The sequence below is a fragment of the Pedobacter hiemivivus genome, assembly GCF_004331685.1.
Taxonomy (GTDB): domain Bacteria; phylum Bacteroidota; class Bacteroidia; order Sphingobacteriales; family Sphingobacteriaceae; genus Pedobacter; species Pedobacter hiemivivus.
Genome location: NZ_SJSM01000003.1, coordinates 115,344 through 173,014, shown reverse-complemented (window position 1 = coordinate 173,014; position 57,671 = coordinate 115,344). Strand labels below are relative to the sequence as shown.

At 39.5% G+C, this 57,671-nt stretch carries 53 protein-coding genes (2 of these 53 cut by a window edge); 29 read left to right on the top strand and 24 right to left on the bottom strand.

Annotated features, from left to right (window positions below):
- Both lipB and EZ444_RS06915 read right to left on the bottom strand, forming a co-directional pair.
- On the bottom strand, nucleotides 1–20 hold the 5' portion of the coding sequence (gene lipB, locus EZ444_RS06920) for a lipoyl(octanoyl) transferase LipB (protein ID WP_131607998.1). 676 nt of this gene lie to the left of the window's left edge; only the first 20 of its 696 coding nucleotides appear in the window; its start codon is at nucleotides 18–20; its stop codon lies beyond the left edge, outside the window.
- Nucleotides 21–30: 10 nt separating this feature from the next.
- On the bottom strand, nucleotides 31–672 hold the full coding sequence (locus tag EZ444_RS06915) for a 4'-phosphopantetheinyl transferase family protein (protein ID WP_131608295.1): 642 nt from the start codon (nucleotides 670–672) through the stop codon (nucleotides 31–33).
- 67 nt (nucleotides 673–739) lie between these two features.
- On the opposite strand from EZ444_RS06915, the gene dcd reads away from it, so the two are divergent.
- The 4 genes from dcd (at nucleotide 740) to EZ444_RS06895 (ending at nucleotide 5,700) form a co-directional block, all read left to right on the top strand.
- A complete protein-coding gene (gene dcd, locus EZ444_RS06910; RefSeq protein ID WP_131607997.1) occupies nucleotides 740–1,276 on the top strand; it encodes a dCTP deaminase in 537 nt (178 codons plus the stop codon).
- Between the two features lie 80 nt (nucleotides 1,277–1,356).
- Nucleotides 1,357–4,056: a carboxypeptidase-like regulatory domain-containing protein gene (locus EZ444_RS06905; RefSeq protein ID WP_131607996.1), complete on the top strand. Its 2,700-nt coding sequence runs from the start codon at nucleotides 1,357–1,359 to the stop codon at nucleotides 4,054–4,056.
- A gap of 9 nt (nucleotides 4,057–4,065) precedes the next feature.
- Nucleotides 4,066–4,827 carry an enoyl-CoA hydratase/isomerase family protein gene (locus EZ444_RS06900; RefSeq protein WP_131607995.1) on the top strand — a complete coding sequence of 254 codons (762 nt, stop codon included), beginning with the start codon at nucleotides 4,066–4,068 and terminating at the stop codon, nucleotides 4,825–4,827.
- A gap of 3 nt (nucleotides 4,828–4,830) precedes the next feature.
- Nucleotides 4,831–5,700, top strand: a complete 870-nt coding sequence (locus EZ444_RS06895) for an SDR family oxidoreductase (protein WP_131607994.1) — start codon at nucleotides 4,831–4,833, stop codon at nucleotides 5,698–5,700.
- 143 nt (nucleotides 5,701–5,843) lie between these two features.
- Here the strand turns inward: EZ444_RS06895 and EZ444_RS06890 are convergent, their stop codons facing one another.
- The gene (locus EZ444_RS06890) at nucleotides 5,844–6,890 is read right to left on the bottom strand and encodes a 3-oxoacyl-ACP synthase III family protein (RefSeq protein ID WP_131607993.1); all 1,047 of its coding nucleotides are present in this window, start codon (nucleotides 6,888–6,890) and stop codon (nucleotides 5,844–5,846) included.
- Nucleotides 6,891–6,970: 80 nt separating this feature from the next.
- On the opposite strand from EZ444_RS06890, the gene EZ444_RS06885 reads away from it, so the two are divergent.
- Nucleotides 6,971–7,252 (top strand): ATP-dependent Clp protease adaptor ClpS, encoded by a 282-nt coding sequence (locus EZ444_RS06885; RefSeq protein WP_131607992.1) that lies wholly within the window; start codon nucleotides 6,971–6,973, stop codon nucleotides 7,250–7,252.
- On the opposite strand, the gene EZ444_RS06880 is transcribed toward EZ444_RS06885, so the two are convergent.
- Nucleotides 7,239–7,838, bottom strand: a complete 600-nt coding sequence (locus tag EZ444_RS06880; protein ID WP_131607991.1) for a thioredoxin family protein — start codon at nucleotides 7,836–7,838, stop codon at nucleotides 7,239–7,241. The genes EZ444_RS06885 and EZ444_RS06880 overlap by 14 nt on opposite strands.
- Nucleotides 7,839–7,930: 92 nt before the next feature.
- Between EZ444_RS06880 and EZ444_RS06875 the strand changes: the two genes are divergently transcribed.
- Genes EZ444_RS06875 through EZ444_RS06860 form a run of 4 tightly spaced genes read left to right on the top strand, consistent with a single transcriptional unit; the run spans nucleotide 7,931 to nucleotide 14,235 of the window.
- The gene (locus EZ444_RS06875) at nucleotides 7,931–10,426 is read left to right on the top strand and encodes an outer membrane beta-barrel family protein (RefSeq protein WP_131607990.1); all 2,496 of its coding nucleotides are present in this window, start codon (nucleotides 7,931–7,933) and stop codon (nucleotides 10,424–10,426) included.
- A 26-nt stretch (nucleotides 10,427–10,452) separates the two neighbouring features.
- Nucleotides 10,453–12,870, top strand: a complete 2,418-nt coding sequence (locus EZ444_RS06870; protein ID WP_225874657.1) for an outer membrane beta-barrel protein — start codon at nucleotides 10,453–10,455, stop codon at nucleotides 12,868–12,870.
- A 34-nt stretch (nucleotides 12,871–12,904) separates the two neighbouring features.
- On the top strand, nucleotides 12,905–13,459 hold the full coding sequence (locus EZ444_RS06865) for an NUDIX domain-containing protein (RefSeq protein ID WP_131607989.1): 555 nt from the start codon (nucleotides 12,905–12,907) through the stop codon (nucleotides 13,457–13,459).
- Nucleotides 13,460–13,482: 23 nt separating this feature from the next.
- Complete coding sequence (locus tag EZ444_RS06860; protein WP_131607988.1) at nucleotides 13,483–14,235, top strand: lysophospholipid acyltransferase family protein; 753 nt, start codon at nucleotides 13,483–13,485, stop codon at nucleotides 14,233–14,235.
- Here the strand turns inward: EZ444_RS06860 and EZ444_RS06855 are convergent.
- Complete coding sequence (locus EZ444_RS06855) at nucleotides 14,232–14,984, bottom strand: LytR/AlgR family response regulator transcription factor (RefSeq protein WP_131607987.1); 753 nt, start codon at nucleotides 14,982–14,984, stop codon at nucleotides 14,232–14,234. The two genes, EZ444_RS06860 and EZ444_RS06855, sit on opposite strands and share 4 nt — an antisense overlap.
- Complete coding sequence (locus EZ444_RS06850) at nucleotides 14,981–16,015, bottom strand: sensor histidine kinase (RefSeq protein WP_131607986.1); 1,035 nt, start codon at nucleotides 16,013–16,015, stop codon at nucleotides 14,981–14,983. The genes EZ444_RS06855 and EZ444_RS06850 overlap by 4 nt, the downstream gene beginning before the upstream one ends.
- Before the next feature lie 242 nt (nucleotides 16,016–16,257).
- Between EZ444_RS06850 and EZ444_RS27155 the strand changes: the two genes are divergently transcribed.
- From EZ444_RS27155 to EZ444_RS06840, 3 genes are all read left to right on the top strand, one after another.
- A complete protein-coding gene (locus EZ444_RS27155; protein WP_165503545.1) occupies nucleotides 16,258–16,431 on the top strand; it encodes a hypothetical protein in 174 nt (57 codons plus the stop codon).
- A 261-nt stretch (nucleotides 16,432–16,692) separates the two neighbouring features.
- Nucleotides 16,693–17,070, top strand: coding sequence for a BlaI/MecI/CopY family transcriptional regulator (locus EZ444_RS06845; protein WP_090781345.1), 378 nt, complete (start codon nucleotides 16,693–16,695; stop codon nucleotides 17,068–17,070).
- A complete protein-coding gene (locus EZ444_RS06840) occupies nucleotides 17,067–19,064 on the top strand; it encodes a M56 family metallopeptidase (RefSeq protein ID WP_131607985.1) in 1,998 nt (665 codons plus the stop codon). Before EZ444_RS06845 ends, EZ444_RS06840 begins: the two co-directional genes overlap by 4 nt.
- A 69-nt stretch (nucleotides 19,065–19,133) precedes the next feature.
- On the opposite strand, the gene EZ444_RS06835 is transcribed toward EZ444_RS06840, so the two are convergent.
- The 5 genes from EZ444_RS06835 to EZ444_RS06815 form a co-directional block, all read right to left on the bottom strand.
- The gene (locus tag EZ444_RS06835; RefSeq protein ID WP_131607984.1) at nucleotides 19,134–19,997 is read right to left on the bottom strand and encodes an energy transducer TonB; all 864 of its coding nucleotides are present in this window, start codon (nucleotides 19,995–19,997) and stop codon (nucleotides 19,134–19,136) included.
- A gap of 130 nt (nucleotides 19,998–20,127) precedes the next feature.
- On the bottom strand, nucleotides 20,128–20,898 hold the full coding sequence (locus tag EZ444_RS06830; protein WP_131607983.1) for a succinate dehydrogenase/fumarate reductase iron-sulfur subunit: 771 nt from the start codon (nucleotides 20,896–20,898) through the stop codon (nucleotides 20,128–20,130).
- A 26-nt stretch (nucleotides 20,899–20,924) separates the two neighbouring features.
- Complete coding sequence (locus tag EZ444_RS06825) at nucleotides 20,925–22,904, bottom strand: fumarate reductase/succinate dehydrogenase flavoprotein subunit (protein WP_131607982.1); 1,980 nt, start codon at nucleotides 22,902–22,904, stop codon at nucleotides 20,925–20,927.
- Between the two features lie 25 nt (nucleotides 22,905–22,929).
- Entirely contained in the window at nucleotides 22,930–23,610 is a 681-nt protein-coding gene (locus EZ444_RS06820) for a succinate dehydrogenase cytochrome b subunit (RefSeq protein ID WP_131607981.1), read from the bottom strand.
- Between the two features lie 181 nt (nucleotides 23,611–23,791).
- The gene (locus EZ444_RS06815; RefSeq protein WP_131607980.1) at nucleotides 23,792–25,315 is read right to left on the bottom strand and encodes a S1C family serine protease; all 1,524 of its coding nucleotides are present in this window, start codon (nucleotides 25,313–25,315) and stop codon (nucleotides 23,792–23,794) included.
- A 154-nt stretch (nucleotides 25,316–25,469) separates the two neighbouring features.
- On the opposite strand from EZ444_RS06815, the gene dapF reads away from it, so the two are divergent.
- A complete protein-coding gene (gene dapF / locus EZ444_RS06810; RefSeq protein WP_131607979.1) occupies nucleotides 25,470–26,255 on the top strand; it encodes a diaminopimelate epimerase in 786 nt (261 codons plus the stop codon).
- A 16-nt stretch (nucleotides 26,256–26,271) separates the two neighbouring features.
- On the opposite strand, the gene EZ444_RS06805 is transcribed toward dapF, so the two are convergent.
- Nucleotides 26,272–28,566, bottom strand: coding sequence for a helix-turn-helix domain-containing protein (locus EZ444_RS06805; protein WP_131607978.1), 2,295 nt, complete (start codon nucleotides 28,564–28,566; stop codon nucleotides 26,272–26,274).
- 23 nt (nucleotides 28,567–28,589) lie between these two features.
- Entirely contained in the window at nucleotides 28,590–30,395 is a 1,806-nt protein-coding gene (locus tag EZ444_RS06800) for a DUF4153 domain-containing protein (RefSeq protein WP_131607977.1), read from the bottom strand.
- A gap of 142 nt (nucleotides 30,396–30,537) precedes the next feature.
- On the opposite strand from EZ444_RS06800, the gene EZ444_RS06795 reads away from it, so the two are divergent.
- Complete coding sequence (locus EZ444_RS06795; protein WP_131607976.1) at nucleotides 30,538–33,279, top strand: TonB-dependent receptor; 2,742 nt, start codon at nucleotides 30,538–30,540, stop codon at nucleotides 33,277–33,279.
- 13 nt (nucleotides 33,280–33,292) lie between these two features.
- Nucleotides 33,293–34,063 (top strand): GLPGLI family protein, encoded by a 771-nt coding sequence (locus EZ444_RS06790; protein ID WP_131607975.1) that lies wholly within the window; start codon nucleotides 33,293–33,295, stop codon nucleotides 34,061–34,063.
- Here the strand turns inward: EZ444_RS06790 and EZ444_RS06785 are convergent.
- The 4 genes from EZ444_RS06785 to EZ444_RS06770 form a co-directional block, all read right to left on the bottom strand.
- On the bottom strand, nucleotides 34,060–34,755 hold the full coding sequence (locus EZ444_RS06785; RefSeq protein WP_090781369.1) for a response regulator transcription factor: 696 nt from the start codon (nucleotides 34,753–34,755) through the stop codon (nucleotides 34,060–34,062). The genes EZ444_RS06790 and EZ444_RS06785 overlap by 4 nt on opposite strands.
- Nucleotides 34,755–36,590 carry a sensor histidine kinase gene (locus tag EZ444_RS06780; RefSeq protein WP_131607974.1) on the bottom strand — a complete coding sequence of 612 codons (1,836 nt, stop codon included), beginning with the start codon at nucleotides 36,588–36,590 and terminating at the stop codon, nucleotides 34,755–34,757. Before EZ444_RS06780 ends, EZ444_RS06785 begins: the two co-directional genes overlap by 1 nt.
- A gap of 105 nt (nucleotides 36,591–36,695) precedes the next feature.
- On the bottom strand, nucleotides 36,696–36,863 hold the full coding sequence (locus EZ444_RS06775) for a hypothetical protein (RefSeq protein ID WP_205945221.1): 168 nt from the start codon (nucleotides 36,861–36,863) through the stop codon (nucleotides 36,696–36,698).
- 292 nt (nucleotides 36,864–37,155) lie between these two features.
- Nucleotides 37,156–37,524: a DUF3127 domain-containing protein gene (locus tag EZ444_RS06770; protein WP_131607973.1), complete on the bottom strand. Its 369-nt coding sequence runs from the start codon at nucleotides 37,522–37,524 to the stop codon at nucleotides 37,156–37,158.
- 72 nt (nucleotides 37,525–37,596) lie between these two features.
- Here EZ444_RS06770 and EZ444_RS06765 point away from each other — a divergent pair, with 72 nt between their 5' ends.
- A complete protein-coding gene (locus EZ444_RS06765) occupies nucleotides 37,597–38,784 on the top strand; it encodes a THUMP domain-containing class I SAM-dependent RNA methyltransferase (RefSeq protein WP_131607972.1) in 1,188 nt (395 codons plus the stop codon).
- Between the two features lie 5 nt (nucleotides 38,785–38,789).
- On the opposite strand, the gene EZ444_RS06760 is transcribed toward EZ444_RS06765, so the two are convergent.
- Nucleotides 38,790–38,957 (bottom strand): Txe/YoeB family addiction module toxin, encoded by a 168-nt coding sequence (locus tag EZ444_RS06760; protein WP_262711243.1) that lies wholly within the window; start codon nucleotides 38,955–38,957, stop codon nucleotides 38,790–38,792.
- 84 nt (nucleotides 38,958–39,041) lie between these two features.
- Nucleotides 39,042–39,260, bottom strand: coding sequence for a hypothetical protein (locus tag EZ444_RS06755; protein ID WP_131607971.1), 219 nt, complete (start codon nucleotides 39,258–39,260; stop codon nucleotides 39,042–39,044).
- A gap of 261 nt (nucleotides 39,261–39,521) precedes the next feature.
- Between EZ444_RS06755 and EZ444_RS06750 the strand changes: the two genes are divergently transcribed.
- From EZ444_RS06750 to EZ444_RS06735, 4 genes are all read left to right on the top strand, one after another.
- Entirely contained in the window at nucleotides 39,522–40,169 is a 648-nt protein-coding gene (locus tag EZ444_RS06750) for an HD domain-containing protein (protein ID WP_131607970.1), read from the top strand.
- Between the two features lie 72 nt (nucleotides 40,170–40,241).
- Complete coding sequence (locus tag EZ444_RS06745) at nucleotides 40,242–41,267, top strand: sensor histidine kinase (RefSeq protein ID WP_131607969.1); 1,026 nt, start codon at nucleotides 40,242–40,244, stop codon at nucleotides 41,265–41,267.
- A gap of 86 nt (nucleotides 41,268–41,353) precedes the next feature.
- Nucleotides 41,354–41,995 carry a DUF47 domain-containing protein gene (locus tag EZ444_RS06740; protein ID WP_205945220.1) on the top strand — a complete coding sequence of 214 codons (642 nt, stop codon included), beginning with the start codon at nucleotides 41,354–41,356 and terminating at the stop codon, nucleotides 41,993–41,995.
- A 10-nt stretch (nucleotides 41,996–42,005) separates the two neighbouring features.
- A complete protein-coding gene (locus EZ444_RS06735) occupies nucleotides 42,006–43,019 on the top strand; it encodes an inorganic phosphate transporter (RefSeq protein ID WP_131607967.1) in 1,014 nt (337 codons plus the stop codon).
- Between the two features lie 426 nt (nucleotides 43,020–43,445).
- Here the strand turns inward: EZ444_RS06735 and EZ444_RS06730 are convergent, their stop codons facing one another.
- The 4 genes from EZ444_RS06730 to EZ444_RS06715 all read right to left on the bottom strand — a co-directional run bounded on the left by EZ444_RS06730 (nucleotide 43,446) and on the right by EZ444_RS06715 (nucleotide 47,167).
- Nucleotides 43,446–43,892: a hypothetical protein gene (locus EZ444_RS06730; RefSeq protein WP_131607966.1), complete on the bottom strand. Its 447-nt coding sequence runs from the start codon at nucleotides 43,890–43,892 to the stop codon at nucleotides 43,446–43,448.
- A gap of 401 nt (nucleotides 43,893–44,293) precedes the next feature.
- Nucleotides 44,294–45,124 carry an RpnC/YadD family protein gene (locus EZ444_RS06725; RefSeq protein ID WP_131607965.1) on the bottom strand — a complete coding sequence of 277 codons (831 nt, stop codon included), beginning with the start codon at nucleotides 45,122–45,124 and terminating at the stop codon, nucleotides 44,294–44,296.
- A gap of 185 nt (nucleotides 45,125–45,309) precedes the next feature.
- Nucleotides 45,310–46,599 (bottom strand): carboxypeptidase-like regulatory domain-containing protein, encoded by a 1,290-nt coding sequence (locus EZ444_RS06720; RefSeq protein WP_205945219.1) that lies wholly within the window; start codon nucleotides 46,597–46,599, stop codon nucleotides 45,310–45,312.
- Complete coding sequence (locus EZ444_RS06715) at nucleotides 46,589–47,167, bottom strand: RNA polymerase sigma factor (RefSeq protein ID WP_131607963.1); 579 nt, start codon at nucleotides 47,165–47,167, stop codon at nucleotides 46,589–46,591. The genes EZ444_RS06720 and EZ444_RS06715 overlap by 11 nt, the downstream gene beginning before the upstream one ends.
- Nucleotides 47,168–47,264: 97 nt before the next feature.
- On the opposite strand from EZ444_RS06715, the gene EZ444_RS06710 reads away from it, so the two are divergent.
- The 7 genes from EZ444_RS06710 to EZ444_RS06680 all read left to right on the top strand — a co-directional run bounded on the left by EZ444_RS06710 (nucleotide 47,265) and on the right by EZ444_RS06680 (nucleotide 55,570).
- A complete protein-coding gene (locus EZ444_RS06710) occupies nucleotides 47,265–49,142 on the top strand; it encodes a vWA domain-containing protein (RefSeq protein WP_131607962.1) in 1,878 nt (625 codons plus the stop codon).
- Nucleotides 49,139–49,930, top strand: coding sequence for a DUF4197 domain-containing protein (locus EZ444_RS06705; protein ID WP_131607961.1), 792 nt, complete (start codon nucleotides 49,139–49,141; stop codon nucleotides 49,928–49,930). The genes EZ444_RS06710 and EZ444_RS06705 overlap by 4 nt, the downstream gene beginning before the upstream one ends.
- Nucleotides 49,931–49,979: 49 nt before the next feature.
- The gene (locus EZ444_RS06700) at nucleotides 49,980–51,215 is read left to right on the top strand and encodes a DEAD/DEAH box helicase (RefSeq protein ID WP_205945218.1); all 1,236 of its coding nucleotides are present in this window, start codon (nucleotides 49,980–49,982) and stop codon (nucleotides 51,213–51,215) included.
- Between the two features lie 42 nt (nucleotides 51,216–51,257).
- Nucleotides 51,258–52,538, top strand: a complete 1,281-nt coding sequence (locus EZ444_RS06695) for a replication-associated recombination protein A (protein WP_131607959.1) — start codon at nucleotides 51,258–51,260, stop codon at nucleotides 52,536–52,538.
- Between the two features lies 1 nt (nucleotide 52,539).
- Nucleotides 52,540–54,015, top strand: coding sequence for a DUF5687 family protein (locus tag EZ444_RS06690; protein ID WP_131607958.1), 1,476 nt, complete (start codon nucleotides 52,540–52,542; stop codon nucleotides 54,013–54,015).
- A 9-nt stretch (nucleotides 54,016–54,024) separates the two neighbouring features.
- A complete protein-coding gene (locus tag EZ444_RS06685) occupies nucleotides 54,025–54,723 on the top strand; it encodes an ABC transporter ATP-binding protein (protein WP_131607957.1) in 699 nt (232 codons plus the stop codon).
- A gap of 166 nt (nucleotides 54,724–54,889) precedes the next feature.
- A complete protein-coding gene (locus tag EZ444_RS06680) occupies nucleotides 54,890–55,570 on the top strand; it encodes an OmpA family protein (protein WP_131607956.1) in 681 nt (226 codons plus the stop codon).
- Between the two features lie 92 nt (nucleotides 55,571–55,662).
- Here EZ444_RS06680 and EZ444_RS06675 read toward each other — a convergent pair whose 3' ends face one another.
- The gene (locus EZ444_RS06675) at nucleotides 55,663–56,007 is read right to left on the bottom strand and encodes a hypothetical protein (RefSeq protein WP_131607955.1); all 345 of its coding nucleotides are present in this window, start codon (nucleotides 56,005–56,007) and stop codon (nucleotides 55,663–55,665) included.
- Between the two features lie 128 nt (nucleotides 56,008–56,135).
- Here EZ444_RS06675 and EZ444_RS06670 point away from each other — a divergent pair, with 128 nt between their 5' ends.
- On the top strand, nucleotides 56,136–57,149 hold the full coding sequence (locus EZ444_RS06670; protein WP_131607954.1) for a Gfo/Idh/MocA family oxidoreductase: 1,014 nt from the start codon (nucleotides 56,136–56,138) through the stop codon (nucleotides 57,147–57,149).
- A gap of 3 nt (nucleotides 57,150–57,152) precedes the next feature.
- A protein-coding gene (locus EZ444_RS06665) for a M90 family metallopeptidase (RefSeq protein ID WP_131607953.1) crosses the window boundary here: on the top strand, nucleotides 57,153–57,671 show its 5' portion. The gene runs 264 nt beyond the window's last position; the window shows 519 of its 783 coding nt (coding positions 1–519); it begins with the start codon at nucleotides 57,153–57,155; its stop codon lies beyond the right edge, outside the window.

Sequence of the window (57,671 nt, the reverse complement as noted above, 5' to 3'; positions counted from 1 at the left end):
AATTCAACTTTCTTATTCATTTTGCAAAAATTAAGCTACCACGTAGCCCAGCATATAACCATCTGTAGTCTTAAAATAATGAACGGTAAGTTCTTGGGTGCCATCAAGGAGATCAACCAATGCATTCAACTGTCCTTCATTTTTCAATTTAAACGGCTTAATGTGGATGTCTTGCTTAAACTCCAATCCTTTTCTACCATTCCATTTATAAATAGCCTCCTTGGCACACCAACAAACATATAGTCCATCTATATTATCACCAACATATTTCTGCGCCAGCTCAACATCCGAAAGAAATTTATGTTTAATGCTTTTTATTTTATGCTTGATGAGCTCGATATCTACGCCAACTTTCTTCGTTTTACCGATAATTACCGAAGCATAGTCATAAGAATGGCTTAATGAAATGTGATAATCAAAGTCTGGAAGATAAGGCTTACCATGATCGTCCATTTGGCAATCAATATATTCATCGGTATTCAGCATCGTCCTCAGCAACACGCGGGTACTTAACCAGTGCAGTAGGCGCTTGCCATTATTTAAGGAAGAAATGAAATCGAGTTCATGCTGCTTCAATTGTAAACCCGAGATCAGCTGTTCTTCGGTTTCCTCGATTTTCCAGACCGCCAGTATGGTATCCTCGTCAATATTTTTGTTAAAAACTACAGGCATCTCTATTTTAGACAACATTGCAAAAGTATCTTAAATTAATCATAATTTCGTCCAAATACTATATAAAATGATCCTGTCTGACAAACGAATTCTCGAAGAAATAGAGAAGGGCACAATTATCATTGAGCCTTTTAAACCCGAAAGCCTTGGAACAAACTCCTACGATGTACATTTAGGTAAATACCTTGCTACCTATACAGACCGGATACTCGATGCAAAAACGCACAATAAAATTGAACATTTTGAAATTCCTAAGGATGGTTATGTGCTGCACCCAGGCACTTTATACCTTGGCGTAACCTTAGAGTATACAGAAACTCATGCACATATCCCCTTTTTGGAAGGCAAATCGAGTACCGGAAGATTAGGTATTGACATCCATGCTACTGCCGGAAAAGGTGATGTTGGTTTTTGCAATACCTGGACACTTGAGATCTCCTGCGCCCAGCCTGTCCGCATATACGCAGGCATGCCAATAGGTCAGCTGATTTATTTTGTGGTAGAAGGGGATATCGAGACCATGTACAATGCAAAAGAAAATGCTAAATACAATAACAAAACAACCAAACCGGTTGAAAGTATGATGTGGAAGAATAAGTTTTAACCTCAGCAACCGTAATTTTAATGCTACAATAATTAGCCTCAATATTTGTATATTGAGGCTTTGTTATTTATGATCACAATATGAAATTTAAATTCGTTATTCCTGCTTTATTAGTACTTGGAATCTGTTTTTCATTCGTCTACAAATTAGCCGACGATCCATTTTCTGATTTGATTAAGCGCTTGCAAGAATATAATAAAAAGTACGCACAGGAAAAAGTGCACTTACACCTCGACAAACCTTACTACGCCATCGGCGATGACATCTGGCTAAAAGCGTACGTTGTAAATACCCTAACCTCCGAACCAAGCAACATCAGTAAAGCTTTATTTGTTGAGCTGATCGATGAAAAAGACAAAGTAAAAACCCAGTTAAAACTACCTATGAATGGCGGAATAACCTGGGGAGACTTTAAACTTCCAGATACCTTAAGCGAAGGCAATTATCGCATAAGGGCTTACACACAATGGATGAGGAACGCAGGGCCTGAATACTATTTTGACAAGACCATAAAAATAGGAAACTCCTGGGCCAACAAGGTTTTTACCAACACCAACTATAGCTTTACTAAAGAAAATACAACCGAAAAAGTAAATGCGAAGATTAGGTTTACAGACAAAAATGGCCAACCTTATATCAACAACGAGGTGGCCTACGAAATACAGCTCAATGCCCGGAACATAACAAAAGGCAAGGCCACCACCAATAACGATGGCGAAATCAGTATCAACTTCGCTAACACCCAACCCGCATTATATAAATCAGGTAAAATCGTTGCCACCATCAACCTGCCTAATAACCAAAAAATAGTAAAAAACATCCCAATAACTGCGACATCCAATAATATTGATGTACAGTTTTTCCCGGAGGGCGGTAACCTGGTTCAGTCGCTACCAAATAAGGTGGCCATAAAGGCGGTAAATGCGGCCGGAAAAGGCGAGGATGTGACTGGCGTTATTGTAGATAGCGAGGGGACTGAAGTCAATCGATTTGAGACCCAACACCTGGGGATGGGTTGCTTTGTCATTAACCCACAACCGGGTAAAACATACATTGCAAAGGTGAAATATAAGGATGGCTCGGAGCAAAGCCTTGCTTTACCAAAGGTCCAAACGAGCGGCTATGTTTTATCTTTAAACAATAGTACCCCGGATAAGATTATCGTTAAAATAATGATGAGCGAAGATCTGATAGGCACTAACGAATTAAAAATCGTAGCACAGAACAGCGGAAACGTATACTTTGTAACACGAGCTCCTTCACAAAAACAAATTATCACTGCTACTATCCCTAAAAAGGAACTTCCTTCGGGAATTGTACAGTTTACTTTATTCAATGGAGCCAATACCCCCGTTGGCGAGCGACTTGCTTTTGTCAACAATACCGAAGATCGCATCAATACAACTATAGAAAATTTAAAGCCAAGTTATACGAAAAGAGAAAAGGTAGACCTAAACCTGCTTACCAGCTTTAATGGTAAACCTGTGCGTGGCAGCTTTTCTGTGGCTGTAACCAATACTGCAGCGGTAAAACCTGATCCAGAAAATGAAACCAACATTTTCACAACGATGTTACTTACATCAGACCTTAGTGGTTATGTTGAAGATCCGAACTATTATTTCCTTAATCAGGATAATAAAACCCTGCTAGATCTTGACAACTTAATGCTTACACAGGGTTGGCGCAGGATATTATGGAAAAACATCATTAGTAATATTCCACCTCCCGACACTTTTAAACCAGAAAAATCTATTGGCATTAGTGGAACCATTACCAGCTATGGCGGCAAACCACTTCCAAATAGCAAGGTTTCTCTATTCTCCTCTTCGGGCGGATTTTTTGCCATTGACACTTTAACTGATGCCCAGGGTCGCTTTAATTTCGACAACCTCATTTTCACCGACAGCACCAAATTCATTGTACAAGGCAGAACTGCAAAAAATAAAAAGAGTGTAGATATTAAACTAGACGTTGTACCTGGGCAAATTGTAACTAAAAACAAAAGCACTGGAGATTTGGAGGTAAACGTAAATGAAGCTTTATCAGGCTACCTTAAACGCAGCAACAACTACTTTGATGAACTAACCAAGCGTGGTTTGCTGGAACGAACGATTGTACTAAGCGAAGTAAATATTGTAGAGAAAAAGAATCCAGCTCAGAATTCATCCAACCTAAATGGTGGTGGTCGCGCCGACTATGTGGTGACTGCAGATATGCTGCAGAACTGTGTTACCCTTGTGCAATGTTTACAGGGTCGTGTGGCCGGTCTAATATTTGAAGGTAGCGTACCCTATCTGATGAGAAACATGTCCTCGGGAAAACGACCAATGCAAATCGTTTTAGATGGAATGAATGTAGATTCCGAATTTCTGGATAACATCCAGCCTTCTGATGTAGAAACCGTTGAGGTGTTAAAATCTATCGGAAACACGGCCATCTATGGCTCACAAGGCGGTGGCGGAGTCCTGATCATCACAACCAAAAGAGGCGGCGGCTCCACAGGTAGCATTTTCGCACCGGGTATCATCACCTACTCGCCTAAAGGATATCACATCGCCAGAGAGTTTTACTCCCCTAAATACGACCCTGCAACACCAGACAACAGGCTTGATCTGCGCAGTACGGTATACTGGCACCCGCACATTGTAACCGATACTGCAGGCAAAGGCCCATTTAACTTTTTCAATACGGATGAAGCCGGCACTTATAGGGTAGTTGTGGAAGGTATAGATATGATGGGCCACCTGGCTAGAGCGGTATATACTTATGAAGTAAAATAAACACCTACTATGAATACGATTAAAGTTACCATTAAAGACCATTTAAGCCTGATTACCTTAGACAGGGGCAAATCAAACGCCCTAAACAGGGAAATGATTACAGAGCTAAATGATATACTGAATAATATTTCGACAGACCCAAACATAGGAGGAGTGATTATCGCGGGAAAAGAACCGTTCTTTTCGGCCGGGCTGGACCTTATTGAATTGTACAATTATAATGAAGCCGAAGCGGAATCCTTTTGGCACCTATTTCTGAATTTTGTAGCCAATATTACGGCATTTAAAAAGCCTTTGGTAGCGGCAATAAATGGCCATAGTCCTGCTGGAGGCTGCGTAATTGCATTAGCTTGCGATTACAGGGTAATGGCCGAGGGTAAATACATCATTGGTCTAAATGAAGTCCCAGTTGGCATTATTGTACCCAACAGCATATTTAACTTGTATGCTTTCTGGATAGGATCAGCAAATGCATCGCGCAGCCTGCTAGAAGGGAAACTATTTAGTCCTGAGGAAGCATTGCAAATTGGCTTGGTAGACGAGCTGGTAAACCCAGCAAGTATAATTACCGCTGCAGAGCGAAAAGTTAGGAAGTACATGGGTATGGAACGCAACACCTGGGAACAAAGCAAGCTCAGCATCAGAAAAGACCTGATTGCCAGCACCAGTGCCGATCAAAGTGAAGCCCTTGCCGTTATGTTGAAACAATGGTGGGCACCCAGTACCAGAAGTATATTAAAAACAATTATTGATAACCTGCAAAAAAAGTAAGCCATGTTTAACGAACCTATGTTAAGAGATGATGCCCTAAAAGGTAAAACAATTGTGATTACAGGTGGTGGTACAGGCCTTGGTAAGGCTATGGGCACTTATTTTCTTAAACTAGGCGCCAACCTGGTTATTACCAGCCGCAAACTCGATGTATTGCAAAAAACAGCACAGGAGATGGAGCAGGAAACAGGCGGAAAGGTTCTTGCCTTAGCCTGCGACGTAAGGGAATATGAACAGGTAGAGCATGTACTTGCGGAAAGCATTAAAGCTTTTGGCAAGGTTGACAGCTTACTAAACAATGCTGCGGGGAACTTTATCTCTCCTACTGAACGTTTATCGGCCAATGCCTTTTCCAGCATCATCGACATCGTATTAAAAGGTTCTGTAAACTGTACGCTGGCTTTTGGTAAACACTGGATCAAGGAAAAACAATCAGCTAGTATTTTAAATATAGTAACCACTTATGCTTTTACCGGATCAGCTTATGTGGTGCCTTCGGCTTGTGCAAAAGGTGGTGTACTGGCCATGACCCGCTCTTTAGCGGTTGAATGGGGAAAATATGGTATCCGGACCAATGCCATTGCACCAGGTCCATTTCCTACGAAAGGAGCTTGGGAGCGATTGTTGCCAGGCGATCTTGCTGAAAAATTCGACTTTAAAAACCGAGTACCATTGAAACGCGTAGGCGATCATCAGGAACTAGCCAATCTGGCAGCGTTCCTTGTTAGCGATTTCTCAGGCTATATCAACGGCGAAGTGATCACCATTGACGGTGGTGAATGGTTGCAAGGAGCGGGTCAGTTTAATGGCTTGGAGGCTATTCCTAACGAAATGTGGGATGCTTTTGAGCAAATGACACGATCAGCTAAATAATTCAGCATTCAATTTATGCTATTCTTTATGCGTTTCGTCATCCTGAATTTATTTCAGGACCTCGAAAGAGAAAGGCGGCTTTGCAGGCGCGAGATTCTGAAATAAATTCAGGATGACGACCGGATTAATGATGCAGCCTTACTTTACCACTTAATTAAAGCACTGGCCCAGGTAAATCCAGAGCCAAAGGCGGCCAGGCATATCAGGTCGCCATCTTTAATTTTACCCGATTCCCAGGCCTCACAAAGCGCTATGGGCACCGAGGCGGCAGTGGTATTGCCATATTTCTGTATGTTGTTAAACACCTTATCGTCTGGTAGCCCCAACAATTGTTGCACGTACTGGCTGATTCGTAAATTGGCCTGATGTGGCACTAGCAAATCAATATCCCCAGCAGTTAAATCATTAGCCTTTAGCGCCTCATTAATCACTTCAGGAAACTTTACGACTGCCTTTTTAAATACCGCAGGACCATCCATAAAAGGCAATGCCGCGCCACCTTCCAGCTGCTCGGTCGTCATAAATAACCCGCCTAGCTCCTGATCAGGGTATCCGGGTTTATCTTTTAACCATTTATTTGCGCTTGCTCCAGGATAAAACATCGCCAGTAATTCTGCATCTGCCCCATCGCTATGCAAGTGTGTGCTCAAAATCCCCTGACCTTCCTTTTGCGTTGGCTGTAATACTACAGCACCCGCACCATCACCAAATATTACAGACACGTTGCGGCTACGAGTTTCAAAGTCCATTGCAAACGAATGTTTCTCACTCCCCACCACCAATATATTCTTATACATACCCGTTTTAATGAACTGATCGGCAACAGATAAAGCGTACACAAATCCAGAGCATTGATTGCGAATATCTAGTGCTCCAACCTCCTTCATTTTCATTTCGCGTTGGAGCAAAACACCACATCCTGGGAAATAATAGTCAGGACTAAGCGTCGCAAAAATGATAAAATCAACATCTTGCGCAGTAATACCAGCCCGTTCGATAGCAATTTTGGCAGCTTCAACCCCCATAGTTGTGGTTGTTTCTTCCAGTCGATCGGCAAAGCGACGTTCTTTAATTCCGGTCCGTTCTTGTATCCATTCATCACTGGTTTCCATGAAACGCGATAAATCAGTATTGGTATAAACATTTTTAGGAACATAATATCCTATTCCGGCAATCTTTGAACGCTGCATATCCCTTGGCTTTAAGAATAATTTTAAGCAAAATTTACTTTAACTACAACATTATTTTGAAATTAGCTTAAATTTGCAGCATGTCAACAGAAACAAAAGAGGAAACATTTACACTAGAAGAAATACTTACTTCGCTCAAAACTGTTCATCGTTTAATACTTTGGAATGATGATGTGAATACTTTTGATCATGTCATTTATTGCATGATGAAATATCTGGACTACTCTGAAACCCAAGCGGAGAAAATTGCATGGGAAGTACACAATAAAGGAAAATGTGCCGTATTGGAAGGCTCCTTTACTGAAATGGAAGTGTACCGTAAAATTTTACAACAAGAAGGTCTAACCGTTACGGTAGATTAGTAAACAATACTGCCAGCTCTTCCTGGGTTGTTCTAGTCTTATCTTTAGCATACCAACCATGAAGTTTTTCGGCCAGTGCCATCATATCACTTTCCTGGCTTTTCCATCCGTCCAAAAGATCCTTTAATATTTGAGGTCTCGGGCCCCATTTAGCCACAACATCTCCACTATTATTCAACACCAACAATACAGGAATTGCTCTACCCCCATTGGTAAGGTGTGCATCAATTAAAGGGAGATTGGTATCCCTAAGCACAAACCTCAAGTCGAACTTAGTCGGAAAAGTAGTTACAATCTTATCAAAGATTGGTACAATTTGAGCGGCATCACCACACCATCCTTCTGAAATCACCAAAAAACGATAATGACCTTTTACCTTGTTTAAAGCACTGTACAAATCTGGATCAAGTTGAACAGTCTTATCTACTCTACTCATTCTCTGCACATTCATCTTAGTATAATGCAACATCGCCTCAGAATGATCTGTTCCGGTAGTTTTTTTAGCTACCAAAAGCTCATCAATTAAATTCCTGTAAGCTAAATAGCTTAACCCCTCAGTGTTAAAAATATCGTTATAATTGACCATATACCTGTAATAAAATAGTTACGCCACGTTTTTTAAACCTCGGAGTCATTTTTTTGTCCATATTTAGACACACACAAAAACTAAACCCCTTAATGATTACTTACTTCTACAAAGTTCTACTTTTAACACTTGCCATTTGTACGCTCTCTGTAAAAATTAATGCACAAACAACCGGTGACGGGAAAATTACTGCAAAGGTTGTTGATGCACAAAGTAATGAAACCATCCCATTTGCTACCGCAATAATCCTCGACCGCAAAACCAAAGCTGTAGTAAAAGGTATTCAAGCCGATGTTAATGGAAATTTACTGATCAACGGCCTACCTAAAGGCGTATTTACCTTTAAAGTAAGCTATGTTGGCTATCAAACCATGGTTAGAGATTCTGTTTCTGTCTCGGATGCCCAAAACACGGTTAACCTAGGTACGGTAAAAATGAAGCCGGCCAAAGGAACTGCCTTAAAAGAAGTTGCCATTACTGCTCAGAAAAGCACAATGCAACTAGGTATTGATAAAAAAGTATTCTCAGTAGATCAAAGTTTGGTTAGCGAAGGTGGATCGGCCTCCGATCTTTTACAGAACGTACCCTCCATACAGACAGATGTAGACGGAAATGTAAGCTTAAGAGGCTCTACAGGTGTGAAAGTTCTGATAGACGGTAAACCCTCATTAATTGCGGGTGGCGACATTGCGCAGATCCTGCAATCTATACCGGCAAGCTCAATTGAAAGCGTGGAAGTGATCACTAACCCTTCGGCAAAGTACGATGCGGAAGGACAATCGGGGATCATCAACATTGTATTAAAAAGAAATAAAAAACTGGGCTTAAACGGCAATATAGGCTTAACAGCAGGCAACAGGGACAATTACAATGGAAACACTAGCCTAAGCTTCCAAAACAATAAAATTAATCTCTATGGAAATTATGGCTACCGCTATGGTAACCGACCAGGGGGTGGATTTAACAACATTACTTATAAAAAACCAGACCCCCTGACTGATCTAGCCTTCGCTAATCAGACCACGGAGTCTACGGGACTAGACAAAAGTCACAATGCTAAAGCGGGTATTGATTATTACCTTACCGCAAAAGACATTTTAAGCTTATCAGGAGGCTTCAACAGGAGAAATCAGAAAGAAGGTGATCTGACCATGATTTACAAGTATGGGTCTCAAAGAAATCCGCTTGAATTCAGTACCAGAGACAACAGTAACTCTGGTTCCGGAAATAGCTACGACCTGAACTTCGATTATAGCCATAAATTTAAAACACAGGGAGAAGAATTAACCTTCAACTTTGGTTATTCTACCGGAGACAATGACAGATTTCAGGATTTCAATACTTCTGTTTACAATCGTGGAGGAATACCCGTTTCTGAACAGGTGGAATTATTGAGAAATATAAACATTGGTGACAATAGCAATTATAATATCCAGGCAGACTATACCCTTCCACTGGGCAAATTAGGTAAAATTGAAACCGGATACCGCAGTCAGATTCGCTACTCTGATAACAATACACAGGCTTTGAAGTTTAATAGCAGTACAGGTGTATATGACCCAGACCATGCGCTGTCTAATTTATTTGACAGTAAGGATCAGGTTCATGCCTTATATTTAAACTATCAGAACCAGTATAAAAATTTCGGCTACCAGATCGGATTCAGAGGAGAAGATGCGCTATTGAACACCAACTCGGGCGGATATGACAACGCCGGGAATGTTACCTATACGCCTGGTAAAATTGACTATCTGCGTTTGTATCCGAGCATCTACTTAACTCAGAAGTTTGAAGGAGAACAGCAATTGCAGGGAAGTTACTCCAGAAGGGTGAACAGACCCAGACCTTGGGATACCAACCCATTTACAGACTACTCGAACCCATTGAACTGGCGCCGCGGTAATCCGAATTTGCTTCCTGAAGACGTGCATTCCTTTGAACTAAGTTATAGCAAGTTCTGGCCTAAAGTAACCTTAATTTCAACTGCATACATGCGTCGTACGAATGACCTGATTCAAAGGGTAAGATCCACTCCGAATTCAGAAGGAATTATTATCACGACTCCTCAGAATTTAACAAGACAACTATCGAGTGGATTTGAATTTATAAGTAAAGTCGATGTTCTGAAAGCCTGGAATTTCACTACAAATGTGAATGTATACCACAGTGATATCGCTGCTGTTCCAGCTTACGACATCAAAGGTAACTCAGGGTTTAACTGGAATGCCAATGTAACAAATAATTTTGTCCTCCCATACAGCATTACACTTCAGGTTAAGGGTGAATACGAATCGGATGAAATAATGGCTCAGGGAAAAAGAAATGCCAACTGGGTAGCCGACGCGGGAGCAAAATATGATTTCCCTAATAAAAAAGCGTCGCTGAGTTTTAATGTACGAGATGTCTTTAATACCCGTAAATGGAATATGGAATTTGAAGACAGCAATACCAAAACAGAATTTCAAAGAAGAAGATATGGCCCTGTAGGAAACCTGACTTTCTCTTATCGTTTCGGAAAGACAACCTTTATGAAAAAGAGCAAAAAATCTGATCAGGGGGAAAAACGTTCTGACGAAGAATCTTTCTAGGCATACACCACAAGCATAACCAAATATTGAAAAAACTATTAACCCTCGTTTTTTGCCTGTTACTGTTGTTTGTCGGCACTACTGATTTGTATGCCGCAGCCGACAAAGGCATAATTACCGGTAAGGTGGTTGAAGAGGTTGGGGCACTCCCCATCCCCTCGGCTGTAGTTGCAGTTTATGAAGCTGATGCTGAACGTCCATTTGCAACCACATCTACAGATGAAAATGGCGTCTTTAAGTTTAATGCCTTAAAGTATACAACCTATAGGGTGAAAATCAGCTATGTCGGTTTTACCGCGTTAACAGTTAATGAGGTAATCCTTACCGAAAAAAATGCGGAACGCAATCTAGGCACGCTAAAATTAAGCAGTGAACAGAACAATTTAAGCGAGGTAACCATTACGGCAGAAAAACCTGTTATTGAGTTTGCCGCCGATATGATTACTTACAATGTAGATAAATCTATTTTAGCTGAGGGAAGTACCGCTACCGATATTCTTAAAAATGTACCTATGGTACAAGTCGATATTGATGGGAAGGCAACGATTGCTGGAAAGCGATCAACCCGGATTTTTATTGATGGGAAACCTTCGGACTATATCACTTCCAATATCTCCGACCTTTTAAACGTATTGCCTTCTGACGCGATAGAAAAGATAGAGGTCATGACAAATCCCCCGGCCAGATATTCTGGCGATGGGGAGGGTATCATCAACATTGTGATGAAAAAAGGGTTTGCAATTGGTTTTAATGGCAATGCAGGTATAACTGCTGGTTTGCAAGGGAATACCAATACAAACGCCAATGCCTCTTACCGCAGCAAAAATTACTCACTGACGGGTAGTGCAGCTTATAGAAGCAATATTGGTAGAAGTACATCCCATTCCTACCGAGAAAACTTTGACCTGGTTAAAGACACAACTTTCTATTACGACAATTATGGCAACAGCAGAAGCAATAGCAATGGTGGAAACTTTAGAGGGGGCCTGGATTGGGACATTACAGCTCAGCAAAATCTACGCGTAAGCACCAACTTTAACACCAATAACAGCTCCAGTAGGTCGGGTACGGATTTCAATTTCTTAAGTGAGGAACTGGCCCTAAAACGTGTCCGTAACCAATTGAGTACTGCCGATGGGGGCAGTCATAGTTTGGTTTTTAATGCAGATTATAGTTTAAAAGGAAAAGAAAACGGCGACAAGCTAACCATTGGGCTAACCTATAACAACAACGCTAATGATAACTTAAGATTACTGGATCAGCATTACAGCTTACCGGTTACCCTTAAACCTTCCCTACGCGAGAATACCGACGAGGTAGGCAATAACGGGCTTACGCTTAACCTGGATTACGACAGGCCCATTTTTAAGAAGCGTGATCAGTTTGAAGCTGGACTAATGTACACTCAACGGAAAAACGACAACGACATGTTGGTGCGGGATTTTAACTTTGCTACTCAGGAGTATGTCATTGCCGAAAAGCTAAGTAACCAGTTCCTTTACAATGAAAGGATCATTGCTGGATATACGTCCTATAACTATAAAGGCAAAAGCTTTGGTGTTAAAGCGGGTATTAGGGCCGAGCTGACAGATGTAGACTTCGACCTATCGACCGGCGATAGTTACAACATCAAGCCTTACTTAAGTTTGTTCCCAAATATCTCCATCAATCATTTCTTCAAAAAAAGATATAACATTGGGGCTACTTATAGTGTGCGGGTAAACAGGCCAAGGGAAAATACACTAAATCCACAGATCAATAACAACGATACACTTAACGTTTCGTTTGGTAACCCTGGATTGGTTCCAGCTTATACCCAGCAAATGGACATTAGCTTTGGTGCATTTGGCGAAAAGTGGTCTTTCACCCCCCGACTATCTTACTCTACCAGCAGCGGCGTAATAGAACGTTACCGCACAGTAAATGTAGTAAACGGCGTGGCTACTTCCGAAACCACTTATTTCAACGTAGGCTCTAATGATATTTTTGGATTGATATTGATCGGAAACTACAGACCAAGTAAAAAATTAACCGCTAACGCTAATTTTACGCTTACACAGAGCAAATACTCCTCTTCCCTGAATAGTGCGCTGAATAGAGATGGTTTGAGCATCAGGAGCGCCCTGGGGCTATCTATGCAACTCCCATTTAAAACGGCTTGTGAGGCCAATATTAATTATGCCAACAATGCGAATGCACAGGGCCGAACTAAGGCTTCTGTATCGAGCAGCATGGCCGCCAGAAAAACTTTCCTAAAGAACAGACTTAGCGCAAGGATAACTGTTAGCGATCCTTTTGGCAAACGCAACAATACCCTGTTTAGTGAAGGGGTTAATTTCAAGTTGCAAAGTTATTCGACCAGCAATACGAGTAATGTAACCATGAGCCTGAATTACCGCTTTACGAAAATTAAAAAAGTTCCAACTCCACCTAAAGCCAAATAGCCTAGCTAAAATCAGAAATTCGTATATTGCGAACATGGAAGAGCATAATCCCTGGATAACAATTGATAGCCATAAAATCTACGAAAACAACTGGATTGGGCTAACAGAACACAATGTGATCAACCCTTCAGGGGGTAAAGGTATATATGGCGAAGTGCATTTTAAAAATTATGCCATTGGCATTATGGTATTGGACCAAGATCACAACACCTGGTTGGTTGGGCAATACCGATTCCCTTTAAAAGCATATAGTTGGGAGATCCCCGAAGGTGGCGGCCCACTTGAATCTGATCCATTAGAAAGTGCACAACGTGAATTACAGGAAGAAACAGGTCTTTTGGCAAATGAGTGGATAGAGCTACAACGGATGCATTTATCTAATTCCGTAAGCAACGAACTAGCTATCATTTATATGGCCAGAGACTTAACTCAAGGTGAATCTTCACCAGAAGAAACGGAAGAACTGGTATTGCGTAAACTCCCGTTTGAAGAGGCCTACCAGATGGTAGTGAATGGCGAAATTACCGACAGCATGAGCGTTGCTGCGATTTTAAAGACCAAAATATTGATCCTCGAAGGCCATCTATAATTTTTTATCACATTAAATAAACTATGAACAAATTTCTAGGCTATATCTTCAGTCTACTATTTTATATCTCCTTTGGCTTAGCATTGGTCATCTTCCATCCCATTCAATGGGTGTGCTACAAGTTTTTTGGCTATAAAGCACATAAAGCATCTGTTGATGCCCTTAATTTCTTCTTAACCTACACTGATCTGCTGATGGGCTGCTCCATCACCTTCATAAATCAACAAAACCTGCCTACTGATAGACCGATCATTTTTGTGGCCAATCACCAAAGCATGTATGATATTCCGGGCCTCATCTGGTTCTTAAGAAAACACCATGTAAAATTCATTTCCAAAATTGAGCTGACAAAAGGGATTCCTTCTATTTCTTACAATCTGAAATATGGAGGGGGTGCAAATATAAACCGTAAAGATAGCAAGCAGGCTGTCTCTGAACTGATCAAACTAGGCCGAAGGATGAAGGAAAACAACTGGTCGGCCATGATCTTTCCCGAGGGCACCCGTGCCAAAGACGGCCAAATGAAAGCTTTTCAGGTTGGCGGCATTGCAACACTTTTAAAAAAAGTCCCCAATGCTTTAATTGTGCCTGTAGCCATTGAAAACTCATGGAAATTAGTGCAGTATGGCTTCTATCCTTTAAGCTTTGGGGAGAAATTAAGGTGGACCGTATTAACTCCTATAGAGCCCGGCAATAAGAACCCTGAAGATATTGTGCTTGAAGCCGAGCATGCAATCCGAATCAAGCTAAACCAGGTAATATCTAATCCGATTTAGATATTTTTATTGTCTATATGCTTAAAAAATTCATCCCTATAGGTATCCCCTATTGGAATAATTTTGCCGCAAATAGAGATCCTGCTACGTTCAATACTATCAATCTTGTCCAAAGCAATGATGTACGATTTATGAACCCTGATGAATTTCCCTTTCGGTAAGGTCTCTTCCATCTTTTTCATATTCTGCAACGTGATTACACGCTCTGTTTTTGTAAATATGGAAATGTAATCCTTCAAGCCCTCAATGTAAAGTATATCATCCAATTCAATCTTCTGGATTTTATGCTCTGTCTTCACAAAGATAAAGTCTTGAATAGGATTAACCGGATGCGGCGCAGGAACAATGGCCATTAATGGCTGTATAGGAGCGTCAGGCGGACTAGTCACCTTTACCTGATTATGCACCTTCTCTACAGCTTTATAAAAGCGATCAAATGCAATAGGTTTTAATAGATAATCAGACACATTAAGGTCGTAACTTTCTAAGGCGTACTGAGAATATGCCGTCGTTAAAATGTAATTGGCCTTTCCACTGGCAATCTTTAAAAACTGTATTCCCGTCAATTCAGGCATCTGAATATCCAGAAACACAATATCCACCCCACCCGCCTGCACCATTTGCAGTGCTTCGATGGCATTTTCTGTACGTTTAACCAATTCCAGAAAAGGTACTTTAGAAACGTAATCCTCTATAATATCAAGCGCCAGCGGTTCATCATCAACAGCTATACATTTTAACTTTATCATATATCAAGCATTAGTTCGGTAGTATAATGAGTTGCCGAATTTACAATATTTAATTTATACCTATCAGGATAAAGTAGTTGCAGCCTGCGTTCCACGTTGTTTAATCCAACACCACCCATTATATCTTTGTTGTAGGTGTTCTTCTTATTCGTCACACTAAAGTGCAATATCTTTTGATTGGCAATGATATTGATCCTGATTGGATCTTTGGGATCGTTAGCTACTCCATGTTTAAACGCATTTTCTACAAAAGAGATCAAAATCAATGGTACCACATGCTGATCATCAATCTCACCATGTAGAGTCAACTCAACCGCAGCTCCATCCTTAAACCTCAATTTCTGCAACTCTATATAACTTTGCACATAGGTAATCTCTTTACTTAATGACACCCAGCTATCGTTACTTTCGTAAATCATATAGCGCATAATTTCTGATAGCTTTAAAATGGCATCAGCCGTTTTATCAGATTTTTGATAGGCCAGGGAATAAATATTATTTAAGGAATTGAACAGAAAATGCGGGTTAAGCTGCGATTTTAAAAACTGTAGCTCCATATCTCTTTTTTCGCTTAGTAGGTTGCGCTGAACACGTTCGCTGCCAAACCAATCTATAGCAAACTTTAACAGCGCACTTACCACGACAAAAAAGCCAGATACAAAAATGGCAAACACAATATATTTAGTAATCTCGAAGTATTCTATTTTACCGGATTCCTGACTAAAATAAGTTAAAAACAGATCGCTATTTAAGCTTGCGACCACCGTCTTTATAATCACCATAATGGCGATAAGCATAAAGATGGCGAACATATATAGTCCGTATTTCTTTTTCTGCTCCACCAATATGGGAATCAGCAAAGTATAATTGATGTAAAAGATCGAGAGGTTGATGATGGCGAAGTAGCCAAACTTCACCATTACTTCATAGGAAGATGGTCTTTGATCGCCATTAAAAGTGTCCCAAAGCAATACTGACAATATAAGCAGCCAAAAAAATAGGTGTACAGCTAGAGGGCCTTTGTTTTTCATTTATATAGGGTAATAATTAAATATCTGAACTATCAAATTACACAAATCTAATTATTTTAAGACGGAGGCATTCGACCAACGGGCATTTTTCTTCTACCAACTGGCATAAATGACTTGATTGATGGGATAACACTCCAATTCAACCGTTTATCTAGTATAAAATACACTTGGTCTAAAAGATTTTAGCAGCCTATTTTTATTTATTCTATTTGTTTCATCAAAGCAAAACAAATAAAGGACTTATGAAAAAGTTAGCAAATACTTCGCCATTCTTATTACTACTGGTTCCAGTATTTATAGTGATATTATTGACATTCATAACTGCTGGTTCTGATCGTCAAAATGAGGATTTAGCTGTAAAAGCTCCTGCTATGAAAACTACATTGACCAAAGTAGTAAGCCCATTTTCCAAATAACAGCAGCGCTTTAGCCGAGGCTACATACTACCTACGTGCATTTAATGCTCCAGGTAAATAGCATATAAATTTTAGTTAATAATAAAAGATGGCGGTGGATACCGCCATCTTTTTTGCATTCAGGTTGTTGTGAAATTATTTATAATAATATTTTGAAAACTAAAATATTAGTTATAGCTTTATACTAAATCTTTAGTTATACCGAAAACTGCGCATAAAACGGAATAACCTATAAGAACAGAACTACAAACCGAATATAATATGGAAATAAAAGATCTAACCAAGGCAGAAGAGCAGATCATGCAAATCATCTGGCAAATCGAAAAGGGCTTTGTTAAAGAAGTAATGGACTTTTTACCAGAACCAAAACCCGCCTACAACACCGTATCAACTATTATCCGCATTCTCGAAACCAAAGGTTTTGTTGCGCATGAGGCTTTCGGAAAATCGCATCAGTACTACCCCCTGATCAGCAAGGAAGATTATAAACGACACGCTACAGAAAAGCTTTTAGATGGCTACTTCGAAAACTCTGTAGAGAGCATGTTCTCCTTCTTTGTTAAAGAAGAAAAACTGGATTTGAGCGATGTAGATGAAATCCTAAAAATGATTAACAAAATTAAAAACAGACCAAGATGAGCTGGGCACATTACATACTGCAAGTCAATATTTACCTGCTGGTATTTTATGGCTTTTATAAGTTATTGTTAGACAAAGAAACTTATTTCACACTTAACCGAATTTACTTGCTTTCAGCAGGCCTACTCTCCTTAACTATCCCCTTTTTAAGGTTCGAGTGGTTTACTGAACAGCCGGCAACACAACCCTTTTCTGCTGGTATTGGGGAATTAAATGACCTGATGACCGATGTAATGATCGGGAATGCCGCTCCGGATAGATTTAGCATGGGCAATCTGGCAGTCTCTATTTACCTCATTGGAATCCTATTTTTTCTAGGAAAATTCATTTGGCAGCTCTTTGCTATCAGTAAGCTATTAAAAAGGACGGACAAGGGCACTGCTTTTTCATTCTTTAAACACAAAAGAATCGATAAAAATCTGCCTCAGCTATCAACCATCCAAAAACACGAGGAGATACACATACGCCAATACCACAGTCTGGATATCATTCTTTTTGAAGTCCTAGCCATCTTTACTTGGTTCAACCCGGTGATCTATGCCTACAAAAAAGCAATAAAACACCTCCATGAATATCTAGCAGATGAAGAGGCCGCAAAGTTTCAAGGCGATAAAGCAGAATATGCCCTATTGTTATTGAGCAAGGCTTTTGGTGTTCCTCAAAACGCATTAACGAATAGTTTTTTTAATAAATCACTTATCAAAAAAAGAATTTATATGTTACACAAACCAAGATCGAGGAAAGCAGCCATCTTAAAATACGGCATGTTTGTTCCGCTATTTGCCATTGCATTAACCATGTCATCGGCCACCATTAGAAACAATAAAAACATTAAGAAAATAGCTGATGAGATCCCTCTAAACACGCCTTTAGAAGCAATTAAAGAGGTCGTACAAGAGTCTATCAACAAAACCGCAGCACCTCAACTAGTAAAAAAAGCCAGCGTTGGACAAACAACAGGAATTATTGAGGAGGGCTGGGAGGACTTTTACAAGTATGCTAAACGAGCCATTAGATATCCTGCAGCCGCTCACAAGGCCCAGTTACAGGGAAATACCATGATTAAATTTAAAGTTGCTGATGGTTTAGTAGAGAATGCAGCAATTGTCGCCAGATTAGGTGATGGATGTGATGCAGAGGCGATGAGAGTAATTGTGAGCTATCCCAGATACAAAGACATTAAAGACGGCGATTATACGCTAAAGGTTAAGTTTGTATTTGACGGCGCCAACACTCCTTTAAAAAATGAGACTGTAGCGGCGGTAAAAGGATATAAAGCACTAAATGACATCATCATAACGGGCTATGCAACTCTATATAAAGAAGCTGCCGATGGCAATATCATTGATGACAATAAGATCTATGACTTTGTGTCAATTGACAAACAGCCTACTTTTGCAGGAGGATTTGAGCAATTCTATGCCTATCTAAAAAAAGAGATAAAATACCCTGCCGAAGCAGTTAAAAACAATGTTCAAGGTAAAGTATTCCTCTCTTTTGTAGTTGAAATAGATGGAGACCTAACCAATATTAAAGTTGAAAGAACTCTTGGATCTGGTACAGATGAAGAAGCGGTAAGGGTATTAGAGGAATCGCCAAAATGGATTCCAGGCACGCAGAATAGCAGACCAGTACGTGTAAAATACAATATCCCCATTACTTTTAGTTTAAACAAAGAAGGTAATCAATCAGGCAAGAGTCAGGGGCAAATCAACAATAATAATAGCAATGGTCCGAGCTTTAGCAGCAATAATATTACGGTGACCGGATACGGCACTAAAACTGCAAATCCACCACTATATGTGATAGACGGAAAGATCATGGAAAACGCAGATATCAATACCATAAAACCTGAAGACATCTATTCAATCAATGTATACAAAGACGCCAAAGCGACTGCGATATATGGAGCAAAGGGCGCCAATGGAGTAATCGTAATTACCACCAAAGCAGCAAACAATACCGAAAAAGCATCTGAAGTAAAACAGAAGTAATTACAAAATCTAGATAAAAAAGAAACCCGACCAATAGAGTCGGGTTTCTTTTTTATATCAAGCACATTGCTAGTCTCTAAAGGTCTGAGGGAATTGTCCAAAAGCTATAACCATATTATATTTTACGCGTATAAGCTTTTCCTTCTGCATCCCCGGAATCCATTTCGGGGATGCTTTTAATAACCTAACGGCTTCTTCATCCGTGCCCGAACCTAGCGGCCTTTCCACCTTAACATTGGTTATGCTGCCATCTACTTCAACAATAAAAGAAAGAAAAACGCCACCACTAACATTGTTCCTTTCAGCCTTTTTAGGATACTTTAAATTCTCTTTCAGATAATTTTTAAACGCTGGGTTACCGCCATCGAAAGCTGGCTTCCGCTCCAATTTTACAAAATCGTATATTCTTGTATCCCCATTTAGTGAACCATCAATTACGCCCTTAGGAAGTCCACCATAACCTTTTACAGTAACTTCGTCCAGAGATTTATACCCTTTTAGTGGTTCAATCGTTTCGTTTAATTTAGGTGTATTGGTTTCAGTAAGTACAAACGCGAACTTTAAAGTATAATCTCCATCTTTAATATCCTTGTAACCTTTATACGAGGAGATACATTTCATTGCCGCAGCGTCGCAGCCTCCACCCAGTTCAGCTACAACGCCCACTTCTTCGACTACTCCATTAGCAACTTTAAATTTGATCATGCTGGTTCCCTGTAGCAAGGCTTTTTGTGCAGCATCAGGATATCTAACCGCACGCTTAGCATATTTGTAAAACTCCTCCCAATCATCAACCATCTTATGTGTGGATACCTGGTTATTTTTATCCTTGATAATCGTTGCCGATGACATCGTTAATGCAATGGCAAATAGCGGAACAACCATACCGTACTTCAAAAGGCGGGATTTCTTTAATTGTGATTTGTAATACATAGCGTTATTTAAATAAGCATTTAATTATCTAATCTATAAAGAAATAACTACAAAACCTATATAAGCAAAGAACCCCAACCAAATTGGTCGGGGTTCTCCGTGTAGTACCTTGTCTCGTGGTATAAAACTATTAAATATCTTCCTCAGATACAAATTTTGCAGAATAAAAATCTCTATTCATGCGTGCAATGTTCTCTAAAGAGATGCCTTTAGGGCATTCTGCCTCACAAGCTCCTGTATTGGTACAATTACCAAATCCTTCCGCATCCATCTGCGCAACCATACTTTGTACCCTACGGTAACGTTCCGGCTGTCCCTGAGGTAATTGTGCCAACTGAGAAATCTTTGCAGATACGAAAAGCATAGCCGAAGCATTTTTACAAGTAGCCACACAAGCACCACATCCAATACAAGCTGCAGCTTCGAAAGCTGAATCCGCTTGTACTTTAGGAATTGGAAGGTTGTTAGCATCTTGTGCATTCCCTGTATTTACCGAAATAAAGCCACCTGCAGCAATAACTCTGTCAAATGCAGATCTATCTACAGTTAAATCTTTTATTACCGGAAAAGCCTTTGCTCTCCATGGCTCAACAACGATGGTATCTCCATCTTTAAATGAACGCATGTGTAACTGGCAAGTAGTAATTCCGTCTTTTGGTCCGTGCGGTCTGCCATCGATATACATAGAGCAGGCACCACAGATCCCCTCTCTACAATCGTGATCAAACACAACAGGCTCGTCACCCTTAGAAATTAACTGTTCGTTTAATACATCAAACATTTCTAAGAAAGACATATCAGGAGAAATCTCTGATAGTTTATAATCCACCAAACCACCTTTGGCTTTTGTATTTTTTTGACGCCAGATTTTCAGCGTTAAATTCATATTTCCTGTACTCATGATATTGAGATTTTAGTACTTAGCTATTATTTATAACTTCTTTGTGCAACCTTGATGTTTTCAAATTTCAGCTCTTCTTTATGCAGCTCAAATTTAACACCCTCTTTGAACTCCCATGCAGCTACGTAAGCATAGTTTTCATCGTCACGCATCGCTTCACCTTCTTCAGTTTGATACTCTTCCCTGAAGTGACCACCACAAGATTCATTTCTGTTCAAAGCATCGATACACATCAATTCTCCAAGTTCGATAAAGTCGGCCACACGACCTGCTTTTTCTAACTCAGGGTTAAACTCGTTGGCTTCTCCCGGTACACGAACATCGCTCCAGAATTCCTTACGTAGTTCTTGAATTTCAGCAATTGCCTCAGTTAAACCTTTAGCATTACGTGCCATTCCACATTTGTCCCACATGATCTTTCCTAATTTCTTATGGAAATGATCAACAGTCTTAGTTCCTTTAATCGCAAAGAATTTATCAATAATTCCTTTTGCATTAGCTTCAGCTTCAACAAATGCAGGGTGATCCTGTGGAATTGGTTTTGTTGCCAGTTCTTTAGATAAGTAAGCACCAATAGTGTAAGGAATTACAAAATAACCATCCGCTAAGCCTTGCATCAACGCAGAAGCCCCTAAACGGTTAGCACCGTGATCAGAGAAGTTAGCCTCTCCTAAAGCATATAAGCCCGGTACAGTAGTCATTAAGTTATAATCAACCCATAAACCGCCCATGGTATAGTGAACCGCAGGATAGATACGCATTGGCAATTCATAAGGATCTTCTCCAGTGATCTGCGCGTACATATCAAACAGGTTACCATATTTTTCCTTAATTACCTCACGGCCTAAGCGCATGCAGGTTTCTTTATCAGGATTATGGATATTTTGTACGTTAGCTTCAATACGACCGTAACGCTCAGTATTGGCTTTAAAATCAAGATAAACAGCTAATTTAGATTTACCTACACCGTAACCTGCATCGCAACGCTCTTTAGCTGCACGTGATGCAACATCGCGCGGTACAAGGTTACCAAAAGCAGGGTATCTGCGCTCTAAATAATAATCTCTTTCATCCTCAGGAATCTCAGAAGCCTTACGGGTATCATCTTTCTTTTTAGGAACCCAGATACGTCCATCGTTACGTAACGACTCAGACATCAGGGTCAATTTAGATTGGTGATCTCCAGAAACTGGGATACAAGTAGGGTGAATTTGCGTGTAGCAAGGGTTACCAAAGAAAGCTCCTTTTTTGTGTGCTTTCCAAGCTGCCGTTACGTTACTACCCATTGCATTTGTAGAAAGATAGAATACGTTTCCGTAACCACCGCTGCAAAGCAATACCGCATGTCCAGAATGACGTTCTAGTTCACCGGTAAGCAAGTTACGGGCAATAATACCACGCGCTTTACCATCAACTACAACAACTTCAAGCATTTCGTGACGGGTAAACATTTCAACTTTACCCATTCCGATTTGACGCTCTAAAGCGCTATAAGCACCTAAAAGCAATTGCTGACCGGTTTGACCCGCAGCATAGAATGTACGTTGAACCTGTGTACCACCAAAAGAACGGTTGTCTAATAAACCGCCGTACTCTCTGGCCAAAGGCACACCTTGAGCCACACACTGATCTATAATGTTTGCACTTACTTCTGCTAAACGATGTACGTTAGCTTCACGTGCACGGTAATCACCACCTTTTATTGTATCATAAAATAAACGATAAGTACTATCGCCATCATTCTGATAATTTTTTGCTGCGTTGATACCACCTTGAGCTGCAATAGAGTGCGCTCTTCTTGGTGAATCCTGGAAACAAAAACATTTAACCTTATACCCCATTTCAGCAAGGGTTGCTGCTGCCGAAGCACCTGCAAGTCCAGAACCTACTACGATAACTTCTATGCTTCTTTTATTGGCCGGGTTAACCAATGGCATAGATGAACGTAATTTAGTCCATTTTTCTGTTAACTCTCCTTCAGGTATATGAGCATTTAATTCTGCCATGTTATTTAAACTTTAAGATCAAAAATTATTTAATAAGGCCCAGGTACATTGCAATAGGCATTGAAGCGAACAACAAAGAAATGATAATTGAATACCATATTCCCAAACTTTTAATGATTGGTGTATACTTCTTATGGTTCCAACCTAAAGTTTGGAATGCCGAAGAGAAACCGTGCAGCAAGTGATAAGCCAATGAAACCATTGCTAATACATAAAGCACAACCAACAAAGGATCTTTAAAAGTTTCTACCATTACAGCAAAAAGATCATGGTTGCCATTAGCATCGGTAGTAGGAATGCCTGTAAAACGCGACATAACCCAGAACTTGTTGATGTGAACAATTAAGAAGATTAAAAGCAAAGTGCCTAATAAACCCATTGAACGGGAATACCATTTGCTATTTGCGGCGCCATTGGTAACGGCATACTTAACAGGACGTGCAGCCTGGTTTTGAAACACCAACCTGAAACCCTGAATAATATGCGCAAGCAAACCTGCGAATAAAACGATTTCCATAGCCCTGATTAACCAGTTAGTACCCATAAAATGCGCACCCATATTAAAAGTTAATCCGCCGTCATTCACATATATCAATGCATTGATAAAACAGTGCACTAAAAGAAATGAAATGAGAAACAGGCCCGTTATGCCCATTATTAATTTTTTTCCAATTGATGAGGAAAAAGCGTTTCCGAAACTTGCCATTAGATTGTTTTTTTATTTCTGTTATGTGCAAAAGTATTTAATAAAAGAATTAATCGGTTAATTCAAAGCACAAATCAGCTATTTAGAAACATTCTAACATTACAATTGGATGATAAATGTATCAAAATCAAAAAAGGGTAGCCGGAAACACCGACTACCCCTCTTTTATCGAGATTTTATATTAGAAAGAATAGGTAAACTTACCTTCTGCCGTTACCCCAGATATGGTAGTCATACCATTTCTTGACTGTGGCAAGGCAGCTTCAATATCCTTAGCACTATTTACAGGTCTACCATTTACAGCTGTAACCAACAGCCCTTTAGATATGTCCAAAGAATCGAAAATCTTACCTGGCACAACACCTGTTACCACTACCCCGCTTTTTGCACCATACTTATTTTTAAGTTGCGCCGAAGCAGGAGCAAATGAAGCACCCAACTTTTCTATACTCGCACTACCGCCATTTTTAGCAATTGCCTCAGGTTTTGTCGCAGCTCCATCACCTTTCAATGTCACACGTGTATCTTTCAACTGTCCATTTCTAGAGTAAGTTAACTCTACTTTATCACCAGGGCTTAAACGACCTATTTTCTCTTGTAAATCTGGAGAATCATAGATGATGTTACCATCAATCTTTTTAATGATATCACCTTTTAGCAAGCCTGCCGCTGCTGCACCACTACCTGGAAGCACTTCATTTACATACAAACCAGAGTTGTCTTTTACATTTAACTTCTCAGCCAAATCAGCATCCAGTGTAGAGAACGTAACCCCAATATAACCACGTTTCACCGCGCCATATTTTCTGAAATCATCCAATATCTTTTTGGCCAGATTAACTGGAATCGCAAAACCGTAACCTACGTTTGTGCCAGTTTGAGACGCAATAGCTGCATTGATACCTACCAATTCACCATTTGCGTTTACCAACGCTCCACCGCTATTACCTGGGTTAATGGCCGCATCTGTCTGTATATACGACTCAATACTTGTATTTGCAGCACGTGCAGGCATTTTTCCAGTTCTTTGATATTCCTCAAAATCTTCTTCTGATGGTTGTTGTTGATCTCTAGCCAGAATACCAATACTACGTGATTTGGCACTTACAATTCCCGCCGTAACAGTGGTTTGTAAATCCAAAGGGAAACCTACCGCCAAAACCCACTCACCAATCTGAACATTATCAGAATTACCCATTTTCACTACCGGCAAATCAGTTGCATCAACTTTAATCAAAGCCAAATCCGTGTTTGGATCTTTACCAACGATTGTTGCACTAACCTTACGTCTATCAGACAAGATTACTTCAATTTTATCAGCATTATCTACCACGTGGTTATTGGTTACGATGTAACCATCAGGAGTTAAAATCACACCCGAACCCGAAGCTGCTCTTGGAGCACGTTGCATTTTACGTCCACCGCCGCCAAAGAAGTCAAACATATCCATTGGAGACGACGACCGTTCGCCACCTCCGCTATATGAAGTCTTAATGTGAACTACCGCTGGCGACACTGCCGCTGCTGCCTCCACAAAATCTACAGCTCCTGCCGAAGATATTTTGGCATTACTTGCAAAAAGCACCTTTTGTTGATCGGCAAATGACAGCAAGTTGTCATTTTTATGTTCCATCCATTTGTAGCCACCTAAGGCAGCTGCACCACCTATAAATGCAGCCAACGCTATTAATCCTATCCTTTTCATTTATATATTAGTTTATATTTAACTTATTTAAGAAACCTATTTAGTATTTTCTTTCCTAGATCTATTCAAATTTAATACCATAAGCGCGATATTTGCATCTGTAAACAGTCATGAATACTGTTAAAAAATGTTAAATGAGCAGTAAGCACTAAAAATGGACATTCAATTCTTCAAATACCAAGGCGCCGGGAACGATTTTATACTGATAGACCACAGGGTCAGCCCCTTACAAAACATCAGCTACGAACGCATAGAACAACTATGTGATCGCCGTTTTGGCATCGGTGCGGATGGGTTGATGTTCTTAACTACTCATGATGAATATGATTTCGAAATGCATTATTACAATGCAGATGGCAAACCTGGTAGTATGTGTGGCAACGGTGGAAGGTGCATCGTCGCATTCGCTAAACACCTCGGTATCATTGACCGAGATACTAACTTTTTGGCAGTAGATGGTCCCCATTATGCCAAAATTTCCGAAGAAGGCAACTGGGTAGACCTTCAAATGATAGACATAGACACCATTAATAGAGATGGAGATGCCTTTGTATTAAACACGGGATCACCACATTATGTAGCCCAAATGGAGAACCTCGAAGATTACGATGTTTTCCATAACGGCCAGGCCATTCGTAACAATGATACTTATAAAGAAAAAGGCATTAATGTTAATTTTGTAGAAGATAAAGGCGACTACCTTTTTGTACGCACTTTTGAGCGTGGCGTTGAGGATGAAACTTACGCCTGTGGTACTGGAGTTACTGCTGTAGCCCTATCTATGGCACAGCATAAAAATCTAAGCGGCCATATCAAAACACCTGTAAAAGTATTAGGTGGTGATTTAAGCATAGAATTCGACTATAATGGAAAGGAATTTACGCATGTATTTTTATGTGGACCGGCCGAAAAGGTATTTGAAGGGCAAGTAAGTATTTAAAAGCCCTTCAACCAACTTATTCCCTTTCTGCGAGGTGTGCGGCTACACCGATCTTAATTTCACCAAAAGAATAGTCCCTACCCAGTCGCTCCCTAATAGGGTTCATCTGTAAGGTTTTCAATTCAGTGATGGCCTCTAGTATTTTATTCAATTTTTTTGCTCCAATAATATCTTTGGCTGAGATCTCTTGCTTGGCCACGTAGTGCGCCAAATGTCCTTCAATAGTACCAACAACCATTTTTCGTTCCTCGGCAATCTCCTGAATTGTCTTACCTTCATTCAACAAGATCAAGGATAATTCTTTCGTATCAGCCTTAGGCTCCTTTTCCTTCATTGGCGCTTTAGTGGTCCCAGACTTAGTTGATTTCCCTTTTTTCTCTGTAAAATCAAGCTTACCCGGCATTGCAAACACGGTCTCCATCTGTGCAGCCCTTTCTGCCTGACTCAACAAGGCATTCACATCCTTCTTAGTAAACTCTTTCCCACTAATTGTAGCACTTAATAGCGCCGTAGCCTTGCGAATTTTTTTCACCTGCTCATAAAACAAGGCTTCCATTTCCAATAGCTCTGTTAAAAAGGCAACCACCTGCTTATCCTGTTTCACCAATTCCATCCGCTCAAATATCCTTATAGAAAAAGCCGAAAGTAGCGGATTAAAATAATTCTCTGCAGCAGTCGCTCTATCCAACAAGGTCTGCAAACCAGATTCAGACTTATCTTCGTACAGCCTTTTAATTTGCGATAAGAATTTATTGGCATTTGCTTTTACTTCACTCAGGTTCTTTAACAACTGAGCAGCCCACTTCACGTGCTTTTGCTTGGCTGATTTATTAATGTCTTTGGTATAAGAATGCACATGTTCATATACGTAATTATCCAGTGGAGTTAAATCAAAGCACTGCAACAGGTAGAATCTTAAAAACGTTTCTGTCTCTTGTTGAATCCTACTTTCCAATGTTGATGGATCCTGTTTATTCTTTGAGAAAAAAGTCACATTCTGATCCTGTCTGATACCTGTTCCCGAAATAAGCGAAGTTAATACCAATCCATCTAAAGATCTTAGCCTGGACAATGCTACATAAATTTGCCCCGGAGCAAAAGCGTTCCCAATATCAATTATTGCTTTATCAAAGGTTAAACCTTGACTTTTATGTACCGTGATGGCCCAGGCCAACTTCAATGGATATTGCGTAAAAGTACCAATCAGCTCTTCCTTTATTTCACCACTTACCTTATCGGTAGTATATCTGATGTTTTCCCATTTATATTTCTCCAGCACAATTTTTTCATTGTTGCCCTCCGTCTGCACTTCTATTCTATCCGTACTAAGGGCAATAACGGTCGCAATTTTACCATTGAAATAGCGCTGTTCACCACTAGGATCGTTTTTAATAAACATCACCTGCGCGCCTATTTTCAATTCAAGAATATGCTCTGCGGGGTACGAATACTCACTAAACTCGTTCTCAACCTTAGCCATGTACAGATAAGCAACATCCTTAAGTTCTTCCAGTCGTTGCTTGTTTAACGTATCAGCCTTGTTGTTGTGTGTAGTTAGTGTAATGTACTTCTCATTTAATGAAGGCATAAAATCAGCCTTATAATGCTTTTCCAGCAAAGCCAGATCTGCTGCTGTGACTTCATTATTCCTTAAATTATTAAGCAGATTGATGAACACATTGTCGGCCTGTCTGTATATCTTTTCCAGCTCGATATAAACTGGTGGCTCATGATATAAAGCATGCGCATCGAAAAAATAAGCACTTTTATAAAACTGTGCGAGCATCGTCCATTCGTTAGATTTTACTACTGGCGGCAACTGATGCAAATCTCCAATAAATAAAACCTGCACACCACCAAAACTAGCGGTATTGTTTCTTCTAACATACCGCAACACCATATCAATGGCATCCAATAGATCTGCACGAAGCATACTTACCTCGTCAATAATCAACAATTCCATATCCACCAACACCTTACGTTTGGCTGCAGTCATGTTTAAATGGCGAACAATAGATTTTGGGGTATTGTATTGCTGATTGTAATGATCGCCATCTGCAGCAGGCTGTTTAGGCAGATAAGCCCCAAAAGGAAGTTGGAACAAGGAATGAATGGTTACCCCGTTTGCATTGATGGCAGCAATCCCTGTAGGCGCGGCAATTACCGCTTTTTTATGTGTTAAGTCGATTAAACGTCTTAAAAAAGTAGTTTTACCCGTACCCGCCTTTCCGGTAAGGAAAATATGTTTGGAAGTATAATTTACAAACCTGGCGGCAAGCTCAGCAGGATTAGCAGTTTCTGAATTCAGCATACTGCAAATCTAGCAAGAATTGCCTACTTTACCTTAATTAGCAGGTAACCATTGTAACTTAACTGTCGATTTAATTCTTCGGAATCTTCGGTGTCAGAACTTGTATTAAGCGACATAATCACAAATTTTAACTCATAGTTATTTAAGTTCTGAGTTATTACAAGTGAATCTTGCGGCAAATAATAAGTATTACCGCCATTAGGTCTTTCTTTTAATTTACCTGTCTTAAATGCTTTAATGGCATCTAAGACCAATTTACGCAAATCCAATTCAACCGAGGGATCAGCTCCAATCTTCACTTTTAGATTCCCAACCGCTCTAACCCTTTCTACAACAACGGGCTGATTGTTAATCATTGAGGTACTTTGTTCTGTATAACTCTCAATCGGGATGACGTAATCATACCCCTTTACGCTCAGCATTGTCTCATCCAGAGGAACAAATCGAACGTTTTCCATATACCGGTGGCCTATTCTTTTTATATTGAGCAAAGCATAAGCCGTATCGGTTTTTTTGCTTTTAATACTATAACGAGATTGAGTAGTATCCCCTGCTTCAATCCTGGTCTCCAACGCTTCCAAATTCACTGTTGTGAAAGGCTGCAAAGTGCTTAAGCCGTGCCTGTCAACCAGATAATCTACCACATCAGCGCGTTGCCCCACATCCTTCTTACTATTAGAAGCCATCAGCCTTTTTAAACGAGCTACCTGCGAATATTTAGATACTGAAAAAGCACTTTGAGGCCCATAAGTAGCCAGCAAAGCCAATACACATAAGCTAACAGGAATGATTTTGATGTTCTGCTTTTTACTAATTAGGAAGTAAACCGTAATTAAGGTCAGCCATACGGCTAGTATAATCAGTATATATCGTGATTCCGTAATGCCATAATTCCCTACCCTTTTCCAAACAGCGAGCAGCAATAACACTACCAGTGGGATCATCATCACATAAAAGAACCTCGAAAAAAGCTTCATCCAGCCATTACCCTCCTTTTCCTTGATGGGATAGATGAGCAACAAAGACAGAATGCCAAATACGGCATATCCCAAAATCAGCGTGGATACCAAACCTTTTGGCAACTCCCAATTCACAATAATCTTAGCCTCATATACCAATAAAATAGCTAGATATATAGTCATTAAGGGGATTAGCACATACTGCGTGAATATTTTAAGGCCTTTAGGATAGCTCTCGTCTTTATCCAATTCTTCAAAATCATCAGGCACTCCTGATAGAAAAAAGATCGTCATAAATCCGGCGGTAACTATCGCAAATAAGCGCATATAGGTCCTCCAGCTAATATTTACATTAAATAAACCATCAATTGCAACAAGCGCGATAGCCAGTCCGGCAAAAAGCACGCCCGCATAAAGCGCAGAGGTAAGTATCCTTAAGAATAAAGTTTTATTGTATTGCCAAAAGCCATTAGCACTGCCATTTCTTATAAAAGGAGCAAAAGCAACCAGCAAATGAAAGCCGAATGCCAGCAAACCTATCCGGAAAACATCGGCCAGGTAAAAAGATGGTTTTAACACAAAATATAAGCCTGTACAGATCAATGCGGCACCTAATCGTAAAGTCCACTGCTTTACTGCCTGAAGCTTATTGGCCTCTGCGTAAAGATCTACAGCCAAAAGCAAGGTCAATGCAAGATTGCAAACCGAAAGAAATACCGTAAGCTGTTCTTCTGTATGTCTACTTACATCAACAAGATAACACCATGATATTGTAGCCGCTATAGCCACCAAAACCTGCAAAGGAAACCGAGAAACAACTTTGACAAAGCTGATCCATAAGGAATGTACTGAAGGTAATTTGAGTTTCATAGAAAGAATTTAATCGTGCGGATAAAAGTAACCAAATTTAGACTAAACTTTTTCGGGAAAAATCTTTAACAAACTTTAACATCGTGCGTCTTATATTCCTACGAATATAAGCTATAGCTTTATTCCCGACAAAACACTCATAATGAAACTGACTTATTTAACGCTTTTAATGGTGTTTAACACTATGCTTTTGTTTGCGCAAAAACCTTACGCCATTAAGGGATCTGTAAGGGATACCATGGCGACTTATAAACTGATCAATACAACCATCACCTTATTAAACCAGAAAGATTCTACACTTGTAAAATTTACGCGGGCAAATGCCGAGGGATCTTTTGCCATCAACGATCTGCGTTCCGGAAAATTTATTTTACTGGTTACTTATCCCGGCTATGCTGATTACGCCGAGAACTTCACACTAGACACGATTAATCAGGAGAAAGATTTCAATGACATCAATCTTATCCTACGATCAACACTGTTAGAGGGGGTAATCATTAAAGGGAATGCCGCAATAACCTTTAAAGGCGATACTACAGAATTTAATGCGGGCAGCTATAATATCCAACCCAACTCCAAGGTAGAGGACCTGTTAAAGCAGTTACCAGGCGTTCAAATAGATAAGGACGGAAGAATTACAGCACAAGGAGAAAAAGTAAATAAAGTTCTGGTTGATGGTGAAGAGTTTTTTGGTGACGATCCAACATTGGTGACCAAAAATTTGCGTGGAGACATGATAGATAAGGTCCAGCTCTATGATAAGAAAAGTGATCAGGCCGCTTTTACCGGAATAGATGATGGTGAAAAATCAAAAACCATCAACCTTAAATTAAAAGAGGATAAAAAGAATGGGTATTTCGGAAAGCTGAATGCTGGAATTGGCACAAAAGATTTTTATCAGAACCAGGCTACCGTGAATGTTTTTAAGGGCAAGCAAAAGTACGCAGCTTACGGAACTATAGGGAATACCAATGAATCTTTTGGCAACAATATCTCTATGGGCTCCGTTGAATTTTCAGAAGATGGAGGAATGATGATGAGTATGGAGGGTGGAGACGACTTTGATATGGGCGGCGGAGCGGGTGGAATCTCCATTAAAAGAAATGCAGGACTGCACTACGATAGCAAATGGAAAGACAAATATGGGATCAACACCAATTACAAGTTAGGTTCTGTTAGCTCTGAAGGAGAAAACAATAGTCTGAGCATAAATGCACTGCCTGGTCAAACCAACACCAGTAAATCTGACCAAAAATCCAGCAGTTTCTCTTTCAACCAGAAATTAGATGGCACATTGAGCATGCGTTTAGATTCCAGTTCAACACTAAAATTGACGGTTAGCGGATCGCTAAAAAACAACGATTCTACAGATGACTATGAGTCTTCGACCCAAAGAGAAGACAATAGTTTTTTAAATCGTGGGAAGAGAACAATCAACAATGAAAGTGATGAAAAGGGATTTAATGCCACTGCGTTTTGGGCAAAGAAATTAAAGAAAAAAGGTAGGACAGTTTCCGTAAACGTCAAACAATCCTTTAAAGAAACCACCGGCACGGGCTTTCTCAATTCTAAAAACGAATTCCTTAATATCCAAAACAAACCGGACAGTACTGTCTACATAGATCAATACAAGACAAGCGATATATTCAAATCATCGTTTAGCACCAATGCAACGTATACAGAACCTATTTCAAAAGCCCTTGCGCTTGTACTCAACTATGGCTTAAACCTAAATAACAGTAGCTCAAATAAAAAATCTTTCAATAAAGACATCATAGGGAATTACAATGATCTTGACGAAGAATACAGTAACAACTTTAAAATGACCCAATTGAGTAATAACGCCGGTCTAAATTTCAATTACAGAGCCGGAAAATCGATTGTAATCTTTGGCACGAGACTTAATGCAGTAAGGTTTAAACAAGTTGATTTGTATGAAGATACGACCTTGAAGAGGAGCTTCATCAACTGGAGTCCACAGGTAAACTACAGCTATAATTTTTCAAGAAGTACTTCCCTTCGGGTCAGTTACAATGGAAATACTTCACAACCTGGAATGGAACAAATTCAGCCTTACAGAGCAAATACAGATCCACTATATATTGTTTTGGGCAACCCGAACTTAAGTCCTTCCTTTAGCAACAGCTTTGGTATTTCATACAGTTCGTTTAAGATCCTGACTGAACAAGTGCTTATGGTGAATGGTAATTTCGGCTTTACATCCAGTGCGATTACCACCAATATTGTTACAGATAAAGCCGGCAAGACAACTGCTCAGGCTATAAACATGACCGGCAAAACACCCATAAATTTTAGCTTAAATGTATCTGCTGGCAGGAAAATAAAAGAAATAAATCTGAATATCGAGGCCCGTGCGGGTGGTAACTACAATTATAGCATATCCAATAATTCACTAAACACCTCAAAATCTTTCAATTATTCGGTAGGCCCTTCCATCAATAAATATACAGATAAGTATAGCATCCAATTAAGTTTGAGCCCGAGTTACAATACCTCCAGTACCTCACTAGTGGGCGTTAAGAACAACAATGATAGTTATGGTGCGAATGGAAATTTCGAGCTAATGGCTCGCTTACCAGGTAAAGTAGAGCTTCGTACAAACGGAGAATACCAATACACAGGTAAAAGTCAGGCTTTCAACGAATCGCTAAACCGACTGATATGGAATGCTTCTATCAATAAGAAATTCCTGAAAACGGAAAGCTTAAACCTTTCATTATCGGGAAAGGATTTGCTTAACCAAAATTCAGGCTTCAGCAGATCAGTTTATAACAATACGATCAATCAAAGTAATTCAACCACTATTCAACGTTATTTTATGCTTTCTCTGGCATGGGATTTCAATAAAATGGGTGGTGCATAAATAGAAAAATACAATGAAAACAAAGTTCATATTATTAGCAGGTCTGATTTTTACCGTACATCATCTATTTGCTCAAAATGTCAGATTTACAAACAGTGGAGTTATAGAATTCGAAAAGAGTATCAATCAACACGCTACGATTAAAAAGGCTATAGCTCGGTCAGGAGGCATGATGGGCGGTTCTTTTGACGATTTTAAAAAGTCTGTGCCTCAGTTTAAGCTACTCAAAAGTACCCTAAAGTTTTCAGGTAATAAGACTTTGTTTGCACCTGTTGTGGAAACAGACGATAACCGCGGAATGTTTGGCGGCTCCCCAGAATCAGAGCAATCCAATATTACCTATACAGACTTGTCTACAAATACATTTATAACAGAAAAGAAGTTTTTTGAAGAAACCTTCCTGGTAAAAGACAGCCCACGGAAAATCAACTGGAAACTGACCAGTGAAATGCGTGATATCGCAGGCTACGAATGTCGCAGGGCAAATGCCATCATTATGGATTCGGTATACGTTGTTGCCTTTTACACGGATAAAATCCCTGTTTCGGGGGGACCGGAATCATTTACAGGATTACCCGGAATGATTCTTGGTGTCGCGCTTCCGCATGATAATATAACATGGTTCGCTAAAACTGTTACTGACAAGCCCGTTCCTGTTACAGAAATAAAGCCTCCTAATAAAGGAAAACCTATGGACAATAAAAGCCTTTTAGAAACCATTAGCAGAGTATTGAACAGATGGGGCAGTGAAGCAAGCAGGATGATTAAACTTCTTTTAATCTAGTTTACCAGTAATTTGTAGCCTTTACCGTGCACATTAAGGATCTCCACTTTAGGGTCATCCCGCAAATACTTCCTCAATTTACTTAAAAAAACATCCATACTACGACCATTAAAATAATTATCATCATGCCAAATGCTCAACAAAGCTTCTTCACGGGTAAGTACGGCATTCTTTTTAAGACAAAGCAGACGCAACAATTCGGCTTCTTTAGTAGAAAGTTTTTGTTGAAACCCATTAAAATGGATTAGCTGGGTGGTATAATCAAAAGTATAATCACCTATTTGAAACTGTGTTTGCGCAGGTCCAGGATCAACTTGTTCCTTTACCGCAACGCGCTTCAACAAGGCATTTATACGCAGCAGCAACTCTTCAATCCTAAACGGCTTGGTAATGTAATCATCACCTCCAAGATCATAAGCAGAAGCTTTATCTTCCATCATGGCTTTAGCTGTGGCAAAAATTATAGGCACATCCTGATTGATCTTTCTAATCTCTTTACCTAATGTAAAGCCATCCTTTTTAGGCATCATTACATCCAGGATACAAAGGTCAAATTCTTGTTTACTAAACGCCCTCAAGCCCTCTTCTCCATCAGTACATAGTACTACATCAAATTTTCCTTTTAATTGAAGGTAGTCCTGCAAAAGCAATCCAAGATTGGGATCATCTTCTACCAATAAAATTCTTTTCATCAGTTGTGGTTTAGTGGTAAATTAATCTCAAATGTAGTCCCTTTATCCTTCTCACTAAGCACTTTTATGCTTCCGTTCATTTGTTCAACAATATCCTGTACGTAGTTAAGCCCGAGACCGAAGCCTTTCACGTCGTGCAAATTGCCTGTTGGCACCCTATAAAATTGATCAAAAATACGCTTGGTATGTTCCTTGGTCATACCTATACCTTGATCTGAGATCTCAATATTCAGTATTTTATCTGTGCTTCTCGTTGTTATCGTGATATCAGGGTCATTGGCGCTGTATTTATTGGCATTGTCGACCAGATTAAAGAACACGTTGGAAAGATGCAATTCATCCCCATACACCATCGAATGGCTGGCATTTAGGTTTAGCGTAACCTTTGCATTTTTCTTTTGCAGTTGCAAACTCATGCTATCCACCACAGCCGAAATCAGGTCATGGATATTAACTTCCTTATGCTCTAACTTTAGCTCTTTCTTTTCCAGTCTGGCAATACTCAACACACGCTCTATATGATTGCCCAACCGCACATTCTCATCGTAAATAATACCAGCGAGCCTGCTAATTCTGCTTTTATCTGCTACTACCTCTGGATCTTTCAGTGCCTCACTGGCAATCATAATGGTAGCCACGGGGGTTTTAAACTCGTGGGTCATATTATTAATGAAGTCGGTCTTCATTTCAGAAATTTTCTTTTGCTTCAATATCGCGTAAATGGTATAGGCAAAAATAAAGATCAGTACCAGCAACAAACCCGCAGAAGAGGCCATAGTAGCCCACATATTACTAAGGATTAAAGAATTTTTGTTGGGAAAATATAAGTACAGCATCCCCGGATCACGAAAGATCTCATTACTAAATAAGGTGGTTCGGTAAGTATTTTCGGGCAATATATCTGTTTGAGCATTAGAAACTTTCTGATAAAGTACGGAGTCCTTATTCGCCAGTTTTAACCAGAAATCGTAGTTTAAACTCACATTCCGATCTTGCAATTCCTTTTTAATCAAGGTATCCAAAGCATCTATAGACACCCTTTGGTTAATAGGGACATACACCTGACGCATTTCTTTAGCTACATCTTCCAGATAGTTTAAATTGGTTCCCTCCAAAGCCACCGTATCCTGCATCAACTCTTTTAGCCCCTCCAGATACCGTTGAACTGCCGTTTTATCCTCTATACTAAACTTAAGCGCGAGCTCAGGTGTCACTCTTTCCAGCGTTACTGTTATCGGATTAAGATTTTGAGGATTGTAAGCGAGGTACCTGATACTGTCTGCCAAATGATCAGGGGCTAACGTAAATGTGGAGGATCTTTTAGACACAACAGTTTGATTGACATTCCCACGCACATTACCAAAGGCATCCACACCAAAATCAACCTGAACCTGCAGGGAAGTCTTCCCTTTGTTATTTACATTCGAAATTTCCTGATATACCTCTTCACTAATCAGCTCTGGCTTCAAGAAAGTAACCCGAACAATACTGTCGCGCATATTCAGGTCAGTAATCACTTTCCTTTGCTGTTCGCGTTTTCTCCGGATTTCCTGCTCCTTAAACTGTTCTTTAAAATCAATTATTCGCTGTGCCTTATTCCGAAAATCACGTTCCCGGTCTTTTCTTACTTCGTAATCTTTTTTAGTAATATGAACCGCAGCATAACGCCTTTGCACCTTATTGACCACAGCATTTAAAGCTTGCTGTACATCCTGTTCAAAAAGTTGTGATTTTAGATTATAGGCCTCCCTGATGTAATACAATTGCATTACAAACACCCCTAGCAAAGCTACGGTCATTAGTCCGGTAATTAGCCAAAGGCTCCTTTTCTTCATTATAGATTTAATCAAAAATAAAGAAGCATTCACATAAAACGCCTTATTTAACAAATTTTAACACGGCATTGACGGCATTAGCACCACATCAAGGAGTAATTAATGCTAATTCAAAAGCTTATTTCTAGCAATCTCAATGGCTTTGTGAAGCTTCTGCTGCAACAGCTCTGGCGAAGGCAAGGCCGTTAAATATTCTGCTACTTTAATTCCAGCCTTATCCAATTGCAATAGTTCAATTTGTTCCTTATTACCTTCTGCACAAAGTAATCTCACTGTTTACAACAACCACTACATTATTCCTACTGGTTTCAATTAATTGTCTAACGTCCGCGGTAATCGGCAGCGCTATTTCACCTTTCATATCCATAAATTTTACTGATAAGACCTTTAATCATTTACCAGTAACTTATGCAATTGAAAATAAACCTCCACAAGAATAGACAACTAAATTATTGATTTACAACATCTTGAATAAAACTCCAGAATACTGTGAAAAATCTAGGTCAAAAAAAATGCCGGAAGGTATTTCCGGCATAATTGTACATTTGTTTACTTAAAAAAGCTCTTAAAAAGGAAGATCATCTTCCTCGCCCGGTGCGCTGTTTAAATCAGCTGGTGGAGCATATGCTGGAGTAGATGCGGCGGCTGCACCTGGTGTTAATGCATTGATACGCCATACTACCAAACTGTTAAAATAAGATGTTTTTCCGGCTTTATCAGTCCAGGGACGACCGCGTAGATTGAATGAAACTTCGATATCATCACCTTGTTTCAAGCTATCAAATAAAGCTGTTTTATCTTGTAAAGCCTCAAACCTGATGTATTCAGGATAAGTAGGGTTTTCTGCATATTCTATAATCAGGTCTCTTTTCTTAAAAGTCTCGCTCACCTGTTGTAATGCACCGATTTCATGCACTTTTCCTTTTATTTCCATAACAAATACTCGTTTATTCTACTACAAAGTTCAAATCTCTATATTTTTATTGATAACTTCGCACAATAAATTATGCAAGTTTTCCACACAAAAAGTAAGGTTATTATAACCTGCAATAAGCGCCTTTCTCCTTATTTATTAGGGGAGGTTAAAGACCTGGGTTATGAAATCGTAAGAGATTTCCCTACAGGCGTAGAATTAAATATCACCCTGTCTGAATGTATTAAGCTAAACCTTAATCTAAGGTGTGCAAGCCAGATTTTATACTGTTTGAAGAGCTTTAAGGCTAATAATCCAGAAGAATTATATCGCGAGATGGTAGATATGCCATGGGAAGAATTGATCGATTTTTCAGGTTATTTCTCCGTGACTTCAAATGTGGATAACCCAACTATTACCACTCCACTTTTTGCCAACTTAAAGGTAAAAGATGCAATAGTTGATAGGATTAAAGAGAAAAAAGGTATCCGCCCAAATTCGGGTTCTGATGCCAATAAAGCTGTAGTACATCTATACTGGAAAGACAGTGAAGCTGACATATTTATCGATACTTCTGGCGAAACCTTAGCTAAACATGGCTACAGGAAGATCCCAGGAAAAGCACCTATGCTTGAAGCATTGGCTGCAGCTGTAGTATTGAGTACTAAATGGGATCAAAAAACACCATTTGTAAATCCAATGTGTGGTTCCGGAACATTGGCTATTGAGGCTGCCTTAATTGCTACCAACCGTCGCCCGGGATTATTCCGTATGAATTATGGCTTCATGCACATTATGGGCTATGATGAGCAACTGTTTTTTAACGAACGCAGAATATTAAAAGATCAAGTGATCAAAAACGTTGATCTACAAATCATCGCTACGGATTTATCGGACGATGCAGTTGATATCAGTCGCAAAAATGCCAAAACTGCCGGTGTAGATACACTAATCACTTTTGAAGTATGCGATTTCGCAGATACTCAGGTGCCTGAAGGTGGCAAAGGTGTTGTTGTATTTAACCCTGAGTATGGCGAGCGACTAGGTGTTCACTCTAAATTAGAGGCTACCTACAAACGCATGGGTGATTTTATGAAGCAATATTGCAAAGGTTATTCTGGATATATATTTACTGGAAACCCTGATCTCGCTAAAAAGATTGGACTTAAAGCTGACCGCAAAGTAGAATTTTATAACGGAAAGCTGGATTGCCGAATGCTAGAATACGAATTGTATGATGGCAGCAGAAGACCTGATGACGAAAGACCGGTTAAACCATAACCTTATCAATCATAATGAAATCGTAGAGCAAAAACGGTAATCGTATTTTGCTCTACTTTATAAATCAATCGGTGTTCTTTGTTGATCCTTCTAGACCACCACCCACTCCAACTATATTTTAACGCTTCAGGCTTCCCTGTTCCAGAATATGGTGCAATTTCAATGGCTGACAATAAGTCCCTGATTTTCTTAAGAATACCTATATCCCCCGCTTTTCTTCCAATATTCCAAATCAGCAAGCGCAGAAGGCATGAAGATTATTTCCATATATCATCAAGACGCACCTTAGTCCCTTTGCCTTTTCGCTCTTCATTTTTTGCAGCATCAAGATGTTTCACCATAGCTTTGCTAGATGAGATCAATTCAGTATCGTCATTAGTTGATTCTACTTTATAAGTCAAACCCAAAGCATCCAAAAAAGTCTTGACCTCCTTTTCGGTTTTTTTGTCCTTGATTTTAACAGTTAAAGTGTTCATAGTAACAAAATTACTAATATTTATTCTATTTCTTTTCAAAGACCTCCCTACTGGCCGAACAAAAACATTCCTCATAATTAAACTCGCTTAATTAAAAACTAGTACCAATTGTAATTTACGCAAAGGCATACACACGCTCCACATTTTGAGAAAATTCTTTTCAAAAAGACAAACAATTTAACGAGAACATAAAAAACCTATAATCATTATTCGCAAGTCATCTCTTTCGCGCGAATCAATATCTTTGTAAAAAACACAATCATGAAGCAAATCATAGAAAAAACCATACAATTTGTTAAACAAACTCTAGCGAATGCCGAGGCCGGTCACGACTGGTTTCATATAGAACGCGTTTATAAAAACGCAGTAGGTATTAATGCTACTGAAAAAGCTGATGAGTTAATTGTTGCACTTGCAGCGCTACTCCATGATATTGCAGATGCTAAATTTAACAATGGCGATGAAGAAATTGGACCAAGAATAGCTGGCGACTTTTTAACTTCGCTTAGCCTCGAGCCTTCCATTATTGAGCACGTACAGCAAATCATCAGAAACTTAAGTTACAAAGCCAGTTTAGGCGAAGTCACTTTTAAATCTATTGAGCTGGACGTGGTTCAGGATGCAGACAGACTAGATGCCATTGGTGCCATCGGAATTGCCCGTGCTTTTACTTATGGAGGGTATAAAAACAGAATTTTATATGATCCTGAAATAAAACCAGAGCTCAACATGAGCAAGGAAGCCTATAAAAACTCAAATGGCCCAACCATAAATCATTTCTACGAAAAACTGCTATTACTGAAAGACCTGATGAAGACCGCCGCAGGTAAAAAGATTGCCCAAAAACGCCATGATTTCATGCTAATTTACCTGGAGCAATTTTATAATGAGTGCGAAGGAAAAATTTAACACACAATTTTAAATATATCTTGTAAATTGCTCTCAGTCTAAGCACGTGCTCTTACTGTAAATTTATTAGGGATGAAATTAAGTATATTGGTGTTAATTACTGCTTTCGCAGTGGGCCTTTCTATAGGTTTGGTTAATTTCTATTTTCAAAAGGACTTATATTATATGCTGGTTTCCTTTGCGGTAACTTTCATTACCAGCTTTGCTGTCTTTTATTATCTGATCGAGAAATACATTTACTCGAAAATAGTGCTGATCTATAAAATGATCCACAATTTGAAGTTAGGTAAAGATTTAAAAGACGCTTTAGGTGAATATGTAAGCTCCGACCCTATCAACGATGTGGAGCAGGAAGTAAAAGAATGGGCTGGTGCCAAGAAAAGAGAGATTGAGGTCCTGAAAAAACAAGAACAGTTTAGAAGAGAATTCTTATCCAACGTATCTCACGAATTTAAAACTCCGTTATTTGCCATACAAGGCTATATAGAAACACTAAAGGACTGCTTAGTAGACGACCCAGAAACAGCTGTTAAGTTTCTAGGCAAAGCCGAAAAGAACGTTGAGCGGTTAAGTTATCTGATCGACGATCTGGATTCTATCTCGAAACTTGAAACCGGTGAGATCCCTATTAATTACGAGCGATTCGACTTTGTACCGCTCGCCAGAGAAGTGATGGAAGGGCTGGAAGACACCGCAAAGAAAAGACACATCACGCTATCTTTTAAAGACAAATATACGCACCCTGCTTATGTTAAGGCTGACCGTGAAAAAATCAGGCAAGTACTGATCAATCTCATCCACAATTCCTTAAAATACGGTAGAGAACATGGCAATACTGCAATAAAAATCTTTGAATTGCATGACCAGTACCTAATTGAGGTAACAGATGATGGAATTGGTATTGATGAAAAACACCTCGCACGTTTGTTCGAACGTTTCTACAGAATAGATTCTCACAGATCAAGAGAAGAAGGCGGTACAGGGCTTGGATTAGCCATTGTAAAGCATATTTTAGAGGCTCACGAGCAAATCATATCCGTAAGAAGTACCTTGCAAATTGGAACAACCTTTGCCTTTACACTTGAAAAGATTGGTTAACAGCTGCTTCTATTTTAAAAAATATGTTAACACTTAACACTAACTTAACATTGCACTCATACTTTTGCATCATATTTTAAATTAATATGAATAGCATTTTTAAGTTCTTTACCCCGAAAGACAAGAAATTCCAACCCCTATTTGAGCAGGCAGGAAGCAACGTATTAAAAATTTCTCAGGCCCTTTTGCTTGCATTGAGCGCAACAGACCTGGAGAAAAGAAAAGAATACATTAAGGAGGTAGAACGTCTGGAACATGTTGGTGACGACATTACCCATTCAATTTTTCTTGAATTAAGTAAAAACTTTATCACTCCTTTCGACAGAGAGGATATTCACGCACTAGCTAGTGCTGTTGATGATATTGCAGATTATATTCACGCTTCGGCAAGCAATATAGAATTATATAACGTAACTCACATTGGTGATGCAATGATCAAACTTGCAGAACTTTTAGTGGAAATGTGTACCGATTTGGACAAAGCAATTAAAGAATTAAGAAGCTTTAAAAACATTCGTGTTATTGCTGATGCCTGCGTACGTATCAACAGCGGTGAAAACCAGGCTGACTACGTTTGTAACCTTGCTATTGCCCGTTTGTTTGAATTCGAGACTAACGCCATCGAACTAATTAAACAAAAAGAAGTACTGCAGACTTTAGAATTGGCTACAGACAAATGTGAAGATGCAGCAAACGTGCTGGAATCTATTTTGGTAAAGAACGCTTAAAAAAAACGAAATGGTAATAACTACCTTATTGGTCGTTGTAATCGTTTTGGCAATAGCCTTCGATTACATAAACGGCTTTCACGATGCGGCAAACTCTATTGCAACTATTGTATCCACAAAAGTACTTTCGCCTTTTCAGGCAGTATTGTGGGCTGCAATATTTAATTTCGCTGCCTATTTCTACTTTACAGATCATAAAGTAGCGAACACCATTGCTAAAACAGTAGTAGAAAATTACATTACGCTAGAGGTTATTTTGGCTGGTTTAATTGCAGCCATTACCTGGAATCTATTTACCTGGTGGTTTGGGATTCCTTCTAGTTCCTCTCATACATTAATTGGCGGTTTTGCAGGTGCAGGTATGGCTAAAGCTTTCACCATGGGTGCAGGTATTATGTCGGCCGTTAACTTTGCTCCTATTCTAAAAGTAGTTGCTTTTATTGTATTGGCCCCTGTAATCGGTATGCTGATCTCGGTGATCATTTCCATCATCATCTTACATATTTCAAAAAATGCAAGGCCATCTGTAGCTGAGAAATGGTTTAAACGCCTTCAATTAATTTCATCTGCCGCATTGAGTTTTACCCATGGTGGTAACGATGCACAGAAGGTTATGGGAATTATTTTCGTAGCAATTGTTTCGGTTAACCCTTCAATGGCAGATACAAGAATGCCGGAATGGATTCCCATTGCATGTTATGCTGCAATTGCGTTAGGTACGATGAGTGGTGGTTGGAAAATTGTTAAAACTATGGGATCGAAGATCACAAAAGTAAATGCTTTTGAGGGTGTAGCTGCTGAAACTGCCGGTGCGGTAACTTTAGGGATCACAGAACACTTCGGTATCCCTGTTTCTACTACACACACCATTACCGGCTCTATCGTTGGTGTTGGGCTATTAAAAAGGGTTTCTGCAGTACGCTGGGGCGTTACAGTGAGCTTATTATGGGCATGGGTTTTAACCATCCCAGTTTCTGCTACACTAGCAGCGCTTGTTTATGCCGTAATCCACCTTTTCTTTTAGAAGACAAAGACAATCATATTTTGTAAAAGGGCTGTATCATCCAATGATACGGCCCTTTTTGGGTTAATTTACTCATCGTCAATTTTAAATACCTCAACAAAACAATCATTTTCAGGAAAGTATTTTTCAAAATCAAATGGTTTTAGGAATTGGCCTAATCGACAAGTAATATCCGTACAAGACACAGTGTAGAACTTTTGTCAGATATCGCTATGACAAGGGAATGACTAGGGCTAAAGTTGGGAATAAGTAGGGGGTTGCGTTACCCTTGCTTTACCCTTGGTTTAGGGTTGCATTACCCTAGTGGTAAACCAAGGGTAACGCAAGGGTAAGGCAACCCTAAACCAAGGGTAAAGAAACCCCCTATTTTAGCGCTACTTATTCCCTACTTATCCCCAATTCATAGTAATGCCTGACAGGTCCATTCTACACTCTTCCCAAAATTTGCCCTAAGCTCGGCTTGTTTACAAATTCATTGTTTGCAACAGCCTTATCCCGTATCTTGCGAGCCGCTTTTACAGCCTCCTCTTCGCATGAAGCCATCAGATAAATGCAAATTTGATCTCCTTCAAAAAAGTAATGTTCCTTGATGGCCAGTTCAGATCGTTGGAGGTCATTGGCCAGTGAAATCACATATACATCAGAATTTCTCTCTAGCTGGATAAAATAACAGTCCCTGGTGATATCGGTGTAAAAACCGGGGTTTAGGCGGCATTCCAGAATCTGGGCATCACTAAATGTTCTAAACCTATTGAAATAGGCTTTAGCAGCAAATGCATCATCAAAAACTACATGAATAGGGATGCCTGTGTCAGCATTTGGTTCCAGAATAAAATAAAGACTTTCGTTGTTTTCTTCGTCGTTGAGTTCCATATTATTGTTGATTAAACAGTTAATAATATGAGTCTTCGTGGGGATTTGAGCAGGAGGCTTAGAGATCTGTTTTAGCCGCGGATGGGGTTAAAACGAAGATGCAACTATAGCGAGCTCTAAATACCGTCCTACCCGGCCTACCACAGCCTTGGAACCCGGTTTTACAATAGAACCCATAACGCTATAGTGCACCTACGAAAGTACAACAAATATTGTCATGGGCATTAATCTATTGTCTCGGTTCCTATTTTGTGGTAGTTCGGTAGGAAAGACTCATTAAATTAATACCTCATTTAAGAAGTAATTGATATGTTGTTTTATATTTTTTTAATCCATTGGCTTAATATTTTGGTTTATATACAGAGGTTATAACCTCTATTCATTTAATTTAAGAAGTAGATCTACAATACCTCTATTTCTTTGATTGACAGCTTGGTGTATTTAGCAATTCTCTCCAAAGGTTCTTTCTCAACAAGCATTTCCTTTGCGACCTCTACTGCTTTTTTATGCTCACCTTTTTGGATCCCCTTTTCGATCCCTTCCTTTTTCCCCCATTTAAATAAAACATCACGTTCTTTTCTCCAAAATGTGTTTACCGAATCCATAGCCATTTCTAATTCTTTATCTAATTTACGTAACTGAACAATGACGCGTAATTGTTCATAATATTTATTCCCCATTAACACATCGGAATCACCTTTACCAATTTTTTCCAGTATTGCCTGAATTACCTCAGCGGGCTCTTTATCTCCAAAATTTGCAAGTACAGCCAGCAATTGTGCCTCCGGCTCATCCGAAGATAAAAACAGCTCATAAGGCAGCTCAGAAAATGATATTAATTTGTATTCATATTTAAAGCCTGGTAAATCAATTTTAGATGGCATATTCAAAGCATCTTTACCCATGTACATTACATATTGATTTATCGGTTGGTCGTAAATCTGATGCAGCATTGACCGATATTCAGCCATTCTGAAATGCATTTTTGGTCTATTACTAGATTCAAACTCAACCTGCAGAATGCTAGAAACGCCATCGGCATCCGTTACCATATACAAAGCATCCACTTCTTTTTGTCGTGTGATTTGTATTTTATCATTAAGTTCTGCGCTTTTTACAATATTCAGCTTAAGTACCTTTTCAATAATGCCAGGCAAAATAAATTGCATATTCTCGCGCAGTATCTTATCGTACTTGCTTCCTTGTAAACGACCATTGGTATTTTCCCGCATATCTTTACTTTGAAAAGTATATGCAAAGCTCCCTGAAAGAAATTTCAAATCCACTATCGGACAAAAATTCGATGTTATTCTCCGTTATATTGGATTTAGCCCCAATAAAATATGGAAGGCTCCCTTTATCAATAGGGTTCTACAGAATGTAATTCTGTACAGGATCGTGGTGGAAACACCCTTTCTTAGAAGTCTATTTTGAAGGTTACTCTACTGTTTTCCTTAGCCGGTTTTTCCCACTTAGGACCGTTAAGAATTAATCTGATAGCTTCCTGCTCATATTTATCGTCTGCTACTTTGATAATCTCAATGGCCGTTGGTGTTCCTTCCTTATCAATTTTAAAACTCAGTTCAACTGCCTGACCTGTTTTAGCCTCTTTTTCAAAGGCATTGTTTGCCTTAATGTAGGCAAATAGCTTATCCCAGCCGCCAATAGGAGAAGAAACCATGGTATCCTTATTAACAGAACTTGAACCCCGGATCACAATGCCAGCGGCCTTACCAGATAATGCCCCCTTAAGTTCGGTGCTACCGACGATACGTTCTTTCTTTGCTTTGCCATAGCCCACAACTACCACCTCATTAAGGGCTAGACCCGCTGGCGCTAAAGCAACAGAAACAGGCTGATTCACTTTTGCAAGTAATTCGGCAGCCTTAAACCCAATATAATTGACACGAATCGTTCCTTCTTTCATTGAAGTATCTGCAGCGATTTTAAACATACCATCAGCGTTAGTCACCGCACTCAGATTTGTCCCCACAACTTGTACAGACACTCCCGGTAAGGCTTGACCACTTTGATCAACCACTTTACCATTTAAGGTACTTTGTAAAGGAGCAACACTTACAACAGACATTGAAGCCATTGCCTGCCTTTTAAACTGAGCCGGGGCAGCCGAAATAACGACTTCTTTTAACGGCCGTGCAGCATCCGCAGCACTCGATGCTACTTTTGTCTTTGGTTTTACCCTTGCTGCATAAGTATTCGTTTTTGCCGCTTTAATGGCCTTATCAATTTCTTTCTCTGTTTGTTTATCAGCAGATTCGGCAGCCAAGACAGGTGCAGTCTCTATTACTGTAGGAATAGTATCTCCTGCTTTAGGCGCAATCGTAACATCAACCTTCTTAGCACGACCTGCCAATTCTTTCTGATGGTTATTTTCACGCATCCAGAACATAATACTCACAGCCACAAACATCACCGCAGCTGTAGCAGCAATACTTAAACGTTGCCAGGTAATTACCGAAGTCTTTTTAACTGACTGATGTTCTGCAATCCTTTCATGCAGCTGTTTTTGAAGCAGAGATATAGATTGCAGAGAACGCTTAGGTGACTCGCTTAAGCCCGCCAATGCCTCGGCCACAAAAGGGTCTTCTAAAGCCTCACGCTCTACCCTATTCATGGTTTTAGCATCAAGCTTACCATCAAGGTAATCCTCTAAAACGCCTATATCTAACCAGTCCTTATTCACCACTATTCTTTTCTATACAAATTTTAAGATTTCTTTTCCCATTCTGGATATAACTCTTCACTTTCAGCATTTCGTAGCCCGTAATATCTGCAACTTCTTTATAACACTTCTCCTGCAAATAGAAAAGATCCACACTCAAACGCTGTTCTTCCGGAAGTGTTTCCATACACTTTTCCATAACGGTTAGCTTGTTCTCTTTTGTATGATCCATATCAAGATGCACAAAATCCGTGTTTTCCACAAAAGTATCATCGATAGAAACTGTAGTATGCTTAGATTGTTTGCGAAGCGCCATTAAACAATGGTTTCGGGTTAACACATGCAGCCAGCTTTTAAAATTCTGTACCTCATGGATCCTTAACTTCGACACCAATTCTTCAAAGATCTGCATTACAGCATCCTTACTCAGCTCTTCATCCTTTAGATAATTTAAACAAACCCCAAATACAAGGTGCATGTATTTGTTGTAAAGTGTACCCAATGCCCCCAAGTCACTCTCGCTTTTGTAGCGTGCGATTAAAGCAGCATCATCCTGCTCCTCTATTTTTGCGTTATTTTTTATAAACTTCAATGGGCGTTTAAGGCATAATCTGTTCAAGTATAAAAATATTTTCTGACACTGGTATGGAAATTCTGCAAAGCCTACATCATTAAAAAAACAGAAGATTATGAAAACATTATTGCTATCCTTGTTTCTGCTGATATTTATAGGCTTCCATGAAAGTCGTGCATCTATTAAAGTAATCAGCGGAGTTGTTACCGACAAAACCGATGGAAAGGCCATTCCAGGAGTAATTGTAAGGACATCGGACAGTAAGAAATATGTCACAACAAACAGTAATGGTAAATACAGCATCTCCGTTGAAGATGGCAGTAAGCAGCTTCATTTTTCTTATTTAGGTTATAAAATGCGTACGGTAAAGATTGGTAAATCTACAGTCGTCAATGTATCCTTAGAACAAGATAACCAGCGATTAGACGAAATAATTATAGTGGGTTATGTGGGCAAGGGAAAAAGAGCAACGACTGGCTCGGTTGCATTCGTTGCACCGTCAGTCATGTACAACTCAAGATCTTATAATGCTCGCCAGGATACAGAAAGCTACGCCGCTATCCAGGAAAATGGATTTCAAAATCCTTTTAAAAATCCACTGTCTACTTTTTCCATAGATATTGATGCAGCCTCGTACAGCAACGTTCGCCGATTTATAAATAATGGTGGTTTACCCCCTAAAGATGCAATAAGGGTTGAAGAGATGATCAATTACTTTGATTATGAATATCCTCAGCCAAAAGGTTCAGATCCTGTAAATATTGTAACAGAAATTACTAGCGCACCATGGAATACAAAGCACAAACTAGTGCAAATTGGCTTACAGGGTAGAAAAATACCGACAGACAATCTTCCTGCCTCCAATTTGGTATTTTTGATTGATGTATCAGGTTCCATGAATGAACCGAACAAACTTCCTTTGCTGGTTTCTTCATTTAAATTACTAACGGATCAGCTTCGTGCTAAAGACAAAGTTGCCATTGTGGTATATGCAGGAAATTCGGGCTTAGTGCTACCGTCAACAGCAGGGAGCGACAAGGCTAAAATTAAGGATGCTTTGAATAGCTTAAGTGCTGGCGGATCAACTGCAGGTGGTGCAGGAATTGAGCTGGCTTATAAGGTAGCTGGACAAAACTTCATTAAGGGGGGTAACAACAGGGTAATATTAGCAACGGATGGCGATTTCAATGTTGGCGCATCAAGCGATAAGGACATGCAAAGTCTGATTGAAGAAAAGCGCAAAACTGGTATCTTTTTAACTGTATTAGGTTATGGAATGGGTAATACGAAAGATAGCAAAATGGAAACCCTTGCGGATAAAGGCAATGGCAATTACGCTTACATAGATAACATCAACGAAGCCCGTAAAGTACTAATCAATGAATTTGGAGGCACATTGTTTACCATTGCAAAAGATGTAAAACTACAGGTTGAATTTAACCCAGACAAGGTGCAAGCTTACCGTTTAATTGGTTACGAAAACAGACTACTGGAAGATAAGGATTTTAACGACGACAGAAAAGATGCTGGCGAATTAGGCTCTGGACATACCGTAACGGCTTTGTATGAAGTGATTCCAACAGGCGTAAAGAGTAGCTTCGCTGGTGCTGTTGATGATTTAAAATATCAGGAAAATAAAAAAACAAGCAAAGGCAGTCAAGAAATACTTACCGTAAAACTGCGTTACAAAGAGCCTGACGGAAGTTCCAGTAAATTGATTCAAGAAGCAATTATTGATCATTCGGCTCCTTTTGAAAATGCCAGCAACAATTTCCGTTTTGCAGCGAGCGTAGCAGAATTTGGGATGCTGCTAAGACAATCTGATTTTAAACAAAATGCATCATTTGATCACGTCATCCACACCGCGGTACAAGCAATGGGCAAAGACCAGGAAGGTTATCGCTCAGAATTTATTAAACTGGCCAAATCGGCTAAATTAATGGCCGAAGATTTGCTATCTTCGGATAAAAAATCAATAACGCATAACAAATGAAACGCATAAATCTTGTTTACCTTGGCCTTTCGGCTTGCTTTTTAATGAACACTGCTACTACTCAGGCTCAGTCTAAACTAGGCGATGTTTTGAAAAAAGTAGCTGGAGTTACTAAAAGTAGTACCACAACTACTACAACGACAACAACTAGCACTAGTACAACTGGAACACCTAGCACATTAGATATGGCTTCGGCTATTAAACAAGCATTAGAAATCGGAACTTCACGTGGGGCAGACTTGCTTTCGGCAAAAGACGGTTTTATGGGCAACTTAGCCGTAAAGATCCTTTTTCCACCGGAAGCACAAAAGGTAGATAAAACCTTACGTTCACTGGGTATGGGTAAACTGGCAGATAATGTAATTTTAAGCTTGAATCGTGCTGCTGAAGATGCAGCAAAGGAAGCTAAACCAATTTTCGTTTCTGCAATTAAGCAAATGACCATTACGGATGCTACTAATATTCTATTGGGAAACAAAGATGCGGCAACTGATTATTTTAAAAGAGTAACCACTTCTCAACTGATGGAAAAGTTTAAACCGGTAATTAATACCAGTCTTGCAAAAGTTGGGGCGACTAAATATTGGGGAGATGCAACTGGTCAGTATAATAAACTTCCGATGGTGAAACCACTGAACACAGATCTTTCTGCTTATGTAGCACAAAAGGCGATCGACGGCATGTTTATACAGGTAGCGCAGGAAGAACTTAAGATCAGAGATAACCTGGGATCGAGGTCTACTTCGCTCTTACAAAAGGTGTTTGGCTACGCAGATAAGAATAAGTAAAATAAAAAGGTTACTTTTATACGGTAAATACTAACAACATAAAAGTATATTGGATTTTAAAGATTTTAATTTTAACCCGGACTTATTAGAAGGGTTATTAGCAATGGGGTTTCGTAATGCAACCCCAATCCAGCAGCAAGCAATTCCACTTATTTTAGATAAGAAAGACTTGATTGCCTGCGCACAAACAGGAACCGGAAAAACAGGGGCCTACCTTTTACCCATCATGAATATGATTGCCGGTACCGAGGAACGTCATAACAATACATTGATACTAGCCCCAACAAGGGAACTTGCCCAGCAAATAGACTTGCAGGTAGAGGCACTTTCCTATTTCACCAACATCAGTTCGTTAACGGTGTATGGTGGCGGAGATGGCATTGCCTACGAGCAGCAAAAGCGATCGATGCGCGAAGGTGTAGACATCATTATTGCAACACCTGGCCGATTGATTTCTCACCTTTCTTCGGGTGTTTTGAAACTGGATCAGTTGCAGCATCTGGTACTGGATGAGGCGGACAGAATGCTTGACATGGGTTTTTATGATGACATTGTACGCATTGTAAGTTACCTACCACAAGTTAGACAAACGGTGATGTTCTCGGCAACGATGCCTCCAAAAATCAGGAAGCTGGCCTCAACATTATTAAATAATCCAGAACAGATTAGCCTTGCTATTTCTAAACCTGCTGAGGGTATTTCGCAACAGGTATACATGGTGCATGATGAACAAAAAGTGCCTTTATTGAGCAGTCTGTTAAAAACGGATGAATTTAAAAGCATCATTGTTTTTGCATCAACTAAAGAGAAAGTAAAGAATCTGGGCAAAGTATTCAGAAACCTGGGACTTAAAACAGAAGCTTTTCACTCTGATCTAGGACAAAAAGAAAGAGAAAGCATATTGCTGAAGTTTAAAAACAGGCAGCTACCCATTCTTATTGGCACCGACGTTTTAAGTCGCGGTATTGATGTGGAAGGTATAGACCTGGTGGTAAACTTTGATGTGCCTCATGATGCAGAAGACTATGTACACCGTATTGGTCGTACTGCCAGAGCTGAAACTAAAGGCACTGCGATTACATTGGTTAACAGCAGAGACAAACGCAAATTGGCCAGCATCGAAAAGCTGATCGAAAAGCAGATTGAAAGGATGCCTTTACCTGAACATTTAGGCGAAGCTCCTGCCGAAGTACCTTTTGATCCATCAGCACCAAGACCCGCCAGAAAACCAGATTCAGGAAAGCCAAAACGCAAATTCTGGAACAAGAAACCAAAAGCACAGTAATTACCACGGGGGGATAACCGACATTTTTGTATCTTTACTTTTATGCAAAATCTCCCTCCTTTAGCCGAACGTATGCGCCCACAGAATCTGGACGAATACGTTGGGCAAAAACACTTGGTAGGGCCCGATGCAGTATTAAGAAAGGCCATACAAAGTAGTCAACTGCCCTCAATGATTTTTTGGGGGCCTCCTGGAGTAGGAAAAACAACACTTGCCTACATCATTTCGCAAACACTAGACCGTCCTTTTTTTAACTTGAGTGCCATTAACTCTGGCGTTAAAGACATTAGGGACGTTATAGATCGGGCAGCCTTATTGAAAGACAGCTTGATGGGTTTACCCATCCTATTTATAGACGAGATTCATAGATTTAGTAAATCGCAACAGGATAGTTTATTAGGTGCTGTAGAGCGTGGCTTGGTTACTTTAATTGGCGCAACTACAGAAAATCCTTCTTTCGAAGTCATCTCAGCACTCTTGTCCCGTTGTCAGGTTTACATCCTAAAAGCATTGGACGAGGATGAACTTGCTGGCCTACTACAAACGGCTATTAAGCAAGACATCCTTCTCAAAGACAAAAAAATCACCATTAAGGAGCACGAAGCCTTGATTCGTTTATCTGGTGGTGATGCCAGAAAATTACTCAACGTACTCGAAATTGCCGTTAACGGTATTGGTGGCAGCAAAATAACGCTTACCAATGAAAATGTTTTAGCACATGCCCAGCAAAATCTGGCACTATACGATAAAGCTGGAGAGCAGCATTACGATATCATTTCTGCATTTATAAAATCTATAAGGGGCAGCGATCCCAATGGAGCCGTTTACTGGTTGGCCAGAATGATTGAAGGTGGTGAAGACCCGCTATTTATTGCCAGAAGGCTACTTATTCTTGCTTCTGAAGACATTGGCAATGCTAATCCCAACGCTTTGCTGCTCGCAAACAATTGCTTTCAGGCTGTTAATGTGATCGGTTTTCCTGAATCAAGGATCATCCTTTCTCAAGCGGTCACTTATATGGCTTCCTCTGTAAAAAGCAATGCATCCTACGAAGCTATAAACAAAGCTCAGGCATTGGTAAAACAAACCGGAAATTTACCTGTCCCACTACACATTCGTAATGCCCCAACCAAACTGATGAAGAATATTGGTTATGGAAAAGACTATAAATACTCGCATGGTTATGAAGGTAATTTTACTGAACAGGAGTATTTACCTGAGAAATTGAGTGGTACAAAACTATATGATCCCGGGAATAATCCTGCTGAGGAAAAATTAAGGGAACAGTTGAGAAAAAATTGGAAAAATAAATACAATTATTAATATGCTGTCGACCTTTCTAAATCACCAATGGAAAGCCTTTTGGCGTTCAAGAAACAAAGGGACAAGTATAGCCGCGCAGCTATTTCTAGGCTTTGTTATCCTTTATCTACTGGCGCTTGCCATCCTTGTGGGATTTGGAATGGAATTGATCATCGGTAAACTATTACCTGGAAAAGATGTATTCTATGTTTTTAACGGGTTAATTCTTTACTATTTTGCTATCGATTTTTTAATGCGTCTACAATTACAGGAATTGCCAACTTTAAGCATTGTCCCCTATCTACATTTGAGGATTCCGAAACAAAAAATAGTGAACTTTCTAAATGTTAGATCGCTATTTAGTGCTTTTAACATTTTACCTCTATTTATTTTTATTCCCTTTTGCTGCACTGCAATTGCTGAGGTATACGGTCCATTTGTCGCGATCATGTACGTTATCTCCATCCTTTCTTTATCTGCCTTTAATAATTTTACGGCCATGTATATTAAACGCCTAACTACAGTAAATGTAAAGGCGATTATTGGAGTTGTGGTGGTAATTTCGAGTCTGGCACTACTCGAATATTTCAAAATCCTGTCCATTACTGAAATATCAAACCGCTTATTTAGCTTTATCACTTTACATCCCCCAACGGCTTTTACTTTTACAATTGTTGCCCTAGTTATGTATTTCATAAACGGCAAGTATTTGCAGCGCTATATGTACACCGAGGAGCTGAGTACTGCACAAGAAAAAAAAGTAAGCACCGCCTATCCTTTTCTAGACAGATTTGGTGCAGTGGGTGTGCTAGCAGCATTAGAACTTAAATTAATCCTCAGACATAAGAGAACCCGATCAGCATTGATCATGAGTTTGGTTTTCATGCTTTATGGCTTTCTTTTTTATAAAAAATTACTCCTGGAAAAGGATGATATCAGAATGATGCTTTTTGCGGCGGTATTTATAACGGGGAGTAGCATTAGTATTTACGGTCAGTTTATGTTTGGCTGGCAGGCAGCCCATTTTGATGGTTTAATGGTTAACAAAACCAATCTTAAGCACTTTATAAAAGCCAAATTTCTATTGTTTACAACCATATCTACTATAGTAGCGATAATCACCAGCTTTTATGGATTGATAAGCCCTAAAATCTTGTTTATACAGTTTGCAGCTTACTGCTATAACATAGGTATAGGAACCGTTATCGTGTTATATTTTGCCACATGGAATTCCAAAGCTATTGATCTAAGTAAAGGATCTACATTTAACTATCAAGGCATTAGTGCTAGCCAGTTTATATTAATGGTCCCCTATTTTTTGATCCCCTATGCTTTTTATTTACCTTTTGCATTAAATGGACATCCTTATTGGGGTATTGCTTGCTTAGCCTTTTTTGGACTGTTAGCATTATGTACCCGCAGCTTTTGGGTTACATTTCTGGCAAATGAACTGAATAAAAGAAGGTATAAAATTGCTGAAGGCTTTAGAGAACTTTAAAGAAAAATCATGATTTTAGAAATTATAGACTTAAAGAAGGTATACGGCAATAAAACTGTTGTAAACATTGATGATTTAAAAATCAATGCCGGAGAAACTGTTGGACTTGTTGGCAATAATGGCGCAGGAAAAACTACCCTCTTCAGAATTGTACTGGATCTGATTCGTCCCAATCAAGGAGAAGTACGCTCGAAAGGTAAAAATGTGGCGGGTAATGACGAATGGAAGACCTATACGGCTTCTTATCTGGATGAAGGTTTTTTAATTGACTACCTAACGGCTGAAGAGTATTTTATATTTATTGGAAGTCTTCATCATTTTAGTCCGGCTCATGTAATGGACTACCTTAAGCAATATGAAGAGTTCTTTAACGGCGAGGTCTTAAATAAGGGAAAATACATCCGGGATTTTTCTAAGGGAAATCAAAACAAGATTGGTATTGCTGCGGCATTGATGCAAAATCCAGAGTTATTGGTATTGGATGAACCCTTTGCGAACCTTGACCCTACAACGCAAATCAGGCTTAAAACATTAATTAGGTCGTTAAAAAATGAGCACGCGCTAACCACCTTAATTTCCAGTCACGATCTAAACCATGTTACAGATGTTTGCGACCGAATCATTTTATTAGAAAAAGGGCTAATCATCAAAGATTTCAATAAAGACGAAAACACATTAAAGGAACTGGAAGAATACTTTTCTGAATAAAAACATACTGTCTAGAATTATAGTCACATTAAAGTTACCTACCACTATTTTATACACCACTCTCTTTTTTTGTGTTTTTTTTGGGCATCTCTGCACCTTTATTTCGGAAACAATAAAACTTGGCATTAGGTTTGATTTACGGTTGCCCTAAACAAATGATAATGTTATGGTGACTTCAAAATTTAAAATAGCAACACTTAGTATCGCTCTAGCCGTTGGTTCAATGGCATTCCAAGGATGCGATAGTTTAACAAAAACGCAAAAAGGAGCAGGAATAGGTGCTGCAGCTGGTGGTGTTCTTGGTGCTATTATCGGTAAAAAAGCTGGTAATACAGCCGTAGGTGCAATTATTGGTGCAGCTGTTGGTGGTACTGCAGGTGGTTTTATCGGAAAAAGAATGGATAAACAAGCTGCCGAAATACAAAATGCTATCCCTAATGCTGAAGTAATTCGCGAAGGTGAGGGTATCATTGTTAAGTTTGATAGCGGTATCTTGTTTGGTTTTGATAAATCAGATTTAACTGCACAAGCTAAAACAAATGTTAAATCTTTAGCCAACTCATTAAACCAATATCCTGGAACAGACATTAAAGTAATTGGCCATACCGACAATAAAGGTGCTGAGTCTTATAATATGGCTTTATCTGAAAGAAGAGCCGCAGCTGTAAAGGCTTACGCCGTTTCTCAAGGTGTTCCGTCATCACGTTTGATCACTTTAGGTAAAGGATTTTCTGAGCCAATTGCAGATAATACAACTGAAGCAGGAAGAGCTGCAAACCGTAGAGTTGAGGTTGTTATCGTTGCTAACGATCAACTGAAAAAAGAAGCTCAGACAGCTGGAAGATAGTTCATCACATTTACATCTCCCTATAAAAACGAAAACCCGTTGTACATTGTACTTCGGGTTTTTCATTTTTAAACGTTTTATTATTTAGGAATCTAATCGTAGATATCTTCAAAATAATGTATAGCCAGTGACTTAAGTAACAATTCCTGCTCCATCATCGCAAAAGATGGAACCGGCTTTACTAATTTCCAATGTGGCCAGCCATCCTGATCCTGACCTTCTAGTTCATAGAATCCCATTTCACTTAACAAGCGACAGGTAGCGATGTGCATCAACTCCTCTTTTTGGCGCTTACTGTATTTACCAGGCCCTTTTCCAAGTTCCTGTACTCCAATTAAAAACAGCATTACCTTTAAATCCGGAATATCAGAATCAAACTCCTTCGCTATTCTCTCTTGCAAAACTTTCCATTTTGCATGTGTTTCTGCAGGCTTCATACTACAAAGATACAATTAGCCTCCCAGTTTTATTACAATAAACTTTGGCGAATAGTAAAGTGATTTCACTAAATTTAGCACACGGTAGATTACATAAACCTTAAAAATCATCAAACAAAATTTTGCAAATGAATACAGAAATTGTAACCGGCATAATGGCCTTTGGAATGTCTGGGAAAGTTTTCCACGCTCCTTTTATAGATAAACATCCCGGATTTAAACTACATGCCGTAACCGAGCGTAACCAAAAAAATGCAGCTGCTATTTACCCGGGAATCATTAGCTACGATACGATTGAGGACCTGATTGCTGACGAGAAAATTGACCTTATTATTATAAATACCCCCAATTACACGCATTTTGATTATGCCACAAAGGCGCTAAAAGCGGGTAAACATATTTTGGTCGAAAAACCATTCACGGCGACCTCGGCAGAAGCTAAAGAAATCTTTGACCTGGCTAAAAGTGTAGGCAAACAAGTGTTTGTTTACCAAAACAGAAGATGGGATAGTGATTTTGGTTCGGTGCGAGAGGTAATTGAAAGCGGACAACTAGGTAAACTGAATGAAGTACATTTCAGGTTTGACCGTTACCGTGCTGATATCGGTCCGAAAACATTTAAAGAACAACCTATTGCCGCCAGTGGATTGATTTACGACCTGGGCCCACATTTGCTTGATCAAGTGATCAGTATATTTGGGAAGCCGGATTCATCTCATAAAATACTAGGTGAAAATCGCAAAGACACTAAAGTGAATGATTATTTCTCCATTCATTTGAGCTATCCAAACAGTGTTAATGTTTTTGTACATGCTAATCTTTTGGTAGCGGATCCCTTACCTGCATTTGTATTGCATGGCAGCCATGGTTCATTTATAAAAGACCGTTCTGATGTACAGGAAGAGCAATTGCTGCAGGGCATGAAGCTTACAGATCCTATGTATGGAGTTGAACTTCCGGGAAGAGCAGGTAAACTCACGCTTATAGATGAACAGGGCAATAAAGTTCAACACTTAATACCGTCCCTAAAAGGAGATTATATTCCTTTATTTGAGGCCATGTATCAGCGTATTACCAATCAGGTGGCCTACCCAATTACAGAGGAACAAATCATTACACAATTGGAAATCCTGGAATCATAGGCTATGAACACGATTCTCTTCTTCCTAATTCCGTTATTTATCATTGTTGTTTACTTTATTATTCGGGGCAATCCTTTTAAATCGAAATCTATTCCAACGCTTAGCGCAGCCGAAACTGATCAGCTTTCACAGCATGTCCATTTTTACCAACAGCTAAGTCCAGTAGATAAAGGGAAATTTGAAGATAAAATAGCCGTATTTTTAAGCTACGTAAGGATAGAAGGGATAGATCTTGAAATAAATCCATTAGACCGGGTATTGGTTGCTTCTAGCGCCATTATTCCGGTGTTTGGTTTTGAAGATTGGAAGTATAAAAACCTATCGAGTGTGTTGTTATACCCAGACACCTTTAATAAAGATTTTCAATTTGAAGGCGCAGAAAGAAATATCCTTGGTATGGTTGGTGAAGGTTATATGAATGGGCAAATGATCTTATCTCGCTCGGCATTATTGCATGGGTTTTCCAATGCCGTCGATAAAGAAAATACAGCTATTCATGAGTTTGTGCACCTACTCGATAAA

Bases quoted from the DNA above. Each gene is read 5' to 3' on its own strand.
- EZ444_RS06770 (WP_131607973.1), bottom strand. From the start codon at position 37,524: ATGGAAATAAAAGGAAAAGTGCATGAAATCGGTGCATTACAACAGGTG.
- EZ444_RS06825 (WP_131607982.1), bottom strand. From the start codon at position 22,904: ATGGCAGAATTAAATGCTCATATACCTGAAGGAGAGTTAACAGAAAAA.
- EZ444_RS06675 (WP_131607955.1), bottom strand. From the start codon at position 56,007: ATGAAGCCTGCAGAAACACATGCAAAATGGAAAGTTTTGCAAGAGAGA.
- EZ444_RS06850 (WP_131607986.1), bottom strand. From the start codon at position 16,015: ATGAAAAACAAAGGCCCTCTAGCTGTACACCTATTTTTTTGGCTGCTT.
- EZ444_RS06875 (WP_131607990.1), top strand. From the start codon at position 7,931: ATGATTACTTACTTCTACAAAGTTCTACTTTTAACACTTGCCATTTGT.
- EZ444_RS06780 (WP_131607974.1), bottom strand. From the start codon at position 36,590: ATGAAGAAAAGGAGCCTTTGGCTAATTACCGGACTAATGACCGTAGCT.
- EZ444_RS06685 (WP_131607957.1), top strand. From the start codon at position 54,025: ATGATTTTAGAAATTATAGACTTAAAGAAGGTATACGGCAATAAAACT.
- EZ444_RS06815 (WP_131607980.1), bottom strand. From the start codon at position 25,315: ATGAAAAGGATAGGATTAATAGCGTTGGCTGCATTTATAGGTGGTGCA.
- EZ444_RS06785 (WP_090781369.1), bottom strand. From the start codon at position 34,755: ATGAAAAGAATTTTATTGGTAGAAGATGATCCCAATCTTGGATTGCTT.
- EZ444_RS06890 (WP_131607993.1), bottom strand. From the start codon at position 6,890: ATGCAGCGTTCAAAGATTGCCGGAATAGGATATTATGTTCCTAAAAAT.
- EZ444_RS06820 (WP_131607981.1), bottom strand. From the start codon at position 23,610: ATGGCAAGTTTCGGAAACGCTTTTTCCTCATCAATTGGAAAAAAATTA.
- EZ444_RS06855 (WP_131607987.1), bottom strand. From the start codon at position 14,984: ATGATAAAGTTAAAATGTATAGCTGTTGATGATGAACCGCTGGCGCTT.
- EZ444_RS06725 (WP_131607965.1), bottom strand. From the start codon at position 45,124: ATGCGGGAAAATACCAATGGTCGTTTACAAGGAAGCAAGTACGATAAG.
- EZ444_RS06865 (WP_131607989.1), top strand. From the start codon at position 12,905: ATGGAAGAGCATAATCCCTGGATAACAATTGATAGCCATAAAATCTAC.
- EZ444_RS06735 (WP_131607967.1), top strand. From the start codon at position 42,006: ATGGTAATAACTACCTTATTGGTCGTTGTAATCGTTTTGGCAATAGCC.
- EZ444_RS06840 (WP_131607985.1), top strand. From the start codon at position 17,067: ATGAGCTGGGCACATTACATACTGCAAGTCAATATTTACCTGCTGGTA.
- EZ444_RS06845 (WP_090781345.1), top strand. From the start codon at position 16,693: ATGGAAATAAAAGATCTAACCAAGGCAGAAGAGCAGATCATGCAAATC.
- EZ444_RS06880 (WP_131607991.1), bottom strand. From the start codon at position 7,838: ATGGTCAATTATAACGATATTTTTAACACTGAGGGGTTAAGCTATTTA.
- EZ444_RS06800 (WP_131607977.1), bottom strand. From the start codon at position 30,395: ATGAAACTCAAATTACCTTCAGTACATTCCTTATGGATCAGCTTTGTC.
- EZ444_RS06885 (WP_131607992.1), top strand. From the start codon at position 6,971: ATGTCAACAGAAACAAAAGAGGAAACATTTACACTAGAAGAAATACTT.
- EZ444_RS06670 (WP_131607954.1), top strand. From the start codon at position 56,136: ATGAATACAGAAATTGTAACCGGCATAATGGCCTTTGGAATGTCTGGG.
- dapF (WP_131607979.1), top strand. From the start codon at position 25,470: ATGGACATTCAATTCTTCAAATACCAAGGCGCCGGGAACGATTTTATA.
- EZ444_RS06750 (WP_131607970.1), top strand. From the start codon at position 39,522: ATGAAGCAAATCATAGAAAAAACCATACAATTTGTTAAACAAACTCTA.
- EZ444_RS27155 (WP_165503545.1), top strand. From the start codon at position 16,258: ATGAAAAAGTTAGCAAATACTTCGCCATTCTTATTACTACTGGTTCCA.
- EZ444_RS06695 (WP_131607959.1), top strand. From the start codon at position 51,258: ATGCAAAATCTCCCTCCTTTAGCCGAACGTATGCGCCCACAGAATCTG.
- EZ444_RS06895 (WP_131607994.1), top strand. From the start codon at position 4,831: ATGTTTAACGAACCTATGTTAAGAGATGATGCCCTAAAAGGTAAAACA.
- EZ444_RS06705 (WP_131607961.1), top strand. From the start codon at position 49,139: ATGAAACGCATAAATCTTGTTTACCTTGGCCTTTCGGCTTGCTTTTTA.
- EZ444_RS06905 (WP_131607996.1), top strand. From the start codon at position 1,357: ATGAAATTTAAATTCGTTATTCCTGCTTTATTAGTACTTGGAATCTGT.
- EZ444_RS06860 (WP_131607988.1), top strand. From the start codon at position 13,483: ATGAACAAATTTCTAGGCTATATCTTCAGTCTACTATTTTATATCTCC.
- EZ444_RS06730 (WP_131607966.1), bottom strand. From the start codon at position 43,892: ATGGAACTCAACGACGAAGAAAACAACGAAAGTCTTTATTTTATTCTG.
- EZ444_RS06680 (WP_131607956.1), top strand. From the start codon at position 54,890: ATGGTGACTTCAAAATTTAAAATAGCAACACTTAGTATCGCTCTAGCC.
- dcd (WP_131607997.1), top strand. From the start codon at position 740: ATGATCCTGTCTGACAAACGAATTCTCGAAGAAATAGAGAAGGGCACA.
- EZ444_RS06900 (WP_131607995.1), top strand. From the start codon at position 4,066: ATGAATACGATTAAAGTTACCATTAAAGACCATTTAAGCCTGATTACC.
- EZ444_RS06755 (WP_131607971.1), bottom strand. From the start codon at position 39,260: ATGAACACTTTAACTGTTAAAATCAAGGACAAAAAAACCGAAAAGGAG.
- EZ444_RS06790 (WP_131607975.1), top strand. From the start codon at position 33,293: ATGAAAACAAAGTTCATATTATTAGCAGGTCTGATTTTTACCGTACAT.
- EZ444_RS06690 (WP_131607958.1), top strand. From the start codon at position 52,540: ATGCTGTCGACCTTTCTAAATCACCAATGGAAAGCCTTTTGGCGTTCA.
- EZ444_RS06795 (WP_131607976.1), top strand. From the start codon at position 30,538: ATGAAACTGACTTATTTAACGCTTTTAATGGTGTTTAACACTATGCTT.
- EZ444_RS06710 (WP_131607962.1), top strand. From the start codon at position 47,265: ATGAAAACATTATTGCTATCCTTGTTTCTGCTGATATTTATAGGCTTC.
- EZ444_RS06745 (WP_131607969.1), top strand. From the start codon at position 40,242: ATGAAATTAAGTATATTGGTGTTAATTACTGCTTTCGCAGTGGGCCTT.
- EZ444_RS06830 (WP_131607983.1), bottom strand. From the start codon at position 20,898: ATGAGTACAGGAAATATGAATTTAACGCTGAAAATCTGGCGTCAAAAA.
- EZ444_RS06765 (WP_131607972.1), top strand. From the start codon at position 37,597: ATGCAAGTTTTCCACACAAAAAGTAAGGTTATTATAACCTGCAATAAG.
- EZ444_RS06805 (WP_131607978.1), bottom strand. From the start codon at position 28,566: ATGCTGAATTCAGAAACTGCTAATCCTGCTGAGCTTGCCGCCAGGTTT.
- EZ444_RS06740 (WP_205945220.1), top strand. From the start codon at position 41,354: ATGAATAGCATTTTTAAGTTCTTTACCCCGAAAGACAAGAAATTCCAA.
- EZ444_RS06835 (WP_131607984.1), bottom strand. From the start codon at position 19,997: ATGTATTACAAATCACAATTAAAGAAATCCCGCCTTTTGAAGTACGGT.
- EZ444_RS06915 (WP_131608295.1), bottom strand. From the start codon at position 672: ATGCCTGTAGTTTTTAACAAAAATATTGACGAGGATACCATACTGGCG.